The organism is Paenibacillus aurantiacus (assembly GCF_042431225.1).
Classification (GTDB): Bacteria; Bacillota; Bacilli; order Paenibacillales; family Paenibacillaceae; genus Paenibacillus_Z; species Paenibacillus_Z aurantiacus.
On sequence record NZ_JBHMDO010000048.1, the window covers coordinates 57,672 to 114,886 of the forward strand.

Annotated in this window: 56 protein-coding genes (2 of these 56 cut by a window edge); 11 read left to right on the forward strand and 45 right to left on the reverse strand. The window is 55.8% G+C overall.

Features of this window, described 5'->3' with window-relative positions:
- Positions 1 to 2,601 carry the 5' portion of a methionine synthase gene (gene metH, locus ACFFSY_RS31305; RefSeq protein ID WP_377501692.1) on the reverse strand. Its footprint begins 840 nt before the window's first position, so only the first 2,601 of its 3,441 coding nucleotides appear in the window; it begins with the start codon at positions 2,599 to 2,601; its stop codon lies off the left edge, out of view.
- A 167-nt stretch (positions 2,602 to 2,768) separates the two neighbouring features.
- On the opposite strand from metH, the gene mtnD reads away from it, so the two are divergent.
- Positions 2,769 to 3,308, forward strand: coding sequence for an acireductone dioxygenase (gene mtnD / locus ACFFSY_RS31310; protein WP_377501694.1), 540 nt, complete (start codon positions 2,769 to 2,771; stop codon positions 3,306 to 3,308).
- A gap of 90 nt (positions 3,309 to 3,398) precedes the next feature.
- Here mtnD and ACFFSY_RS31315 read toward each other — a convergent pair whose 3' ends face one another.
- The 5 genes from ACFFSY_RS31315 to ACFFSY_RS31335 all read right to left on the reverse strand — a co-directional run bounded on the left by ACFFSY_RS31315 (position 3,399) and on the right by ACFFSY_RS31335 (position 6,398).
- The gene (locus ACFFSY_RS31315; protein WP_377501696.1) at positions 3,399 to 4,184 is read right to left on the reverse strand and encodes an HAD family hydrolase; all 786 of its coding nucleotides are present in this window, start codon (positions 4,182 to 4,184) and stop codon (positions 3,399 to 3,401) included.
- A gap of 19 nt (positions 4,185 to 4,203) precedes the next feature.
- Entirely contained in the window at positions 4,204 to 4,725 is a 522-nt protein-coding gene (locus ACFFSY_RS31320; RefSeq protein WP_377501698.1) for a hypothetical protein, read from the reverse strand.
- A 123-nt stretch (positions 4,726 to 4,848) separates the two neighbouring features.
- A complete protein-coding gene (locus tag ACFFSY_RS31325) occupies positions 4,849 to 5,835 on the reverse strand; it encodes an aldo/keto reductase (RefSeq protein ID WP_377501700.1) in 987 nt (328 codons plus the stop codon).
- A 48-nt stretch (positions 5,836 to 5,883) separates the two neighbouring features.
- Complete coding sequence (locus tag ACFFSY_RS31330; protein ID WP_377501702.1) at positions 5,884 to 6,072, reverse strand: DUF896 domain-containing protein; 189 nt, start codon at positions 6,070 to 6,072, stop codon at positions 5,884 to 5,886.
- Between the two features lie 107 nt (positions 6,073 to 6,179).
- Positions 6,180 to 6,398 (reverse strand): LysM peptidoglycan-binding domain-containing protein, encoded by a 219-nt coding sequence (locus ACFFSY_RS31335; protein WP_377501704.1) that lies wholly within the window; start codon positions 6,396 to 6,398, stop codon positions 6,180 to 6,182.
- 351 nt (positions 6,399 to 6,749) lie between these two features.
- On the opposite strand from ACFFSY_RS31335, the gene lexA reads away from it, so the two are divergent.
- Positions 6,750 to 7,370 carry a transcriptional repressor LexA gene (lexA, locus tag ACFFSY_RS31340; RefSeq protein WP_377501706.1) on the forward strand — a complete coding sequence of 207 codons (621 nt, stop codon included), beginning with the start codon at positions 6,750 to 6,752 and terminating at the stop codon, positions 7,368 to 7,370.
- 89 nt (positions 7,371 to 7,459) lie between these two features.
- Here the strand turns inward: lexA and ACFFSY_RS31345 are convergent, their stop codons facing one another.
- Complete coding sequence (locus tag ACFFSY_RS31345) at positions 7,460 to 8,032, reverse strand: hypothetical protein (protein ID WP_377501708.1); 573 nt, start codon at positions 8,030 to 8,032, stop codon at positions 7,460 to 7,462.
- 17 nt (positions 8,033 to 8,049) lie between these two features.
- The gene (locus tag ACFFSY_RS31350; protein ID WP_377501710.1) at positions 8,050 to 8,181 is read right to left on the reverse strand and encodes a hypothetical protein; all 132 of its coding nucleotides are present in this window, start codon (positions 8,179 to 8,181) and stop codon (positions 8,050 to 8,052) included.
- Positions 8,182 to 8,220: 39 nt separating this feature from the next.
- Here ACFFSY_RS31350 and ACFFSY_RS31355 point away from each other — a divergent pair, with 39 nt between their 5' ends.
- Positions 8,221 to 8,391 (forward strand): hypothetical protein, encoded by a 171-nt coding sequence (locus ACFFSY_RS31355; protein ID WP_377501712.1) that lies wholly within the window; start codon positions 8,221 to 8,223, stop codon positions 8,389 to 8,391.
- 140 nt (positions 8,392 to 8,531) lie between these two features.
- On the opposite strand, the gene ACFFSY_RS31360 is transcribed toward ACFFSY_RS31355, so the two are convergent.
- The 26 genes from ACFFSY_RS31360 to ACFFSY_RS31485 form a co-directional block, all read right to left on the reverse strand.
- The gene (locus ACFFSY_RS31360; RefSeq protein WP_377501714.1) at positions 8,532 to 9,608 is read right to left on the reverse strand and encodes a peptidylprolyl isomerase; all 1,077 of its coding nucleotides are present in this window, start codon (positions 9,606 to 9,608) and stop codon (positions 8,532 to 8,534) included.
- A gap of 227 nt (positions 9,609 to 9,835) precedes the next feature.
- Positions 9,836 to 11,164 (reverse strand): type I glutamate--ammonia ligase, encoded by a 1,329-nt coding sequence (glnA, locus tag ACFFSY_RS31365; RefSeq protein ID WP_377501716.1) that lies wholly within the window; start codon positions 11,162 to 11,164, stop codon positions 9,836 to 9,838.
- A 39-nt stretch (positions 11,165 to 11,203) separates the two neighbouring features.
- Positions 11,204 to 11,614, reverse strand: coding sequence for a MerR family transcriptional regulator (locus ACFFSY_RS31370; RefSeq protein ID WP_148931177.1), 411 nt, complete (start codon positions 11,612 to 11,614; stop codon positions 11,204 to 11,206).
- Between the two features lie 62 nt (positions 11,615 to 11,676).
- Positions 11,677 to 12,930 (reverse strand): methionine gamma-lyase family protein, encoded by a 1,254-nt coding sequence (locus ACFFSY_RS31375; protein WP_377502131.1) that lies wholly within the window; start codon positions 12,928 to 12,930, stop codon positions 11,677 to 11,679.
- A 106-nt stretch (positions 12,931 to 13,036) separates the two neighbouring features.
- Entirely contained in the window at positions 13,037 to 14,329 is a 1,293-nt protein-coding gene (gene hflX, locus ACFFSY_RS31380; protein ID WP_377501718.1) for a GTPase HflX, read from the reverse strand.
- Between the two features lie 27 nt (positions 14,330 to 14,356).
- Positions 14,357 to 15,343 carry an AAA family ATPase gene (locus ACFFSY_RS31385; RefSeq protein ID WP_377501720.1) on the reverse strand — a complete coding sequence of 329 codons (987 nt, stop codon included), beginning with the start codon at positions 15,341 to 15,343 and terminating at the stop codon, positions 14,357 to 14,359.
- A gap of 160 nt (positions 15,344 to 15,503) precedes the next feature.
- Positions 15,504 to 16,178: a YdcF family protein gene (locus ACFFSY_RS31390; RefSeq protein WP_377501722.1), complete on the reverse strand. Its 675-nt coding sequence runs from the start codon at positions 16,176 to 16,178 to the stop codon at positions 15,504 to 15,506.
- A complete protein-coding gene (locus ACFFSY_RS31395; protein ID WP_377501724.1) occupies positions 16,175 to 16,732 on the reverse strand; it encodes a ribonuclease FAU-1 family protein in 558 nt (185 codons plus the stop codon). The genes ACFFSY_RS31390 and ACFFSY_RS31395 overlap by 4 nt, the downstream gene beginning before the upstream one ends.
- A 214-nt stretch (positions 16,733 to 16,946) precedes the next feature.
- Positions 16,947 to 17,702, reverse strand: a complete 756-nt coding sequence (locus ACFFSY_RS31400; RefSeq protein WP_377501726.1) for a peptidylprolyl isomerase — start codon at positions 17,700 to 17,702, stop codon at positions 16,947 to 16,949.
- A 3-nt stretch (positions 17,703 to 17,705) separates the two neighbouring features.
- Positions 17,706 to 20,441, reverse strand: a complete 2,736-nt coding sequence (locus ACFFSY_RS31405; protein WP_377501728.1) for a PBP1A family penicillin-binding protein — start codon at positions 20,439 to 20,441, stop codon at positions 17,706 to 17,708.
- Between the two features lie 209 nt (positions 20,442 to 20,650).
- Positions 20,651 to 20,893, reverse strand: a complete 243-nt coding sequence (hfq, locus tag ACFFSY_RS31410) for an RNA chaperone Hfq (protein ID WP_148931185.1) — start codon at positions 20,891 to 20,893, stop codon at positions 20,651 to 20,653.
- A 17-nt stretch (positions 20,894 to 20,910) separates the two neighbouring features.
- Positions 20,911 to 21,891: a tRNA (adenosine(37)-N6)-dimethylallyltransferase MiaA gene (gene miaA, locus ACFFSY_RS31415; RefSeq protein WP_377502134.1), complete on the reverse strand. Its 981-nt coding sequence runs from the start codon at positions 21,889 to 21,891 to the stop codon at positions 20,911 to 20,913.
- A gap of 2 nt (positions 21,892 to 21,893) precedes the next feature.
- The gene (locus ACFFSY_RS31420) at positions 21,894 to 22,664 is read right to left on the reverse strand and encodes a class I SAM-dependent methyltransferase (protein ID WP_377501730.1); all 771 of its coding nucleotides are present in this window, start codon (positions 22,662 to 22,664) and stop codon (positions 21,894 to 21,896) included.
- Positions 22,661 to 24,904 (reverse strand): DNA mismatch repair endonuclease MutL, encoded by a 2,244-nt coding sequence (mutL, locus tag ACFFSY_RS31425; RefSeq protein ID WP_377501732.1) that lies wholly within the window; start codon positions 24,902 to 24,904, stop codon positions 22,661 to 22,663. Before mutL ends, ACFFSY_RS31420 begins: the two co-directional genes overlap by 4 nt.
- 37 nt (positions 24,905 to 24,941) lie before the next feature.
- Positions 24,942 to 27,749: a DNA mismatch repair protein MutS gene (gene mutS / locus ACFFSY_RS31430; protein WP_377501734.1), complete on the reverse strand. Its 2,808-nt coding sequence runs from the start codon at positions 27,747 to 27,749 to the stop codon at positions 24,942 to 24,944.
- Positions 27,750 to 27,805: 56 nt separating this feature from the next.
- Positions 27,806 to 29,323: a putative amidoligase domain-containing protein gene (locus ACFFSY_RS31435; protein WP_377501736.1), complete on the reverse strand. Its 1,518-nt coding sequence runs from the start codon at positions 29,321 to 29,323 to the stop codon at positions 27,806 to 27,808.
- Positions 29,324 to 29,499: 176 nt separating this feature from the next.
- Complete coding sequence (locus tag ACFFSY_RS31440) at positions 29,500 to 30,054, reverse strand: outer spore coat protein CotE (protein WP_377501738.1); 555 nt, start codon at positions 30,052 to 30,054, stop codon at positions 29,500 to 29,502.
- A gap of 381 nt (positions 30,055 to 30,435) precedes the next feature.
- Positions 30,436 to 31,419, reverse strand: a complete 984-nt coding sequence (locus ACFFSY_RS31445; RefSeq protein WP_377501740.1) for an aromatic acid exporter family protein — start codon at positions 31,417 to 31,419, stop codon at positions 30,436 to 30,438.
- Positions 31,420 to 31,470: 51 nt separating this feature from the next.
- The gene (locus ACFFSY_RS31450) at positions 31,471 to 32,343 is read right to left on the reverse strand and encodes an ABC transporter permease (protein WP_377501741.1); all 873 of its coding nucleotides are present in this window, start codon (positions 32,341 to 32,343) and stop codon (positions 31,471 to 31,473) included.
- Positions 32,340 to 33,128: an ABC transporter ATP-binding protein gene (locus ACFFSY_RS31455; RefSeq protein ID WP_377501743.1), complete on the reverse strand. Its 789-nt coding sequence runs from the start codon at positions 33,126 to 33,128 to the stop codon at positions 32,340 to 32,342. Before ACFFSY_RS31455 ends, ACFFSY_RS31450 begins: the two co-directional genes overlap by 4 nt.
- A gap of 37 nt (positions 33,129 to 33,165) precedes the next feature.
- The gene (locus ACFFSY_RS31460) at positions 33,166 to 34,170 is read right to left on the reverse strand and encodes an ABC transporter substrate-binding protein (RefSeq protein WP_377501745.1); all 1,005 of its coding nucleotides are present in this window, start codon (positions 34,168 to 34,170) and stop codon (positions 33,166 to 33,168) included.
- A gap of 166 nt (positions 34,171 to 34,336) precedes the next feature.
- Positions 34,337 to 35,569, reverse strand: coding sequence for a beta-ketoacyl-[acyl-carrier-protein] synthase family protein (locus ACFFSY_RS31465; RefSeq protein ID WP_377501747.1), 1,233 nt, complete (start codon positions 35,567 to 35,569; stop codon positions 34,337 to 34,339).
- Positions 35,562 to 36,035, reverse strand: a complete 474-nt coding sequence (locus tag ACFFSY_RS31470) for an SRPBCC family protein (RefSeq protein WP_377501749.1) — start codon at positions 36,033 to 36,035, stop codon at positions 35,562 to 35,564. The genes ACFFSY_RS31465 and ACFFSY_RS31470 overlap by 8 nt, the downstream gene beginning before the upstream one ends.
- 16 nt (positions 36,036 to 36,051) lie before the next feature.
- Positions 36,052 to 37,206: an NAD(P)/FAD-dependent oxidoreductase gene (locus ACFFSY_RS31475; protein WP_377501750.1), complete on the reverse strand. Its 1,155-nt coding sequence runs from the start codon at positions 37,204 to 37,206 to the stop codon at positions 36,052 to 36,054.
- Positions 37,199 to 37,882 carry a methyltransferase domain-containing protein gene (locus ACFFSY_RS31480; RefSeq protein ID WP_377501752.1) on the reverse strand — a complete coding sequence of 228 codons (684 nt, stop codon included), beginning with the start codon at positions 37,880 to 37,882 and terminating at the stop codon, positions 37,199 to 37,201. The genes ACFFSY_RS31475 and ACFFSY_RS31480 overlap by 8 nt, the downstream gene beginning before the upstream one ends.
- Before the next feature lie 189 nt (positions 37,883 to 38,071).
- Complete coding sequence (locus tag ACFFSY_RS31485; RefSeq protein ID WP_377501754.1) at positions 38,072 to 39,586, reverse strand: carboxypeptidase M32; 1,515 nt, start codon at positions 39,584 to 39,586, stop codon at positions 38,072 to 38,074.
- Between the two features lie 130 nt (positions 39,587 to 39,716).
- Between ACFFSY_RS31485 and ACFFSY_RS31490 the strand changes: the two genes are divergently transcribed.
- Entirely contained in the window at positions 39,717 to 40,037 is a 321-nt protein-coding gene (locus ACFFSY_RS31490) for an iron-sulfur cluster biosynthesis family protein (RefSeq protein WP_377501756.1), read from the forward strand.
- Positions 40,038 to 40,083: 46 nt separating this feature from the next.
- A complete protein-coding gene (locus ACFFSY_RS31495; protein WP_377501758.1) occupies positions 40,084 to 40,656 on the forward strand; it encodes a beta-class carbonic anhydrase in 573 nt (190 codons plus the stop codon).
- A gap of 85 nt (positions 40,657 to 40,741) precedes the next feature.
- Here ACFFSY_RS31495 and ACFFSY_RS31500 read toward each other — a convergent pair whose 3' ends face one another.
- The gene (locus tag ACFFSY_RS31500) at positions 40,742 to 41,275 is read right to left on the reverse strand and encodes a DUF309 domain-containing protein (protein WP_377501760.1); all 534 of its coding nucleotides are present in this window, start codon (positions 41,273 to 41,275) and stop codon (positions 40,742 to 40,744) included.
- Positions 41,276 to 41,418: 143 nt separating this feature from the next.
- Between ACFFSY_RS31500 and ACFFSY_RS31505 the strand changes: the two genes are divergently transcribed.
- From ACFFSY_RS31505 to ACFFSY_RS31515, 3 genes are all read left to right on the forward strand, one after another.
- Positions 41,419 to 41,844, forward strand: coding sequence for a hypothetical protein (locus ACFFSY_RS31505; protein ID WP_377501762.1), 426 nt, complete (start codon positions 41,419 to 41,421; stop codon positions 41,842 to 41,844).
- Between the two features lie 2 nt (positions 41,845 to 41,846).
- Positions 41,847 to 42,125 (forward strand): YxcD family protein, encoded by a 279-nt coding sequence (locus ACFFSY_RS31510; RefSeq protein ID WP_377501764.1) that lies wholly within the window; start codon positions 41,847 to 41,849, stop codon positions 42,123 to 42,125.
- A 151-nt stretch (positions 42,126 to 42,276) separates the two neighbouring features.
- On the forward strand, positions 42,277 to 44,196 hold the full coding sequence (locus ACFFSY_RS31515) for a glycosyl hydrolase family 18 protein (RefSeq protein ID WP_377501766.1): 1,920 nt from the start codon (positions 42,277 to 42,279) through the stop codon (positions 44,194 to 44,196).
- 91 nt (positions 44,197 to 44,287) lie between these two features.
- Here ACFFSY_RS31515 and ACFFSY_RS31520 read toward each other — a convergent pair whose 3' ends face one another.
- From ACFFSY_RS31520 to ACFFSY_RS31530, 3 genes are all read right to left on the reverse strand, one after another.
- Positions 44,288 to 44,614, reverse strand: a complete 327-nt coding sequence (locus ACFFSY_RS31520; RefSeq protein ID WP_377501768.1) for an ArsR/SmtB family transcription factor — start codon at positions 44,612 to 44,614, stop codon at positions 44,288 to 44,290.
- 178 nt (positions 44,615 to 44,792) lie between these two features.
- Positions 44,793 to 46,202 carry an FAD/NAD(P)-binding protein gene (locus ACFFSY_RS31525; protein ID WP_377501770.1) on the reverse strand — a complete coding sequence of 470 codons (1,410 nt, stop codon included), beginning with the start codon at positions 46,200 to 46,202 and terminating at the stop codon, positions 44,793 to 44,795.
- Positions 46,203 to 46,446: 244 nt separating this feature from the next.
- Positions 46,447 to 46,611 (reverse strand): hypothetical protein, encoded by a 165-nt coding sequence (locus tag ACFFSY_RS31530; protein ID WP_377501772.1) that lies wholly within the window; start codon positions 46,609 to 46,611, stop codon positions 46,447 to 46,449.
- 749 nt (positions 46,612 to 47,360) lie between these two features.
- Here ACFFSY_RS31530 and ACFFSY_RS31535 point away from each other — a divergent pair.
- On the forward strand, positions 47,361 to 47,534 hold the full coding sequence (locus tag ACFFSY_RS31535; protein WP_377501774.1) for a Spo0E family sporulation regulatory protein-aspartic acid phosphatase: 174 nt from the start codon (positions 47,361 to 47,363) through the stop codon (positions 47,532 to 47,534).
- A gap of 91 nt (positions 47,535 to 47,625) precedes the next feature.
- Here ACFFSY_RS31535 and cyoD read toward each other — a convergent pair whose 3' ends face one another.
- The 5 genes from cyoD to ACFFSY_RS31560 all read right to left on the reverse strand — a co-directional run bounded on the left by cyoD (position 47,626) and on the right by ACFFSY_RS31560 (position 52,143).
- Positions 47,626 to 47,961: a cytochrome o ubiquinol oxidase subunit IV gene (gene cyoD / locus ACFFSY_RS31540; RefSeq protein WP_377501776.1), complete on the reverse strand. Its 336-nt coding sequence runs from the start codon at positions 47,959 to 47,961 to the stop codon at positions 47,626 to 47,628.
- A 1-nt stretch (position 47,962) separates the two neighbouring features.
- Positions 47,963 to 48,628 carry a cytochrome o ubiquinol oxidase subunit III gene (cyoC, locus tag ACFFSY_RS31545; RefSeq protein WP_377501778.1) on the reverse strand — a complete coding sequence of 222 codons (666 nt, stop codon included), beginning with the start codon at positions 48,626 to 48,628 and terminating at the stop codon, positions 47,963 to 47,965.
- The gene (locus tag ACFFSY_RS31550; protein WP_377501780.1) at positions 48,629 to 50,602 is read right to left on the reverse strand and encodes a cbb3-type cytochrome c oxidase subunit I; all 1,974 of its coding nucleotides are present in this window, start codon (positions 50,600 to 50,602) and stop codon (positions 48,629 to 48,631) included.
- Between the two features lie 21 nt (positions 50,603 to 50,623).
- On the reverse strand, positions 50,624 to 51,613 hold the full coding sequence (gene cyoA / locus ACFFSY_RS31555) for a ubiquinol oxidase subunit II (protein ID WP_377502137.1): 990 nt from the start codon (positions 51,611 to 51,613) through the stop codon (positions 50,624 to 50,626).
- Positions 51,614 to 51,900: 287 nt separating this feature from the next.
- On the reverse strand, positions 51,901 to 52,143 hold the full coding sequence (locus ACFFSY_RS31560) for a hypothetical protein (protein WP_377501782.1): 243 nt from the start codon (positions 52,141 to 52,143) through the stop codon (positions 51,901 to 51,903).
- A 572-nt stretch (positions 52,144 to 52,715) separates the two neighbouring features.
- Between ACFFSY_RS31560 and ACFFSY_RS31565 the strand changes: the two genes are divergently transcribed.
- Positions 52,716 to 54,659: a terpene cyclase/mutase family protein gene (locus ACFFSY_RS31565; protein WP_377501784.1), complete on the forward strand. Its 1,944-nt coding sequence runs from the start codon at positions 52,716 to 52,718 to the stop codon at positions 54,657 to 54,659.
- A 63-nt stretch (positions 54,660 to 54,722) separates the two neighbouring features.
- Positions 54,723 to 55,064: a hypothetical protein gene (locus ACFFSY_RS31570; protein ID WP_377501786.1), complete on the forward strand. Its 342-nt coding sequence runs from the start codon at positions 54,723 to 54,725 to the stop codon at positions 55,062 to 55,064.
- Positions 55,065 to 55,254: 190 nt separating this feature from the next.
- Here ACFFSY_RS31570 and ACFFSY_RS31575 read toward each other — a convergent pair whose 3' ends face one another.
- Positions 55,255 to 56,289, reverse strand: coding sequence for a glycoside hydrolase family 88/105 protein (locus ACFFSY_RS31575; protein ID WP_377501788.1), 1,035 nt, complete (start codon positions 56,287 to 56,289; stop codon positions 55,255 to 55,257).
- A 186-nt stretch (positions 56,290 to 56,475) separates the two neighbouring features.
- Positions 56,476 to 57,215, reverse strand: partial view of a carbohydrate ABC transporter permease gene (locus tag ACFFSY_RS31580; protein ID WP_377501790.1) — the 3' portion only. Its footprint extends 97 nt past the window's final position; the window shows 740 of its 837 coding nt (coding positions 98–837); its start codon lies off the right edge, out of view; its stop codon occupies positions 56,476 to 56,478.

Genomic DNA, 57,215 nt, shown 5'->3' on the forward strand with positions numbered 1-57,215 from the left:
ACTTAGTTCCGGCAGCGGCTTGCGCTCTTCTTCGAACGCGTGGCCCGACGCCTTGAGCTCCGCCAACTCGATTTCGTACACTTTGCGATGCTCGGGATCGACCAGCTTGTTGGCAATATCCAGCCCGTCCATCGCGTCTTTGGCATATAGCACAAGACCGTCGTATTCCGGGCTGATTCGGGTCTTGGTGAACTTGCGCGTCAACGCCGCGCCGCCGACGAGAATCGGCGCGTCAATGCCCGCGTTGCGCATATCTTGCGCGGTGACCACCATCTGCTGCGCGGATTTGACGAGCAGACCGGAGAGGCCGATCGCGTCCGCCTTCTCTTTGCGGTAAGCTTCGATAATCTGTTCCGGAGGTACCTTAATACCTAAGTTAATGATTTGATAGCCGTTATTCGACAAGATGATCTCGACGAGATTTTTGCCGATATCGTGGACGTCGCCTTTGACCGTCGCCAAAATGATTTTGCCTTTGACCGACGATTCGTCTTTCTCCATGAACTGCTCGAGATGGGCAACCGATGCCTTCATGACCTCGGCGCTCTGCAGCACCTCCGCCACGATCAGCTCGTTGTTGTTGAACAACCGGCCAACCTCTTCCATGCCTTTCATGAGCGGGCCGTTGATCACTTCGAGCGCCGTATATTTCTTGAGCGCTTCGTCCAGGTCGGGGATCAGCCCTTCCTTCGTGCCTTCCACGACGTACGAACCGAGTCGCTCTTCCAACGTCAAATTCGACGTTTTCTCCTTCTTCTCGACCTTCTTGTCGCGGAATGCGGCCACGAACGCGGCGAGCGTGTCATCGTTCGTGTTGTAGATCAAATCCTCAGCCAGCTTGCGCTCATTCTCCGGAATGGAGGCATACCGCTCCAGCTTCTCCGTGTTGACAATGGCGTAATCGAGTCCAGCCTTCGTACAGTGGTACAGATAGACGGAATTCAACACTTCGCGCCCCGCGTCCGGCAGACCGAACGAAATGTTGCTGAGGCCGAGAATCGTCTTCGCCCTCGGGTATTTCTCCTTAATCATCCGGATGCCTTCGATCGTCTCGACGGCAGAGCCGATATACTGCGGATCGCCCGAACCGACCGGGAACATATTCGGGTCGAAAATGATGTCGTCCGGCGCCATGCCGTATTTGCCGGTGAGCAGCTCGTACGATCGCGTCGCGACTTCCATCTTCGCCTCGCGCGAAACCGCTTGTCCGCGTTCGTCGATCAAGATACAGACGACGGCCGCGCCATATTGATGAATGAGCGGCAAGATCTTCTCGAACTTCGATTCGCCGTCTTCCAGATTGATGGAGTTGATGACGGCTTTGCCCTGCGAATATTTCAATCCCAGCTCGATTATGTGGTCATACGTGGAGTCGAGCATAAGCGGCACTTTGATTTTCTTGACGACCTGCGGCAGGAACTGATGCACGGCATAAGCTTCATCGATATCGGTATCCTGCAAGTTGATATCGATAATATGCGCGCCGCCCTTCACCTGCGCTCTGGCGATCTCCGACGCCTCGTCGAACTTGCCTTCCTTGATCAGACGCTTGAATTTGCGCGATCCGGAGATGTTCGTGCGTTCGCCGATCATGATCGGCCGATTCTCGTCTTCAATAAATACCGTCTCGATGCCCGACACGGCCGGCGGGTGATCGCCCAGCTTGGTCCGAGGCGGATATTGGGCCAGCGTCTCCGCCATCGCCCGGATATGATCCGGCGTCGTGCCGCAGCAGCCGCCCGCGATATTCAGCCAGCCTTGTTCCGCGAAATCCGCGATTTTGCGTGCGAGCGAAGCCGGAGATTCGTGATAATGTCCGTTCTCGTCCGGCAGACCCGCGTTCGGGTAACAACTGATCGCCGTGCGCGCGATCTCCGACAAGGAGCGAATATGGTCACGCATGAATTCCGGACCAGTCGCGCAGTTGAGCCCCATGGAGATCGGGTTCAAATGCTCGAGCGAAATATAGAACGCTTCGATCGTCTGACCGGCCAGCGTCGTACCCATCGGCTCGATCGTGCCGGAAATCATAATCGGCAGCGTGACGCCCGTCGTCTCGAACGCGCGGCGGATGCCGATACTGCCAGCCTTGACGTTCAGCGTATCCTGCGACGTCTCCAGCAGGAGCGCATCCACGCCGCCGTCGATAAGCGCCACGGCTTGTTCCCAGTAACTCTCGACCAGCTCGTCGAACGTGACGCCGCCCGTCACGGACAACGTCTTGGTCGTCGGCCCCATGGCGCCTGCCACGTATCGCGGATGGTCGGCAGTCGAGAACTTGTCCGCCGCTTTACGCGCTATAGCAGCCGCGGCCAAGTTGATTTCTCTAGCCTTCTCCGGTATATCGTATTCGGCCAGCACGACGCTTGCCGCTCCGAACGTATTCGTTTCGAGGATATCCGCGCCTGCTTCCAAGTACGCTTCATGGATGTCCTGAATGACATCCGGACGCGTCAGCACAAGCATCTCATTGCAGCCTTCCAGCTCTTCGCCGCCGAAATCCGCCGCGCCTAGATCGCGCTGTTGTATCATCGTGCCCATTGCACCGTCAAGTATCAAGATGCGACGGCCCATCATCTCTTGAATGGTCGGTTTCGTCATCGGTGAACTTCTTCCTTCCCGCCTTCAACTATGGAACCCCAAAATCATTAACCCTTAGTCTACCAGAATCGACATCGGGTGAAAAGGTTCTTATGTCGACAGGGGTTGCGTTTTATACTATAATTATTCTTATCGGAAATAAAGTCCAACGAAACGAGGGATTGGGAATGGCTGAAATTCGTATCCGCAATACCGACGAACGCATTCAAGGCGAGGAGAACGTCCGCGCATTTCTTGAGAATCAAGAGGTTCTGTACGAACACTGGAATACCGACAAACTGCCGGAAGAGCTTCGCGAGAAGTTCGTTCTGACCGACGACGAGAAAGCGCAAATCCTCTCCGTGTACGACGAGGACATTCGCGATTTGGCCAGCCGCCGCGGCTACCGTACGTGGGATCTCATCTCCCTCTCGGACGCAACGCCTAACCTAGACGAACTGCTGAAGAAATTCGAATCGGTCCACACGCATACGGAAGACGAAGTTCGTGCAATTACAGCCGGTAAAGGTATTTTCATCATTAAGGGCACGGACGATGTCGGTTACTTCGACGTCGAGCTCGAAGCCGGCGACGTCATCTCGGTACCCGAGCACAAAGCGCACTTCTTCACACTGATGGAGAACCGCCAAATCGTTGCCGTTCGCCTCTTCATCGAGACGGAAGGCTGGATCGCGCACCCTTACGCAGACCCTTCATTCCAGAAATAATCCATACCAAGACGACAACCCCCGCTCTCCTTCGAGAACGGGGGTTGTTTGTGATTTGCCTTATTAAAAAAGGTATCGAGCGTACCCCGCCTACGCCAACAGCGGAAGCAATTCTTCAAGATGCTTGATTTCGTGGGATGGAATGATTTCGTCCGTACGGACCGCGCCGTGACGGTTGATCCAAACGGAAGTCATGCCAATCGTGTTGGCGCCGAGAATATCGGTTGTCAGTTTGTCGCCAACCATAATGCCATCCTCTGGTTCGATGCCCAGCCGCTCCAGCGCATGCTTGAAGATCGAAGCGGCTGGTTTGCCTTCGCCGAACGTGCCCGAAATGATAATATGGTCGAAGTATGGCGCAAGCTCCGGCACGCCGTCGAGTTTCTCCTGCTGCAGATCGGGCGAGCCGTTCGTGAGCAGCAGCAGCTTATATTTGCCCTTCAGCTGATCAAGCAGTCGAAACGTCTCTTCATAGACGTAAGGCCGTTTGCGGCGTTCCGCCGGGAACCGCTCCGCCAGTTCGGCGCCTAATTCCGGATTGTCGACGCCAAGCGCCTTCAGCCCGCGCGTCCATGACTCGCGACGGTACAGCGGCGCGAGCTGCTGCAGCTTGCGGAATTCTTCCTGCTCACCGGCGAGGAAGTTCGCCCACAAGCCTTCGAATGGATTGATGCCGATCATTTTCGTGAACGGGAACGTCTCGTACGAGGCGTACAGCTCCCGTGCCGCTTCGCGAACGGCGGCCTCCAGTTCCTTGGCGTTCAGGCCCGACTGGGCTGCGCCTGCTTCACAGGTCGCATCGAACGCTTCTTGCACGCTGCGCTCGTCCCACAATAACGTATCATCCAAGTCAAACAGTACGGCTTTCTTCGACATGCTTCATCTGCACTCCAGTCTATTTTTTCTCGTTGAACGGTATGTTATGGACGGTCGCGAACGTACGAAGACGTTCCGCCATCTCATCCGTTGGAAAACGGTTGATCATGCGGCTGAATACCCAGTTGGCGCCTTTCTGCTGCTCGATGACGACCGAACCTTTCTGCACGTTGATCGCTTTAATGCCGACGGTGTAAAGATTGCGGTCTCCGCCGAACCGGCGCGTGCGAACGTAATCCTTGCCAACCGACATGTAAGGACGGCGCAAGATGAAAATGACGGCCATCAGCACGTACAAGCCGATCGTCACCCAATACATCGTGCCTGCCTCTTTGTAATAGTCCGACGTGAACGTCGTAATGACGTACATGGCAATGAAAAGCAGGAGGAATGCAGGCATCATATAGCTGCGTCCTTTGAACGTATCCACCTTCTCCTCCGACTTCTGGAGATTGATCGGAGTTTGGCCGTTTTTCTTGCGCTGCTTGTTCAATTGTGTCTGGTTCTTGCGAACTTTGCGTTCCCAGGATCGTGATGACAAATCGGGAGCCTCCTAATGAGTTGGTAGATAACGAAGGGCTGTGCCGCGACGCAAAGCCCCCTCGCCTATTACGGCAATCGCCTCGAAGCGTTTCATGCGCAATGTTGAACGATCTTCATGCGACTAAATCGGACGAGCGAATTTCTCGATGAAACGGTTCGGGTATTCCGAGGGCAGCCTGCTCGCTTCGTCCAAGCGGTCGTACCACTCCTGAGGCAGCTTCCAGCCGACGGCGCCGATGTTATCTTCGAATTGCTCCAGCGTGCTCGCGCCGAAAATGGGAGAGGTGATGCCCTTGCGCCGAAGCAGCCAAGCGAGCGATATTTGGGCCGGGGTTCTCTTGAGCTCAGCTGCCGCTGTCGCGACTTCGTCCAAAATCGCGAAGTTCTTGTCCGAATTGCGAAGCGCCCAAGAGCTCTCTCCGACTTTCGACGTCAGCCTGCCGGATGCGGGCTCCTCGCGGTTGTATCTTCCCGTCAAGAAACCTCCGCCCAGCGGCGCCCAAGGAATAATGCCGACGTTCTCCTCCAGGCAGAGCGATATCATCTCGCGGTCCATCTCCCGGCTGACCAAGCTGTACTGCGGCTGTATCGAGATGAAACGCACGTACCGGTTCATATCGCTCACCGCCAGCGATTTCATGAGCTGCCATGCGAAGAAGTTCGAGCACCCGATGTAACGGACTTTGCCCGACGTCACGAGATCGTCCAACGTGCGAAGCGTCTCTTCGATGGGCGTCGCATGGTCCCAAACATGCACTTGATACAGATCGATATAGTCGGTCTGCAGACGCTTCAGGCTGGCATCCACGCCATCCATGATATGTTTGCGGGAGATCCCTACCCCGTTCGGATGCTCCGCGGTCTGCATCCGGACTTTCGTGGCTAGCACGACTTCCGAGCGACGGCCCCGTATCGCTTTGCCGACGATTTCTTCTGATCGGCCTGCCACATATACGTCCGCGGTATCCAGGAAATTGCCGCCTTTGTCAAAAAAGCGATGGATCATCTCGACGGAGTCTTGCTCGCTTGTCGTGTTGCCGAACGTCATCGTCCCTAAGCATAGCTCCGACACCGCAAGTCCGCTTCTTCCTAATAAACGATATTCCATTTCGACCGTCCTCCTCGCAATGGGTGCGTCAGTCGAGGTCTTGCTGTCTTAATGTTTGATGTTGTCCTCTTCGTCCTCAACAAACTTGATATTATCCAGCTGTCCGCGGAAGTTCCGCTTGAAATTATCCAAATATTGCTTGCGCAGCTCGGCGCGTTCAGCCGTCTCTTCTGCCGTCAAACCGACGGTTTTATGCTTGCGCGACAGCTCGTTTATGCGTGCGATGATTTTCTCCAATGTGATACGCCTCTCTTTCCGTTACGCTCTTGCTAGTCAACATTCCACTCTTTACTTTGACACTTTTGTTCCACGATTGTCAAGGTAACAACAAAAAACGGCGAACCCTAATGGTCCGCCGGAATGATTAAGCTCTGTCCCGCATGCAGCGCGCTCTCCCGCAGCCCGTTGCGCTGCTTGATCGAATAGATAACTTCGCGAACATCTTCGCCGCTTCCCTTCAACTCGCTTGCGATTGCCCAGAGCGTGTCGCCCGTCCCTACTACGATTACTTGTTCATTTGCCGTCGGCGCTTCCGGAACTACCGTACTCGCGTTGCCTCTCATAATCATAAATCCAGCGAAAACAATGACGAAGAATAGAGCAACCGTCATAAATTTCGCGATGTGCCCAGTTCTCACTTTAACACCGCGTTTCTTCGTTGTGCTGCGTCTTACCGTGTTATGCATCCGTTCCTTATATGTATATGCAGAGACCGTGTTTACCATTATCGATTCCCCCAAACGTTTGTTCTGTTCTTGTGAAATCAGATTAACACGAACATTCGTTTGGTGTCAACGGTTTTTGGAACATTTGTTCGCACCGAAATGCGAACCTGTGTTTCTCGAACTTATGTTTGTACGAACTCCGGTTCTGTGTTATAATTTGACACAAATGAACTTATGGAGTGATCACGTTTGTCGAAACTATCCAACCGCCAGCAGGCGATACTCGAATTCATCAAGACCGAGGTTCGGGAGAAAGGCTACCCGCCTTCTGTCCGCGAAATCGGCGAAGCGGTCGGACTAGCCTCCAGCTCGACGGTTCACGGCCATCTGGACCGGCTAGAGAAGAAGGGCTTGATCCGCCGCGACCCGACGAAGCCTCGTGCCATTGAAATTTTGGACTCAGACATGGAGAGCATCCCATTCCCGCTCGCGATCGCCAAAGTACCGGTAGTCGGTAAAGTTACAGCCGGTCTGCCGATTACAGCGACCGAGAATATCGAAGACTACTTCCCGCTGCCTGCTGACCGCGTCGGTGACGACAACGTGTTCATCCTGAACGTCATGGGCGAGAGTATGATCGAAGCAGGTATCCACGATGGCGATTATGTTATCGTCCGCCAACAGCAGACGGCGAACAATGGCGAGATCGTCGTTGCGATGACCGAAGACGACGAAGCAACCGTGAAGACGTTCTATAAGGAACGCGACCATATCCGGCTTCAACCCGAGAACTCGACGATGGAACCGATCCGGCTCCGCAATGTGACGATCTTGGGCAAGGTAATTGGACTTTTCCGTGATATTCATTAATAATTAGGCAGACCTTATGACGCGCAGCGTTCGTAGGTCTGCCTTTTTTGTTGTAATTCGTATCATGGCTTCTCATTATAGAACCGCAATTAGTCAACAATCTCTCGGAATAAGACGTTCACATACGTATATCGGCTATCCGCATACCGGAACGCAAGCCGTATACCGGAGAAATCGATCCGAATTGAACGAAGCGCATTCGTCTGGATATACGGGCGAATAAGCGCCCGCAGCTTCATCGTATTGTGCTCACGCACGGCCTTGGCGATTTGAGCGGCGTAAGACGAACATCCGGCCAGCCGTTCATAGAACGGAATAACCTCTCGGGCGATTCTCCTGTGAATAACCGGCGAGAAGCGGAACTGGACCGTGCCGGGCGGAATTGTCGTACCGTTCGTATATTGCTTGATCGGAGCTGCGAATTTGAAATCCACGAAATAGCCGATACCGTTGGTGGATAGTCCGGTTATCGGCTCGGTAACAGTCTGCCGCAACAGCTTCTCCATAACCTCCAAATTTCCGTTCACGACAGCATCTGACCAACTACGAGCATACGCCTTACTTTGCGACACTTTGCGGTAGAACGGCAGCATTGCTTGCGCGGTATGCGCCAGTATACGCCCCGTTACTTTAAAGTCCCGCAGCTTCGTCGTCTTCGCCACACATACTCCCCGCTTTCTTAGTATTGCTGGTTTAACGTATGCGCGAAGCTCGACGAGCAATTGGACGCCGATCCCAATTTCATCTTCAGATTGTCGTAGAGGCTCTTGCCTTCTATCAATCGTCCAATCCAGTCGTATGGTGGATTCATAGAATAGATCATCTCCACTGGAGCGAGGTGATGAAATTGTTGACGAAACTGAAACAACCTGGCTTGATTCTCGGCATCCTAGGCGCCGCCAAACTGCTGTTGGACAGTGCCGGCATCCAAATTCCGGATGATACGATCAACGATCTTGCAAACGGTATCAGCGCCGTACTGGTCGTCATCTCCATTTTTGTTGATCACGGCAAATCCTGAGCTTCGCCCTTTCCTTGAGAAGCTGGCTAACGTCCAGCTAACCGGAAGCCGCCTTCGGCGTGCTTCTTTTTTTGCCTTTTATCGTGTAACACAAAAAGAAAAACCCTTGAAGTAAGTCCTTCAAGGGTTCCATACCTATTTTATTTAAGCGATTTCGTTATTTGCGCCTTAGACTTTAGTTCAGCCAGCAAAGTAGACGAAAGCTCGACAACTTTCTGGCTAGTGAGCTGTTTCTGAATTTCAGCTTTCTTCTCTTCCAGCGTCGCTGCCTTCGCATCTTTATGGTCCGTTAGTTTGATAATATGATATCCGTAATCCGTCTTAACCGGGCCGCCTAACTCTCCAACCTTTAGCGAGAACGCAGCTTCTTCGAACTCAGGAACCATTGCTCCCCTGCCGAAGAACCCCAGATCTCCGCCCGCATTCTTACTGCCTGGGTCGGTCGATTTTTCTTTCGCCAGCTTCGCAAAATCAGCGCCTGCTTTCAGCTGCTTCATAATTTCATCGGCTTCCGCTTCCGTTGCGACCAGAATATGCGATGCTTTCACCTCTTCAGGCTGATCGAAGCTAGCTCTATTGGCTTCAAAATATTGCTTTACTTCTGAATCCGTCACTTTCGCTCGAGGCTCAACAAGCTTGCGAATACGAAGCTGCATCGGTATTTGCTTCTTCAAGTTTTCGAGCGTCATGTTCGCTTGCTGCAGCGCATTTTGAAAATCCGATTCGGAAGGGAACTGCTTCTTGATTTGAGCAATTTCCACATCCACATCTTTATCGCTGATTACGATGCCTTGTTTCTTCGCTTCCTGCTTAACCAGCTCTTCTTGGATCAGGTTGTCCAATATTTGCGCTCCACCAGCTTCAGCCATCGCACTATACAGCTGATTTTTAGTAATAACCGAGCCATTAACTGTACCAACCGCTTTATTACCATCATTGCCTAATGGAGACTTATCGGAGTTGCTGGCAATATTCACGGATTTCGAAGAGGAATTGTAGTTGACATCCGCACCGAGCATCTCAGCTGCGGCGCGAAGAGGGATATAGGTTACCCCCTTAATTGATACTGGCTCTACAGTGGATTTCTGACCATTAACAATTAAGGTCATCTTCGTGGCTGCGAACGCACCTGCCCCTGCTGCAAGCATCATGCCGGCTACGACCAGCGTGGTTACTCCCACTCTACGAAATAAGATGCTGCCGTTATTTTTACTCACCAAATAACCTCCCGATAGAATCATTTCCGAACACTTTTATTCGATTTCATAATCGGATTCTATATCATTACGCTGTTAATATAAATCTTTTTTATCATAAAAAAACTCCCTTCAATTTGCCATACAAAGCAAATCAAAGGGAGAATTTGTTCAAACCGATTATATCGAATTGAAGCTTTTACATAAGGCATCTTTAAAACACTTCGAACATCAAGAAAGAACTCGTCTTAGTACAACGTCAGATATTGATCGCGCTCCCATTGGTGAACCTGGGTGCGATACATATCCCACTCGATTTCTTTCAGCTCGTAGAAGTGCGCAAGCGCATGGTCGCCGAGCGCGTCGCAGATGACTTCGCTGCGCAGCAGCTCGTCAAGCGCTTCTTTCAGATCGGACGGCAAGCTCGGGATGCCTTCGTCGATGCGCTCTTCTTCGGTCATGACGTACACGTTGCGGTCTACCGGCGCCGGAAGCGGCATTTTGTTCCGAATGCCATCCAAACCTGCCTTCAGCATGACAGCGAGTGCCAGGTATGGGTTAGCCGCTGGATCCGGGTTACGCACTTCGATGCGCGTCGACAAGCCGCGTGAAGCCGGGATGCGGATCATCGGGCTGCGGTTGCTTGCGGACCAAGCCACGTAACAAGGCGCTTCATAGCCGGGTACCAGACGTTTGTACGAGTTGATCGTCGGGTTCGTGATTGCCGCGAACGCGCGTGCGTGGCGGAGAATGCCTGCCATATAGTAGCGCGCCGTTTGGCTCAAGCCCAGCTTGTCGGACTCGTCGTAGAATGCATTCTCATCGCCGCGGAACAGCGATTGGTGCGCATGCATGCCCGATCCATTCACGCCGAACAGCGGCTTCGGCATGAACGTGGCATGCAGGCCGTGCTGACGAGCAACCGTCTTGACGACGAGTTTGAACGTTTGAATTTGGTCTGCGGCGAGAATCGCGTCCGCATATTTGAAATCGATCTCATGCTGGCCTGGCGCAACTTCGTGATGGGACGCTTCGATCTCGAAGCCCATCTCTTCCAGCGTCAACACGATCTCGCGGCGGCAGTTCTCTCCGAGATCTGTCGGCGCCAAATCGAAGTAACCGCCCTGATCGTTCAGCTCCGTCGTCGGATCGCCCTTCTCGTCGGTCTTGAACAGGAAGAACTCCGGTTCCGGACCGACGTTCATCGCCGTGAAGCCCATCTCTTCGGCTTCCTTCAGCACACGCTTCAGAATACCGCGCGGATCGCCAGCGAACGGCGTGCCGTCTGGCATATACACGTCACAGATCAGGCGCGCGACACGGTTCTCCGTCACCCATGGGAACACGACCCACGTATCCAGGTCCGGGTAAAGATACATGTCGGATTCTTCGATACGAACATAACCTTCGATGGAAGAACCATCGAACATCATTTTATTATCGAGCGCTTTCTGCAGCTGGCTGACCGGAATCTCCACGTTCTTGATCGTACCAAGCAGGTCGGTAAATTGAAGACGGATAAAACGGACGTTCTGTTCTTTCGCAATACGGGTGATGTCCTCTTTCGTGTAGCTCACAGAATCATCTCCTTCATGGAATAGTGTTGAATCGCTGTGTTATTTCTTGTTGTAGAAACGGGACAGTTGGCCTTGGATCAGCGATGCTTTGCCCGGACGCTTCTCAAGCAGCTGCTGCTTGAGCAGACGGTGGAGCTGTGCATCCGACAATTCGCGCCGCTTCACTTCCGACTGGTCGGTCACGACGGTTGCTTCCTCGGACTCCTTGGAAACCGGATTCATCACTTGCTTAATACCGGCAATATTGACGCCTTTCTCAATTAAGGATTTGATCTCTAGCAGTCTTTCGACGTCGTTGAATGAGAATAGCCGTTGATTGCCGGATGTACGTGCAGGAACGATCAGCTCGTGCTGTTCATAATAACGTATTTGCCGCGCGGTCAAGTCCGTAAGCTTCATGACGATCCCGATCGGAAACAGCGCCATATTTCTGCGAATATCATCACCCATGTCGCATCAACCTTCCAGTTCTGAATATATACCCCTATTGTAACCCCTCTACCAAAAAAGTGTCAAGTTGTGTGAGGTTTAATTACAATTAACTTTCGCTCCGCGAGAGTATGGAGAGCATTCAAAACGCCGAATTTGACATGAGCATACGTTAAGCCGCCCTGCATATAAGCAATGTAAGGCTCTCGGATAGGCGCGTCGGCTGAAAGTTCCAAGCTGCCGCCTTGCATGAACGTACCTGCCGCCATGATGACAGGATGTTCATAGCCAGGCATGTCCCATGGTTCGGGAACGACGTGGGCATCAACCGCGGCCGCCTTCTGAATGCCCTGCACGAACGCGATTAATTGTTCCGGCCGCTCGAATCGAACCGCTTGAATCAAATCGGTGCGCGGCGCTTCCGGACGAGGACTGCTATCAAAGCCGAGTTTCTCGAAAATCGCGGCCGCGAAAACGCTGCCTTTCAAGGCTTGTCCGACACTGTGCGGTGCCATGAAAAAACCTTGAAACATCGATCTAAGCGTTCCGAGCGTAGCCCCAACCTCGCCACCGATGCCCGGCGCCGTCAGACGATACGCCGTTAATTCGACCGCTTCTTTCGTCCCGGCTACATAACCTCCGGTTGGCGCAAGTCCGCCGCCGGGATTTTTTATCAGCGACCCTGCCATGAGGTCCACGCCAACTTGCGTCGGCTCAAGTTCTTCCGTGAATTCCCCGTAGCAATTGTCAACGAAGATGCGAACGTCAGGTTTCATCCCTTTAATGCGACGCACCATGTCCGCAATGTCGGCCACTGTAAATGAGGGGCGCCAGTCATAGCCGCGGGAACGTTGAATGCCAATGACCTTTGTCCGCTCCGTCAGCTTCGCTGCGACGCCCTCCCAATCGATTCCTCCATCTTCCTGAAGCGCTACTTCCCCGTAACCTATGCCGAAATCTTGAAGCGACCCTGTGCCGTCGCCAGGCTTGCCGATGACCTTGTGCAGCGTATCGTAAGGTCTTCCCGTAATGTAAAGCAATTCGTCGCCGGGCCGCAGCAATCCGAACAGCGCGCAGCCAATCGTATGGGTACCCGACACGAAATGCGGCCGGACAAGCGCCGCTTCTGCGCCGAATACATCGGCATAGACCAGATCCAGTACTTCCCGGCCCGAATCGTTGTAGCCGTAGCCAGTTGAACCATTAAAATGAAAATCGCTTACTTTATACCGTTGGAAAGCGCGGATCACCTTCCACTGATTGCGTTCCGCGGTCCGATCGATTGCGCGGAAGATCGATGCTGCACGAACTTCCGCTTCATCTGCCCAGCCGAGCAGCGTCTCCCACTGCTCCTGCCGGGGTTCTTCGTGTCTTGCGTAGTCATTCACAACCGTTGTCTCTCCTTATGTCTCCAATGCGAAATGCGAGCGCGAAAGTATTATTTTACGCTTGTTCGACGAATTCGTCCAGTTTATGACCATGGTGCTCGTAATCCTGCTTGTTCAACGCGACCGTCAGCCGTAGAATCTCGCCGTTCACCTCAAGCTCGATGACCTCGCCGGTCCGATGGGCAAGCGCGACCAGATCGCCCCGCTCCGCCGGGAATAGAAACGTCCGCGTCGCTCCGGTCACTTTGCTTTGAATAAGATCCAAAAGACGCGCACGGTCATCCGCATCATAAGCGTTCATGGCGATGAAGTCGCCGCTGCTGCCCGGCAACAATCCGGGGCCTTCAGTTGCGCACAGATCGATTTTGTTATACACGGTAATCTCCGGCTTGCCGGAAGCCCCTAGCTCGTTCAAAATCCGGCCGACGACCGCCATCTGCTCATCCCGCATCGGCGAAGAGCTATCGACGACGTGCAGAACCAGATCGGCTTCGTTCACCTCTTCTAGCGTCGCGCGGAAGGCGGCGATTAGATCCGTCGGGAGGTTCTGGATAAAGCCGACCGTGTCGGTCAGCACGATTTCTTTGCCGCTTGGCAATTTCAAATTGCGCGTGGTCGGATCGAGCGTCGCGAACAGCTGGTTCTCGACGTAGACGTCGGCATTCGTCAGCTCGCGCAGGAGCGTGGATTTGCCCGCATTCGTATAGCCGACCAAGGCAACCTGAATGACGCCGGACTTCTTCCGCCGTTCCCGGTGAAGCGTCCGGTGCCGGACCACTTCCTCCAGCTGCCCTTTCAAATCGGAGATCCGGTCCCGAATATGACGTCGGTCGGTCTCGAGCTTCGATTCGCCGGGACCTCTCGTGCCGATGCCGCCGCCCAGCCGCGACAAGTTCTTGCCATGACCCGACAGGCGGGGCAGCAAGTAGCTAAGCTGGGCTAATTCGACCTGGATGATGCCTTCGCGCGTCTTCGCGCGCTGCGCGAAAATATCCAGAATTAATTGCGTGCGGTCGATAATCTTCAGATCCAGCGCTTCCTCCAGGTTGCGCACCTGCGCCCCGGACAGCTCTTGGTCGAAAATGACGGTCGTCGCGCCAAGCTCTTCCGCCGCCGCCCTGACTTCTTCGACTTTGCCTTTGCCGATGAACCATTTGGAATCCGGCGTCTCTTTATTTTGGATGATCGTCGTCAACACTTCGACGCCCGCCGTCTCCGCCAAGTTGACAAGCTCCTGCAGAGAGTGCTCCGGATCGCCCGATGCGCGTTTGACTTCATCCGTAATGAAGCTCACTAGTATCGCGCGATCCTGCAGCTCGTGTTCGGTTTCGTAGGTTGTTGGTCGCATTCTCTCTTACGCAGCTCCTCTCGAATACTAACTCCTTGCATCCCATCGCAGATCTTCCGGCCGGATGGCCATCAACTCCTGCTTCCCGGGCGAAGCGCTCGGGTACTGGTGCAGCAACCGAACCGCCTGATGCCGGAATCCCTTCTCAATAATATTGCGCACATAGCGCGCATTGCTAAACGAGTAGAGCGTCTCCATCTTCTCGGCCATCAAATGCTGCCGCAGCTTGAAGAGCGCTTGGGGCATCAATGTGTATTCCCGTTCCTTGGCCATGAGCTCGGCGATCTGAATGAGCTGATCGATGCTGTAATCCGGAAATTCAATCTGAATCGGAAAGCGGGATGGAAGACCGGGATTCGTCATCAGAAATTGTTCAATCTCCAGGGGATAACCTGCCAGAATAAGCACGAATTGATTACGATTATCCTCCATCGCCTTCACTAACGTGTCTATCGCTTCCTTGCCGAAATCCTTCTCCCCGCCTCTTGCCAGACTGTACGCCTCATCGACGAACAAGACGCCGCCGATCGCCTTGCGGACGAGATCCCTCGTCTTCTGCGCGGTGTGGCCGATGTATTCGCCCACGAGATCGGCCCGTTCCACTTCGATCAAATGTCCCTTGGACAGCACGCCCATCTTATTGAACAACTTCGCGACGATACGGGCGATCGTCGTCTTGCCCGTTCCCGGGTTGCCCTTGAAAATCATATGATAGACATGCGAGCCGCTCGCAAGACCCGCTTCCGTCCGCATCCGGCTCACCTGCAGTAATGCGTAAATCTCATAAATTAGCAGTTTGACGTTATCCAGTCCAACCATGGCATCCAATTCCTTGCTGATCTCCAAGTATGGATCACCAGGCGTCTGCGGCTTGACCGCCACTGGCGGCTCAGGCTCCAGCGTGGGAGCAGCGCCGGTCGATACGTAAGGCTCGTGACTGCGCAGCACGACATTAATCTGCCTGGAAGGCCTTGCGCCTCCCGATTGCCCGGCTGAACCCGCTCGTTCGTTCATTGCCCGATCACCTATCCTTCGTATCCTGTTTCGTCCGGCGTCTTCGAAGCAATAAATGCTGGTGCCTCTTGCGAGTCTACCTCACGTACGCCGCACTACCCATTGTATTCTTGCAGAATGGGGCATATTAACAGATTCAGGATAAGCAAGCGGCCTGCCTTCAGAAACTTCCCGGCCATTGAAAGCCCGCACGCATGAGAAGCTCGTCCAGCTTCCATTTGGTATACGCGAGCACTTCACGGGACTGGTTATACGTTACCGACAACTTCACGGACTTGGTTCCTGCGGCCACCGTATTCTTATAGCCCAAGAATTGGGCAATATCGGCAGACCGGGATGCATGGTAATCATGGGTGACGATAATAAAGCTCTTCCATCCGTGCTTCGCGGCTATCGGCTGACTGAAGCGCAAATTCTCGTACGTGCTGCGCGCGTCATTCTCCAGAACGATTCGTTCCGCAGGAACGCCTTTGGCAAGCAGGTAATCGCGCATCCCTTCCGCTTCGGTCAATTTGGACCCATTGTGATCCAATCCCCCGGACACGATGAAATGTTTGACTGTACCCCGTTCGAACAGCTCATAAGCATAGTCCAACCTCTCTTGCAATCCGGGACTCGGCTTGTCCTTCCAAAGCGCGGCGCCAAGCACGATGGCGGCATCGGCATTCGGAAGCGGTTTCGGAACCTCGTAGCCGTTGATCCTCCAGAGCACATAGCCGAACCAGAACGCGAGCAGCGCGAATCCGGTGAGGGTGACGCGGAGAAGCAGCGCAAAAACGCGAAAACGCCTTTTTTTGCGCTGCTTCTTACGCGGCTTAACGGCCGGTGCCGTCATGACTCGCTCACCTCGCCATTCTGGGCGACGAGCGTCTTGCGATGCTTCAAGCTTAACGTGAAATAACGGAACCGCCCGCTCTTGATCGCCGAGAGCAGCCTTCCTGCCGTCTTACGTGCGAGCGCGGCATCTTTGTTCGTCACGGTGCCGTGCCGTACGGCATCCTCCAATTCGTCCTCGTCGAGAAGGAACACTTCACCGCTCGGCAGAACGACGACGTCTAGATACAGATCGTCGAACCAGGGCACCTGCTGGTCCGTCAGGCCTTGGGTTTTGCAAATATCGATATACCATTGCACGACCCGGTTCTTGTCATCGAACATCGTGGTGACGACGAAATGTTCACCCTTGGGAAAATGCTGCATCCATAGGTAGCCCCGATCAGCCAGACAAAGCCGTCGACCATTGTATTCTTTCCAAAGCGGTTCGCGCAATTCGTGTATGCGATACAACGTCACAAGTCCTCTGAACTCGTCGCCGTCCATCGTCAGACACGTGTAGCTTCTACGCAGGATGCGTCGCCAGTTGGCTCGGTCTGAAAATTTTCTCTTCATACGGAACGACCTTTCCGTCAGGATCGCAATCAACCCTTCGTTATCGTGTAGTGTAGCGTGTTACTAGTATATTCCGTTTCGTTAAAAAAAGCTTACCATAATCTAACGTCCATCTCCAGCCAGCGCATAAAATAAACCGGGCTCGCCTCGTCCCACGCGAATCGTTCGTCTAGGCACACAAAAAAAAGGGAGCGATATCCGCTCCCTTGCATAGCTATTTCACTTCAATCGTCAGATCGTCGATCGTCACTTCTTCCGTTGGCTGGCTAGGCTCGCCCTGCATGTTGGCCTCCACCGGCGTTTTGGAAATCGCGGTCACGACATCCATTCCTTCGCTCACTTTACCGAAAATCGTATAGTTCGGCTGCATGTTCAGTCCAGCTGCATCCGGACCGGTGCAAATGAAGAACTGGCTACCGCCGGTATTCGGACCCGCGTTGGCCATGGCGACAATACCTTCTTCATACTGATGGCCGTTATCCAGCTCATCCGGAATATCGTAGCCGGGACCGCCCGTGCCGTTGCCCAGCGGATCGCCCGTCTGAATCATGAACGTCTCGATGATGCGGTGGAATTTGATTCCGTTGTAGAACTTCTCGTTCGCCAGGAATACGAAACTGTTGACGGTCTGCGGCGCATCCTTCGCGAACAGTTCCACCGTGAAATCGCCCTTGCTCGTTTTGAAATGCGCCAAGTACGTCTTCGACGTATCAATGGACATTTCCGGCATTTTGTCCCACGATTTGGCCTGGGACGCGGAATCGCCGGTGTTGACCGCATTGCTATCCGCTGCGGCATTCCCACCGCTATTCGCAGCGTTGCCGGCATTGGTCTCGGTTTGGGTCGTTCCTCCACCGGTCGTCGCGTTACCGCCGTTCTCCTCGACTTCCTTCTTCGCGCCGCATCCCGCCGTCGTGGCGATCAGCGCAACTGCAAGAACTAGGGTCATAAACAGCCTTTTGCGTTGCATCGTCTAACCTCCGTTGTTTACTGGTAATGTCGGATCCACGGACGGATCACCCGGCAATACCGGAATGTTGCCGGCCTTCGTATCCGATTGGGGCTTCGTCCCATTGGTGCCGTTCCCGCCGTCTATTGGAGAAGTCGCGCCGGTGTTATTCGGCGTCGAACCGTTGCCGCTCGTGCCGCCCGGCGTACCGTTAGTCCCGTCAATGCCGGCGTCGCCATTCTGCGGCGTTCCGCCATTCGAACCATCGCCGTTCTGTCCAGTGCCGCCCGGCGTACCGTTCGTGCCGGTTCCGCCGTTCGCGCCAGCACCGTTATTCGTCCCGGTGCCGTTGTCTACGCCCGGTTCGCCGACTCCGTTGTTGACGCCGCCCTCGGCCCCATTCCCCTCGGTGCCGTCTGGGTTCTCGCCCGTGCCGTTGTTCGGCGAGCCTGTCTCGTCCGGATTCTCGGGTACGACCGGTTCCACCGGTTCGATCGGCTCCAGCTCTTCTTCAGGAATCGCGATCGTCAGATGGGCGGATGCACCGCTCTCGACATCGGTCTTCGCGTCGTAGGCCGTCACGTAATACTCGAACGTAAGCCCCGGCGCCACGCTCATGTCGTTAATCTCGGTTGAATCGACGGCGTCCATAAGCCGCTTGAATTCCGTCTCGGACGCTTCCTTCCGATAGACGCGGTACGTCATGTTTTCGCCATCGACCGGCGTCCATGACATGCGGATCATTTTGTTCTCGGCGTCGTATGCGGCCTTGAAGTCGCCGACCACGGTCACCGGCTGCTTCTCCTCTTCAACATCCTTCGGTTGTTTGAAGCCATTGACCGGCATGCCCTTCATGGCCGCCTTCATGACCTTGCCGAACATGGCCGCCGCCTGAGAGCTGCTTTTCTTGAGCAAATGCTCCTTGTCCGTTTTATCATAGCCCATCCATACCGCCGCCGTCCATTCCGCCGTATAGCCAGTGAACCAGGCGTCGCGGTTGTAGCTCGATTTGTAATTCGGTATGCCGTGCTGCGTCGTTCCCGTTTTGCCGGCAACCGGGCGGTCGATACGCGCCTGCGTCCCCGTGCCGCCTTTCTCCACTACGCCTTGCATGATCTCGGTCATATACCAAGCCGATTGCTCGCTCATGATTCGTTTCGGTTTCGGCGCATCGTACGTGTAGACCTCCGCACCCGTCTTGTCGACGATTTTGACAAGCGCATGGGCATCGACCGACATGCCGCCGTTCGCGAACACGCTGTAGGCGGTCGCCATCTGAAGCGGCGTGACGCCGTGCGTCAAACCGCCAAGCGCGATGGCCAGGTTGCGGTCATTTTTTTCGTCCAGCTCGAAGCCGAGCTTCTTCGCGAATTCCAATCCGGTCTTGACGCCGATTTCGTTCAGCAGCCACACCGCCGATGCGTTTCGGGATTCCTTGATCGACTGCGCAATCGAAATTGCGCCGATATATTTATTTTTGTTCGAGTCGGTCGGACAATAATCGCCGTAGCACTTCTTCTCGTCCATGACCTTCGACCACGGGAACCAGTCGCCCGTCGCAAGCGCGGGGCCATAGACCGTAACCGGCTTGAAGCCCGATCCCGGCTGGCGTTGCACGACCGCGCGGTTCCATCCTTTGCGCACGTAATCCCGCCCGCCGACGAGACCTTGGAGATTGCCGTTCGTATGGTCGATAATGACCATTGCGCCTTGCGCGAGCTGCTCGTCGACGCTCTTCTCGAAGTTATCCGCATCGGCGAACTCCTTCTCCATGACGGATTGCGCTTTCGGATTGAGCGTCGTATAGATGCTGTATCCGCCCATATAAAGCTGCTCTTCGGTAATTTCGGGCACGCGTTCCGCCGCTTCATCGATCGCGTAATCGACGAATGCCCAATATTTGTCTTGATTCGTTTTGTCGTCCTTATTTGTCGGCGGCTCGTACTTGAGCGCCTTGGCCTTCGCTTCCTCTGCCTGCGCGGCCGTAATATACTTCTGATCAACCATCAGCTGGAGCACGACGGCCATCCGCTCGCGAGAACGTTCCGGATTCCGGATCGGGTTATAAGTGCTCGGCGCCTTCGGCAAGCCGGCTAGCGTCGCGATCTCCCACAGCTCGAGATTTTTCAATTCCTTATCGAAGTAGACCTTCGCCGCCGCTTTGACGCCATAGGCGCGGTTCCCGAAGAAAATCCGGTTCAGGTACATCGTCAAAATTTCGTCTTTCGTCTTCTTGTGCTCCAGCGCCACGGCGATCGACGCCTCCGTCGCTTTGCGGAAAAACGTCTTGTCGTGCGACAGGAACAAATTCTTCGCCAGCTGCTGCGTGATCGTGCTCCCGCCTTCGACTGCGCTGCGGGCGATCACATCCTTCACGACCGCGCGGCCGATCGACACGAGATCGACGCCGTTGTGCTCCTCGAAGCGGCGGTCCTCCGTGGCGATGAACGCGTCTTTCATGAGCTGCGGAATTTCGTCGAACTCCGCGATTTCGCGGTTGACGCTTGCCAGCTTGGCGATTTGATCACCATTGATGTCATAGACGATGGAGGCTTCCTCCATGTCCATCTTGTCCCAGTTCGCGGTTAAAATCCGCTCGCCGTTGAGCACGATCAGCAAATATCCGATAATACCGCAAATGACGGCCAACGCCCCCGTAAAGAAGAGCCATATCATCAATTTCTTGCCGTTCATTTTTTTCTTGCCTTTCTTCTCCTTGCCCTTATTAGCCGTTCTTTTTACGCGCGGTCCATCAGCCATGAGCCGACTCCCCTCCTGCTTGACGAGTTGTGTGCGACCTCGTCTCTATTTATACCCAGTAGTAGTAAACGGCATTGGCGGCGCTTGAAACGCGTCCGGCCTTCAAACAGAAAAGAACAACCCTGCACGTGGCGGGTTGCTCTCTCGTGCCGTTATCCAATTAAACGCATCATGCCAAGAAAAAGTTTCATGCAAGGGAAGCTCTGGCCTTACGCTTCGCTGCTCGGCTCCTGCTGCATGAGCGACACGTTGCGCTGCGGAGTAAACGTCGATATAGCATGCTTGTACACCATTTGTTGGCGGCCATCCGTATCGATGACGATCGTAAAGTTGTCGAAAGCGCGGATGACGCCGCGAATCTGGAAGCCGTTCGTTAAATAGACCGTCACCGGGATGCTGTCTTTGCGAAGTTGATTAAGGAAAGTATCCTGAATGTTGATTGATTTGTTCATGAACGTTACCCCCATTATCAAAAAGATTGGTCAGAGAAAGATTCAAGCTTCATCCTAAACTTTCCTGCTATTATAGCATGAATCGCCTTCAAATTCTCCTGAATATTTTCGCCGGCTTCCACCCATGCGATATCCTGCATATGCCGGAACCATGAAAGCTGCCGCTTGGCAAACCGCCGGGTGTCGCGCTTCAGCAGCTCGACGGCCGCTTCCAGCGTCATCTCCCCGTTCAGGTAGGCGACGATCTCCTTGTAACCCAAACCATGCATGGCGACGCTGTCTTGCGGCACGCCGCGGTCGAGCAGTCCACGCACTTCGTCCACCAGCCCCGCGTCGATCATCGCGTCCACGCGGCGATTGATCCGCTCATATAACAACGCGCGGTCCGTCGTCAAGCCGATGATACACAATTCGTAAGGCGACGTTCGTTTCTGTCCTTCAAGTTTGTCGGATAGTTTGCGTCCGGTGAGATGAAAGACTTCGAGCGCGCGAATAACGCGGCGCACATCGTTCGGATGAAGGCGCTGCGCCGTCTCCGGATCCACCTGAACGAGCTTGACATGAAGTGCCTCCGCGCCGTGGGTATCGGCGTACAGCTGCTGCTCCTGCCTGAATGTCTCGTCCGATCCGCTCTCGGGGAAATCGTAGCCGTATGCGACCGACTCGACGTACAGACCCGTTCCTCCTACGATGAAGGGAAGCTTGCCCCGCGAGCTAATCTCTTGAATCAGCCCGCCGCAGCGCGTCTGGAATTCGGCGACGGAGAAAGGATGATCCGGCTCGCAAATGTCGATCAGATGATGCGCGACGCCTTCCATCTCCTCTGGCTTGATCTTGGCCGTCCCGATATCCATACCCTTGTACACTTGCATCGAATCACCGGAAATAATCTCGGCGTTCCAGTGCTTCGCAAGCTCGATGCTCGTCTTTGTTTTGCCTATAGCCGTCGGTCCGATCAACACGAGCAGCTTCGGTTTGCGTTCTTGCGTTCCTTCCATGCTCATGTAGGCTTGATCACTCCGTAGGCGATTTTGTTCACGTGCGCGCAGGCGAAGCCAAGCCGTTCGAATTCTCCGCTGCCCGCATGCTCCTTCATAACGACGGACTTTCGAGCGACCCGCTTCGCATGCCGAATCGTCTCCACGTCCAGCGCATCGCGATTAGCCAGCGAGCGGAGCGGCGCAAGCGCCGAGGATTCATGTACAGGCTGGCGGAACATCGGGTCGAAATAGACGATATCCACGCTCTTATCCGGCAGCTGCTCCAGGTAAGCTCGGTGGTTGCCCGCGCGCATCTCGATCCTGCGCATCGCCGCATTCACGTCGTCATGGGCCGTCTCGTACGTCTTCAGCCCTTCCCGCACGACCGCGCACAGCACCGGCTCGCTCTCGATGGCAATGACTTTGCCTGATGGACCCGCTGCGTACGCAAAGACGATCGAATCCGAACCGAGTCCCGCCGTGCAGTCGACGATCGTGTCGCCATGCTCGCAGCCGCTGATCTCGACAAGCGGGTCGCGCTCGCCTTTGCGCAGCCTTTTTACTCTAACATATGCCATGCTCGGATGGAAATAAAGCGGCTGCTCCGCATTATCATAAAAGCGCAGCCCCTGCGGATCCACGACCAGCAGAGGCTCGCCACCGTGTTTGTTTCGAAGCCCGGTCAGCGTCTCCTGCCTTCTTGGCACGAACTTGCCGCCGAGCTCTTCGCTCAGATCTTGCGCCGCCTTGACGACTTCGGGCAATGGCTTCTGAGGTGTCGTAACGATCATGACATCACCCGCTTGAACATTTTTTCCAATTGATACGTGGTCATATGCACCACGATCGGCCGGCCGTGCGGACAAGTGTATGGCTGGATGCACGACGCCAATCGACGCAGCAAGCCTTCCCCTTCTTCTCGCGTCAGCCGGTCGTTTGCTTTGATCGACGCTTTGCAGGAGCACATGATGGCCGACTTCTCCCGCAGCTTGCCGATGTCAACCGCGCCCTTCTCGGACAGCAGCCATTCGGTCATCTCTTCGATGATCTGCTGCTCTTCGCCGCGCGGCAGCCACTCGGGATGGCTGCGAACGAGGAATGTATTGGCGCCGAACGGCTCGAGCTCCACGCCTGCTTCCAAGAGGAGCGGCATTCGGCTGGTTATCAAAGAAGCTTCCGTCGACGTGAACTCCAGGGTCATCGGCACGATCAGCTGCTGGCTGGCCTGCTGCGGCCGCGCGAATTTCTCCAGGTAATACTCGTAATTAATCCGCTCGTGCGCCGCATGCTGATCGATCAGGAACAGTCCCTCTTCATTCTGTGCGATAATGTAGGTGCCGTGTAATTGACCGATCCAATACAGCTCCGGAAAATCAACCTTCGGCTCGCCAAGCGGCTGTTCCGCCGGGATGCCTGCCCGGGAGTCGGCCGGTGATGTCGGCAATCCCATATTCGTCTCCATTTCTTCCGACGATCTCTCGTCCTGCGCAACCATCCAACTCCCCGTCTCCTTCTGACCGCTGTCTACATCAGGCGTAGCCGACGGCGCAAAGTCGTCATCCCAATCTTCCAGCCCTTCCACGGGACGAGGCGCTGATTCTAGGCTCGGATTGGATGGAGGCGCAGCCATGCTACTCTTCCCGATGCTATAATCCGCAGGCGCAGTGGCGCTGCCGGCAGCCGTCTCGCGAATCGCGAACGATGAATCAGATGGCGGCGCGTACAACCGTTCCGTCGTGTCCTTGGGCACGGTTGGCCTAGCCGATTGCCAGGAAGCCCCGGAACTGCCCGGACGATCGGATCCAACCCGCGGATTGCTCATCGAAGTCCCTTGCGCCGAACCGTTCCCGCCGAACATATTCATCGTTCGAGCGCCAGGGGAGGAGGATGAGGCTTGACGCTTATCGCCGGCGTTAAACCGTTCCATCCACCCTTCCGGCTTGCGGATGTCCGTCACGCCCGGCTCGGGCTGATGGAACGAGATCCGCTCCTGCACGAACACCGGTTTGGACCGTTCAGCCGGTGCGGGCCCTGGAATATGGCGCTGCTTGCCGAGCGCCTTTGCGACGCATTCTTCGACGAACTGCCTCAGCTCTGCTTCCTTGCTGAAGCGCACCTCCATTTTGGACGGATGAACGTTCACGTCGAGCAGGCTCGGATGCATGCCAAGCTCCAGTACGATCATCGGGAAGCGGTTGATTGGCAGCAGCGTATGATATGCCTGCAGAATCGCCTGATTGATAATGTAGCTCTTGATGTATCGTCCGTTCACCACGATCGTAATGCCGTTGCGATTCGCGCGCGTCTGCTCGGGCTTCGAAATATAGCCGCTAAGCGTGTAGTCCGGATGATCGCCGGAGACGATGAGCATCGCCTTCGCGGCGGTCGTCCCGTACACGGCCGCGAACGCCTGCAGCCGGTCGCCGGTGCCGAGCGTCCGCAGCAGCACGTTGCCGTTATGCTTCAGCGTGAATGCGATGCCCGGATGAGCCAGCGCGAGACGGTTGACGTAATCCGCGATATGGCCGATTTCCGTCTGAATCGATTTCATGTATTTCAACCTGGCCGGGGTGTTGAAGAACAAGTCCCGCACCGCGATATCCGTCCCTTGCGGCGTGTTCGCATCTTCGACATTGCGTATCGTTCCGCCTTCGATGACAAGCCGCTTGCCTAGGCCAGATGTATCGACCGCGGACACGCATTCCACCTTGGCGACGGCCGCGATACTCGGCAGCGCCTCGCCTCGGAAGCCAAGGCTTGCGATCCGGAACAGATCTTTGCTCGAAGAAAGCTTGCTCGTCGCGTGGCGGAAGAAGGCTTTCTCGATATCGTCCGCATCAATGCCGCTGCCGTTGTCCGTAACCCGCACGAGCGTCAGACCGCCCTCTTCGATGACGATATCGATCGTCGTGCTGCCGGCGTCGACCGCATTCTCGACAAGTTCCTTGACGACCGAAGAAGGACGCTCGACGACTTCGCCCGCCGCGATCTGGTTAGCCAGCTGTTCATCCAGTACGTTGATTTTTCCCATAGATTTAGAAGCTCCTCCTTCCGCATTCGCCTTATGTTTACTTGTCGTTCATCAGCTGCAGCTTCATCTCATTGAGGTACTGCATCGCCTGCATTGGCGTCATGTTGAACAAATCCAGCTTGCGAAGCTGTTCGGCCAGCTGTTCGGCTTTCGGGCTTGCCTTGCGGGTCTTCGCCGGCTCGGGAGCGGGCTCATCGAAGATAGACAGCTGAACGAAAGCCGCGGCGGGGGCGCCCGATGTCACGGCGACCGTTGCGTGGGCGGGATCCGGCATCGACGTCGCGGCTGCAGCGCCGGCGCGCTCATAAACCGCTGAGGGCTCCGCAACGGCATCGACGGTCGCGGTCTCGCTGATATCAGCTTGATGCCCGATAGTTTCGTCGCCGTTCGTGCGATTCGTACCGCCTATCGCTTCACGTGCAGGCGCAGCTTCCTTTGCCGCAAGCCGGACTTCTGCCGGTTGCTCCAACGATTCCAACAATGTGTAAGCACGCGATATGATGCTCTCCGGCAAGCCGGCCAGCTGCGCGCAATAGATGCCGTAACTGCTGTCGGCAGCGCCGGGAACGAGCTTGCGCAGGAACGTCACGCCGCTTGCGTTCTCTTGAACGGCCATGCACGCATTCGCAAGCCGCGGCAGCGAATCTTCCAAATGCGCAAGCTCATGAAAATGAGTCGAGACGAGCGCTTTGCATTTCACTTCCGTATGCACAAACTCGATAACCGCTTGGGCGATGGCCATCCCTTCAGCGGTCGACGTGCCGCGGCCGAGCTCGTCGATAATGACGAGACTCTGCGCGGTCGCCTTCTCGGTCATCGTCTGGATGTCCTTCATCTCGACCATGAACGTGCTTTGCCCGCCGATGAGGTCGTCCGCCGCGCCGATCCGCGTGAAGATCCGGTCGATCAGCGGCACGACCGCTTTCTTCGCCGGCACGAAGCAGCCAATCTGCGCCATGATGCAGATGAGCGCGACTTGACGCATATACGTGCTTTTGCCCGCCATGTTCGGTCCCGTAATCAACAGCATCGCGAACGCATCGTCCGTCAATGCGGTACCGTTCGCGATGAAAGGCACGCCTTCCATGACCGCTTCCACGACGGGGTGACGGCCTTCTTCCACGACCAGATCGTAGGCTTCCGTCACATCCGGACGGACAAACCGCTGCTCGCTGCTCACCGTCGCCATCGACTGGTAGACGTCGATCTCCGCAACCATCTCCGCCAATCGCTGAAGGCGGTGCATGTGGCTTGCCAAATGGTCGCGCAGCTCGACGAACCGCGCATATTCGAGATCGACCATCTTCTCTTCGGCTTCGAGGATCAGGCGCTCCTTCTCCTTCAATTCCGGCGTGACGAACCGCTCCGCGTTGGCGAGCGTCTGCTTGCGCTCGTAACGCCCTTCCGGCAGCATGGACAAGTTCGCCTTGGATACTTCCAAATAATAGCCGAACACTTTGTTGTAGCCGATCTTCAGCGACTTGATGCCCGTCGCCTCGCGTTCGCGACGCTCCAGATCGGCCAGCCATTTCTTGCCGCTGACGCTGGCATCGCGAAGCTGATCGAGATAGTCGTCGTACCCGGCCCGAATCAATCCGCCCTCTCGCACCGAGATCGGAGGCTCGTCCACGATTACGGTCGCGATCATCTCGGCCAAATCGCCGCAATCGTCCACGTCGTCGACCAGGGCGCGAAGCGTGGACGAGCCGGAGCCCTCGCAGATGGCGCGCAGCGCCGGGACATGTTGAAGCGACGTCTTGAGCGCGTTCAGATCGCGTCCGTTGGCGCTGCCGAACGCCACCCGTCCGACCAGCCGCTCCAAATCGTAGATCTCCGACAATTCACGGCGCAGATCATCGCGCAGAATGAGATCGCGGTGCAGCTTGTCCACCGCTTCCAGGCGCGCGTCGATATCGGATTTGGACAATAACGGCTTGTCGATCCAGCGCCGCAGCAGACGCGCGCCCATGGACGTGCGCGTCTTGTCGAGCAGCCACAGCAGCGTGCCCTTCTTACTGCGGTCTCGCACCGTCTCGGTTAGTTCGAGATTGCGGCGAGTGAACGGGTCCAGAATCATGAACTGGTTCGGTTCATACGCGCGAATACGCCGTACATGGCCGAGCGAGCGCTTCTGCGTCTCCGTCAAATAGCCGGTCAACAGACTGATCGCCTTGTATCTCGGCTCCGACAACGCCTCCAGCTGCTCGCGGTCGAATTGCGCCTCGAGCGCCTCTTGCTCCATCATCTCGCGAGCCGTGAAGAGAACGGGACGATTCCAGCTAGCCGCGACCGGCTGCAGCGCGGCCAACGCCTCTTCGTCGCCGACGATCTCCGCCGGGTGGTAGACGTTCAGCTCATCAGCCAGGACGTCGAGCATAAGCGGCACGCTCGTGACATACAGCTCGCCCGTCGTCAAATCGCAGGCTGCCACGCCGTAGCCGCCGCGAATGACGGAGACGCCGACGATGAAGTTGTTCGCCTTGTCCGCCAGCGATTTGGTCTCCATGACCGTACCCGGGGTGACGACGCGAATAATCTCGCGGCGCACGACGCCTTTGGCAGCCGACGGATCTTCGACCTGCTCGCAAATTGCGACTTTATAGCCTTTCTCGATCAGCCTAGCGATGTACCCTTCTGCAGAGTGATAGGGAATGCCGCACATCGGGATGCGTTCGTCCCCGCCGCCTTCGCGACCGGTGAGCGTGATCTCCAGTTCGCGTGACGCAAGAATGGCGTCATCGAAAAACATTTCGTAGAAATCGCCCAATCGGAAAAATAGAAACGCGTCCTTCGCGCCTTCTTTAATGGATAAGTATTGCTGAATCATCGGGGTATAAGCCGCCATGCGCGCCCCTCCTGCGTATATTTCGTTCCCTCGTGTCGGTAAACACCAGAACTCCATTATAGCAGATCGGACCTATGGTTCACACCCCGCGAGCGGCTGACGGGAGGTCTAGCAATATCCGCCAATCGGGCGAAATCGCCGTTCTCGCAAGGCGCGATCCCCCAAGCGGCGCGGATATCCAGCGTTTCGTCCCATATCACGCCGTCTCGCAGCGATAGCATGAAAGGTTCAATGCCGGTCGACAGCATCTTGTAGGTTGGCACATTCCGAATCGCCGAGATTAACGGCTCCAGACACTCTCGCAGCGTTTCCCGATCCCCCCGGTAATAGGCAGATGCATATCGATCCTCCGATGCCGGACAGTAATCGAGGTTGTTCGACTCCAGCGCGCACAATAAAGCAAGGGACAGGGCAGCCTCGCATGCAAGGGGAGAGACGAGCCAACTAGGCAGCGTCCGGTACTCGAATCCACCGTGCGGCTGCTGCCGGCAGTCGCCCATCACGCCGAATTTCGGCCTTCGCTTGCGACCCGAATCCGCTTCGGCCATCGCGAGCGGAAGCGCCACATAGCTATCCAGCTGGCGAAGCAGCCGATTCGTTAGCGGCACACCGCTCAGATGAATATGTCCGCCGAGCGCAAAGCCCGCTACCGGCATCGCGCCAGCTACCCACCGCAGTCCGTCTTCCTTAATACGCATCTGGGCGATCGATAACAACCCTCTGATATGAGAGACGACGATCGAAGGCGCGGCATTGGGCGCCGGTCTCAGTTCCGCGACAGGCCGCGCGATCTTCCCGCCGATAACCATCGCGTCCGTCCCCGCCCCATGACCGCCGCCCAAGTAACGATCGGCGGGAACGACTTTCCCTTTGCTGTTCACGAGAAGAAACTCAGGATCGGCGCCAATGAGAATCGACTCATGGCGCATTCGCCGAAGCGGCGCTGCTATGCGACGCGCCAATCCTTCAACGGCATCCATCCAGAACTCCGCCGCCGGATCGCGGCCAATCTCGCCCGGAAGTCGAACCGCATCCACGATGCATTTCCCATTCCCGGCCAGCGACAGCTCCACGACGCCGGCGTCCAAGCCCAACGTATAGATCGCCCGCACCGCCGTCAGAGCTGCCTTGCGATAAGCGGTCTGCTGCGGATGAAGCGCCCTTTGCTCCAACCGCATGCTCGCCTGCGCGCCGCGTCCCATACCGGATGCCGCTCTATGCTTCGTCTCTCCTATCGGCCGACCGTTCATCCGGCTGTCATCGTGGATCCAGCATGCGTCAAGCACTTGGTCTTGGAGCACAAGCACGCGAATCTTGCGCTCTGCCTGCCAGCCGCCGAGACTTGACGCCTGCGCGTGACGATCGACGCTAGCGCCCAGAGTCACACCAATAAGCTTTAGACGCTCGCCGATTCCCTCACGCTTCATGGCTGCGAACCGCTTGGCATATCCATTCAGCACGAGCGGAGTGCCCCCCGCCGCTAGGGCAGCCGGCCACGCCGCATCGCCGATGACGAGCACGACGTCGCCGGCTTCGGGCAACTCTCCCGCGTGACGCTCCTCCCGTGTCCGCAAGCGACTCCCATCCCAAATCCATCCGATCCCAGGCACGGCCTCTTCCTCCCAATCGTCATGAATGATGCATCACACAAGACGGGCATCCTGAATTTATGAAAAAAAAAGAGGGCTCTCGCCCTCGAAAATGATTCCGCTACCGCATAGGATAGCGTATACGAACCGCAAGCCCCAACTTACAGTTCGTCGTCCAACAAGTCCGGATCCAGATCCTCGAAGTCGCCGTCATCGCCGAAGTCGATGTCTTTGCCATCGTCGTACGCGCTCGGGAAGACCGCTACGACGACTTTCGTTTCGGCGATCAACTCGACCGCAAACTCACGCTCGACGCGGATGACGACGCCCTTGCCGCTGCCCGAAATGTTCGCTTCGATGCAGTTCGGCTCCTGCGTGGCTTCAGCCGCCACCTCTTCCGTGGATGCCCGGTGCTTCGGGTCCAGGTACGAGAGCGGCACGTTCTCCACATAGGAGAGCGTCTCTTTCGCGACGTCGGTTTGCGAGTTTTTGTTGTAAGAATACCAAATGTTAACATCGTAAGTACCGATTACTTCGATCCCGTCCCCGGAACGCACCGCTTCGTACTGGTGGTTGATGATCCAGGCGCCCAAAATGCTCGTGGGATGATGAGGCGGCGTAACGGTGTGAGTTACTGTGGAGAACTTACGACCTTTGCCGCAGACAGCTTTCGTTAATATCTCTCTACGCTGAAGCTGTTTATCTGCAATAGACATTGAGTTAACCTCCTCCATACAATCATTCAATTAAAGTGTATGCAGGACATAGGCGTTTGTTGATAAAACTACGGCTCGCGACGGCGTTTTTTTAGTTTGCCGTTCGCGAACCGCGCGCCATCCCTACGCAATCCGACCTCCGCCTTCATTAGAAGCACGCTGATTCGGGATAACCCGGCAGCAAGCCGGCTGCCTATTATATCGCCGTTGTTTCGCTCACCTTTCCCTACAAATATACGATTGAACATTATCATGTAGTACTCGGCGGGCGTCTCTTTTTTTGCGTTAGAAATGCGAAAGGCTGCGCCGGAAGATTCCGGATGCAGCCTTCTTCTACTATAACGGTCTCGCTCGTTGCACGGGACGACTGCCCATCAAGCGTCACGCCGGGTCTGCCGTCATGCGCGCCGCCTTATGTTTCTTCCACCTCTTGGCAATCGCCAAATAGCGGTTAAGCTCGTGCGTCAGCTCCAGAATCGCGGCTCGAATTTCGAACTCGTCGCGGCTGGCCGGCAGCGCCATCTGCTTGAAGCGCCCTCCAAGCTCGCTCAAATGCCGCTCCACGATGCCTTCATACACATCCGACTTCACCTCGTCCGCCAGCAGATCGAATACCTCCGCAGCCAATTCGCCCTGCGGCAGCTTCTCGTAGACGAGCGACACGCACACCAGCATGTCCGAGACCGACTCCAACTGCAGACGCCGCATTTCGAAATAGGTTCGCCAATACCGAAGTTCCGCGGCGTCTTGTCCGGGCACCCGATTCTCCAGCGCCAGATCTGCTCGCCTAATCCCTTCCTCGATCGCCGCTCCCGCTTCGAGGAGCTCCGCGCCGTCCCACACGTGCGACGGGTCGCGAAGCGTCCGGGCCATCTGGTTGAAGATGCCGCTAAACAACGCTTCCGTCCGATGCCGAAGCGCGGCGAGGTTCCGGTCTTCGCGCGGCATGTACAGCATGTTCACCACCGTCGCCCAGCCTAGACCGACGAGCAGCAGCAGCACCTCGTTCACAATGATCGCCGCGGTCACTTCCGCCTTGGCGTAGACGTGGAAGACGATGACCGCGCTCGTCGTGATGCCGTCCTTCAGCGCAAGACGCGACATAACCGGGAAGGCGACCAGAATGAAGAGCGAGATGACCCAGATATGAAAGCCGAGTGCCGCGAACAGCACCGACGCGAAAAAAAGTCCCAGCACCGACGCGACGAAACGGACGAAAGCGCTCTGAAGCCCTCTCTTCCGCGTCACCTCGACGCCTAGAATCGCAAGCAATCCCGCCGCCAACTCCGGGTCGAGCCCGAGCGTGCTTGCGGTATAAATCGCCGCCAACGCGGCAAGCGCCGTCTTGATTACCCGTATGCCCATAGTTCCTCCACTGCCATGCAGCCCGCGCCGGGCGCGGGCTTTTCCTCCATCCTACCGCTCGCGCCCGCCTCGCGTCAACCAATGTTCGAACGCGGCGACCAGGCGGTACATGACCGTGGCCACGACGGCAATGACAAGCAAGCTGGACAGCACGATCGTGAAATTGAACACTTGGAAGCCATAGATGATGAGGTAGCCAAGACCCGATTTGCTCGTAAGAAATTCGCCGACGATGACGCCAACCCACGCGAGCCCGACGTTCACCTTGAGCTGCGAGACGATAACCGCGAACGAATCGGGCAGAACAACGTAGCGGAAGACTTGCCATTTGGAGCCGCCGAACAGGCGGACGACCTTAATATAGCCAGGCGCTACCTCGCGGAATCGGTTATAGATGACGATCGTCGTAATAATGACCGTCACCGATAACGTCGTCATGACGATGGCCAGCATGCCCGGTCCGAAGCCGACAATGAAGAGCGGCCCGAGCGCCACCTTCGGCATACTGTTCAAGACGACAAGATACGGATCGGCCACGCGCGAGACGAACGAGAACCACCATAATAAAGCGGCGATCGCCGTGCCAAGCAGCGTTCCGAGCATGAACCCGACGAACGTCTCCAGCACCGTAATCCCGGTATGCGGCAGCAGCGAACCGTCCATGAGCGAACGCCATAGCTGGTCGAACAGCTTCGTCGGGTAGCTGAACAGCAATACGTCGATCCATTTGTTACGCCCGGCCAGCTCCCAAGCGCCGAAGAACAGCACGAGCAGCAGCGCTTGCGTGAGCCGCACGGCAAGGGTCGTCTTGCGCGCGCGGGCCAGATGCTCCCTATGCAGACCGGCGACCCATTCGCGGCCCGTTTCGGTTGACGCGGCTACCGATGCCCGTTCGCTCGCTTTCGGATCCGACAAATCGCTCATATCCCTTCACCTCCCGCTTGTTCGCCACGTTCAAGCGCCTCCCACAACGCATCGAACACGCGCTGGAATTCCGGCTGCTTGCGCGCCTCCGTAGGCGGCAATGATCGAATCTCGTCAGGGATGTCGAAGACGGCTTGGATGCGGCCGGGGTTCGGAGCAAGCACGATGACGCGGTCGCTCATCGCGGCCGCCTCAGCCAAGTCATGCGTGACGAGGACAGCGGTTTTCCCCCTGGCCGCGAGCGTCTCATGTACCAGATCTTCCAACTGCAGCTTGATGTGCATATCGAGCGCCGAGAAAGGCTCGTCGAGCAGCAGTACATCCGGCTCCGTCGCGAGCGTGCGAGCGAGCGCGACCCGCTGCCTCATGCCTCCGGACAGCTCGTAGGGCATCTTCGTCTCCGTTCCCGCAAGTCCGAGCTCAACCAGCAGCTCGCGCACCGCTTCAAGCGAAGCGGCGTTCCGGCCGCCCGCAAGCGTCAAGCCAATCGCCGCGTTCTCCAGAATGGTGCGCCACGGAAGCAGGTAATCTTGCTGCAGCATATAGCCAATTTTGGGTGAAGGACGCACGACTCGCTCGCCTCCGGCAAGAACGGTCCCCTTCGTCGGGGTCATCAGTCCGGCGAGGAGACTAAGAACGGTCGTTTTGCCGCAGCCGCTTGGTCCGACGAGACTGACGAACTCGCCCCGCCCGATCGACAGGCTTAAATTTTCGACGGCCAAGCTCGCTCCCTGATCGCCGACGTAGACATGGGTGATATTTTGCAGCTCCAGCAGTGTATCCAACGGCCTTCTCTCCTTTCCCCTCCGATCTTGCCAATCGTTACTTCATCGCGTTCTCCGCGAACGTGTTATCGACCAGATCATCGTGCGCAGGCTGCCCTTGCAGCTCGCCGGCTGAAGTCATAACATCGACCAGATTGTTCCATTCCGCTTCGTCCACGATGGGATCGGTGGCGTAGGAGCCTTGGCTCTTATAGCGGTCAATGACCGAGATGGCAATGGAGCGGTCCGTATCTTTGAAGAAGGGCAGCACGACGTCGGCGATTTCTTCCGGGCTATGCGAGTCGACCCACTGCTGGGCTTTATACACGGCGTTCGCGAATTTTTGGACGGTATCCTTGTTTTTCTTGATGAAACTTCTCTTTGTCATGAACACGGTATACGGCAGCTTCCCGCTCTCCACGCCGAACGACGCGACGACATGACCTTTGCCTTCTTTCTCGAAAATGGACGCTTGCGGTTCGAACAGCTGCACGTATTTGCCCGTGCCGGATGCGAACGCCGCCGGAATATTCGCGAAATCCACGTTTTGAATCAAATTCAAGTCTTTCTGCGGGTCGATGCCCTTCTTCTTCAACGTGAATTCGCCTGCCATCTGCGGCATGCCGCCTTTGCGCTGGCCGAGGAAGTCCTGCCCTTTCAAGCTGTTCCAATCGAAGCTGCCGCTGACGGCTTCCCGGGCGACGAGAAACGTACCGTCCGTCTGCGTCAATTGCGCGAAATTGATGACCGGGTCATCCGATCCTTGCTGGTGCACGTAGATTGACGTCTCCGAACCGACCAGCGCTACATCGATGTTACCGGCCAGCAGCGCGGTCATCGTTTTGTCGCCGCCAGCGGTCGTCGTGAGCTCCACATCGAGCCCTTCTTCTTTGAAGTAGTCTTTCGCGATCGCGACATACTCCGGTGCATAGAACAATGACCGCGTCACTTCGCCGATCGTCACTTTGACCGCCGATTCGCTGCTTCCACCGCCGCAGCCTGCAAGCGTCCCCGCCATCAGGGCAAACGCCAGCAGCAGCGCCCCCGCTCTCTTCTTGCTCATGTCCATTACCTCTGCTTTCCGCTTGGAAGATGTAGTGTAGCCTATGCGGGGCGAAGTTCGACGGTGACTGCGTTCCGGACCGATACCAGGTCTAAAGACCGATTTTCAACAAAAAAAGGAACGTCTCCCAAAATGGAAACGTTCCTCAATTCACCTCTTATGTTACCTATACCCGGCGGAACGCTAGCGAAGCGTTGATGCCGCCGAAGCCGTACGAATTGGATACCGCGGCCGCAGTGCGCGCGTCGCGGCCCGCTCTGGCGATCAGATCGACCGGAGAGAGGGGATCCGGGTTTTCGAGATTCGACGTCGGCGGCAGCCATCCCTCCTGCAACGATAAGCAGGTGATCGCTGCCTCGATCGCGCCGGATGCGCCGAGCGGGTGGCCATATAACCCTTTCGTCCCGCTAACGGCGACAGGGCGGTCGCCGAAGACGGCGCGGATCACCTTCGATTCCGTCACATCATTGAGCGGGGTCGAAGAACCGTGCGCATTAATATAACCAACCTCATCCTCGCTCAAGTCCGCGTCGCGAAGCGCTTGCCGGAGCGCGCGGGCCGCTTGGGTGCCGCTCGGCAGCGGCGCGCTCATATGGTAGGCGTCGTTGCTAATGCCGAACCCCGACAATTCGGCAATGATTCGGGCCCCGCGCGCCCGCGCATGCGACTCCTCTTCGATGAGAAGGACAGCCGAGCCTTCGCCCATGACGAACCCGTCGCGGTTCTTATCGAACGGGCGGCTCGCCTGTTCGGGCGCCTCGTTGCGCGTCGACATCGCCCGCAGCATATCGAATGCGCCGAAGGACAGCGGCGCGAGCGGCGCCTCCGAGCCGCCGGCCAGGATGAAGTCCGCTTCGCCCCGGCGAATGGCCGCAAGCGCGCGGCCAATAGCCACGGCGCCCGAAGCGCAGGACATCGCATTCGTCTCGTTCAAGCCCGTGAACCCGAAGGCCATCGCCATATTGCACGATGCCGCTCCGCCGAACACCGAGAAGCCGAGTGTAGGGGAGACGGATCGATAGCCACCGACGAGAAACTGCCCGCATTGCTCCTCCGCATAGGCAATACCGCCGAGCGCGCTTCCCATCAGAATGCCGGCCCGTTCTGCGTCCGCCTCCTCCGGTTTGATGCCGGCATGCGCCAGTGCCATGCTCCCTGCCGCAACGGCCAACTGCGAATACCGATCCATCCGGTGCGCGCGCTTCTTATCCATATACTGCAGGGGATCGAACCGCTCGACTTGCGCGGCGATCTGGCTGCGCAGCCCGCCAGATTCGAACCGGTCGATCCGCTTCACGGCGCTCTTGCCGCGTTTGACGCCCGCCCACAGCTCTTCGGCACCAATACCGATCGGCGTCACGCAGCCGATACCGGTCACGACCGCTCTCCGGTTACCCATTGACCGCCGCCTCCAATCGCGATTCGGTCGCCAGCTTCAGACCCGCCAGCGTCTGATCGGCGATATGATGGACGAACACGTGCCCGATGAAACCGCCCGCCATGCGTCGGCCAATTGGCGGCTGCTTCCACTCATGTATGATCGACACGTGCGTTCGACTTGGTCCATCCTGCACCAACCGCCATTCGACCTCCATCCCTTTCGTAACACCGCGAATATGGCGGTAACGAATGCGCCCCGCTTCCCGGTCGACCTCCATCGTGCTGATCCACCAGACCGGCCAGTTCATACGCTCGAACTGGCGGTGAGCGGCCATCTCCACGACGCCGCGCGTCTCCAGATCCCCCTCCAGCACGCGAACTTTGCGATAATGCTCAAGCCGCTCCGGCCATAGGTCGATTCGTCTTGCATAGTCGAACACGGTCTCGATGGGACCGTTGATTTCCATTTCGTTCAGCGTCCGCATGGGCTTGTCGCTCCTTTCAATCTCTGTCCTCGTGTTCGTGCCCAATATCTGCGATGGAAGCCGTCATTCGCTCGCGCAGCCGGCGATTCCACCGCAGTCCTCCGAGTGCTCCGCGGAATAATAACGGGTGGCGGGTTCCGTATTCGATCATCCGCTGCAGCCTGCCGCTAGCGGCGAATTCGTCCCGCAGCCGGATGCTGTACTGCTGCAGCGGCCAGTCGAGACCGGACCGCAGCGCGGCGAGCGCAAGCGGTACCGCCAGCTCGGCCGAACGAAGCGCCTTATAAATACCTTGTCCCGTCAGCGGATCGTAGTAGCCGGCCGCATCGCCAATTAGCATAAGACCCGGTGCCGCTGCCGCGTTAGGGCGGTCGAACGGGCCGCAAGCTAGCACGTCGTCGACTGGCTTTGCGCTCGCAAGCTTGTCCGTCAGATATGGCATGCCTCTTGTCGTCTCCCGAATAAAAGCCTCCGTTCTGCCGGCAGCATGTCTCGCATGTTCACCTGTAACGCCGATCGTCATATTCGCCAATCCCCGGCCGACCGGCGCCAGACCGACGACGATCCCCTTCTGCAAATGCAGCTCGATCATGTCGCCCAGTTCCGCGGAGGCCTCCACATGAAACGCGAACGATGCTTTCTTCAGCTGTCCCGAACGGTTCAACCCGGCTGCACGAGCAACGCGCGATCGCAAACCGTCTGCACCGATGACGAGCGACGTACGAAGTTCGCAGGTCCGGCCAGACGCAAGCCGATAGGTCACGCCGCAGGTTCTAGCCCCTTCGCGAAGCAGGCCTTCCACGCACGCGCCTTCCAGCAGCTTCGCGCCGGCGCGAACGGCCTCCGAGGCAAGCCACTGGTCCAGCTGGTCACGCGGACACGACATGCCGACAAGCGCCTTCGGGAACTTCGCCTGAAGCAGCGATCGTCCGTAATGCAGCCGCCAGCCCCGAATGCTCACCTGATCACCCGGGTAGCAAGCCGCTGGCGGCAATCCCATGCGCGCAAGCGTCTCCACCGCGCCTGGATTGACCGACTCCCCGCATGGTTTGCGTCTCGGATGACGCTGCGCTTCAAGTATGACGACACGCAGTCCTTGCGCTGCCAGCATGCGAGCCGCCGCACTGCCCGCCGGACCGGCGCCGACGATGGCGACGTCCGCGCTATTCATGGCCGACCAACGCAAGGCGAAAGGGGAAATGCCGTTTGACGTTTCCTTTGACGTTCGCCCTCGCGATCAATTGGGCGGCTTCGCCTGCCGTGAATGCTCGCCTGACCGACAACGGCCCGTCATGACGAGTCACCGGACTTCGCCAGACGAGCTTGGCCAACAGCTTGGCGGCCGCATAAGCGGCGGGATGGCGCTCCAGGTCCGTCACGACCCAGCCCAACCGGCACACCCTCGACAACTCTTGAAGCACGAGGACAGCATCGTCCTCCACGAAATGGTGGAGAGCCAGATTGCAGAAGCCGATATCGAAAGCGCCGTCCGGATATGCAAGGGCGCGTCCGTCTCCATGCTCGATGCGAATCGATTCAACATGTGCGGTCCGTTCAGCGGCCAGCCTCAGAATGCGAGGATGGATATCGACGCCCGTTATTTCGACCGGGATCACTTGTCGGCGAGACCACTCCGTAAGAGCCAACGACACGTCGGCCAGTCCCGTCGCCACATCCAGCACCCGAACGGCGCGGTGCTTGGGCGCTTGTCGCATGAACTGCCGAATGTGACGGAAGAGCGCAGGATTCCCGCCCATATAACGGTTCACGTGCCACACTTCCTTCAAGCTTCGAGCCAGCTCCGCATCGTCCACGGCCGTGACGTCGTCGAGCAGCTCTTTGTCCATTAATCGCTCCAGTTCGGGTCCCTCCCTCGCCGATTGTTCTCCACGGTAGTGTTGGATAGATTTGCATGAATTATCCAGCATATCTGGAAAAACATAGCCAAACATAAAAAGACGGCTCCAGGACCGATGTCCCGAAACCGTCTTTCCTTATTACGAGCCCCGTTACGAGAGGCGCATAACTCAAGTGCTCTACAGCTTGTAAATATCTTTATATTTGCGCTCCAAATAACGTACAAGATAATCCGGATCCAGCGGCTTGCCGGTAATAGCCGTAATCAACTCCGACGGCGTGCGCAGCTTCCCGTATTGATACACCTTGTCGGTGAGCCACGCTTTGATCGGATGCAGCTCGCCCTTCTCGACCAGCTCCCACACATTCGGCATTTCCTTCTCGAGCGTCTCCGACATTTGGGCCGCGTACATGTTACCGAGCGAATAGGATGGGAAGTAACCGAAGGCGCCGCCGGACCAATGCACGTCCTGGAGCACCCCTTCGCCGTCGTTCTCTGGTGTGATGCCAAGATATTCCTTATACTTGGCATTCCACAGCGCGGGAAGCTCGGCCGCCGTCACGCCTTCATTGAAGATCTGTTTCTCGATCTCATAGCGAATGATGATATGCAAGTTGTACGTTAATTCGTCGGCCTCAATCCGGATCAAGGAAGGCTGCACGACGTTCGTCGCCCGGTAGAACTCTTCGACCGGCACGTCGAGCTGACCCGGGAACAGCTTCTGCAGATCGCCGAAATAACGGTTCCAGAACGGACGGCTGCGGCCGATGACGTTCTCCCAGAAGCGGGATTGCGATTCGTGAATGCCCATGGACGTGCCCGTGCTCAGCGTCGTGCCGTCCAGCTCCTTGCAGATGTTCTGCTCATAGAGCGCATGGCCGCATTCATGGATCGTGCCGAACAGCGCGCTCGTCACGTCGTCGTCCAGATAACGGGTCGTAATCCGCACGTCGCCCGTGCTAAGTCCCGTCGCGAACGGATGCACGCTTTCGTCGAGACGTCCTGCTTGGAAATCGAATCCGATCTGCTCCAGAATGAACGTGCTGAACTGCTTCTGGGCTTCCTTGCTGTACGATTGCTTCAGAATGCTTGTATCCGGCTGGTGCGGGGAAGCGGCAATGGCGCTTGCGAGCGGCACGAGCTTCTCGCGCAAGCCCCCGAACACCCGGTCAAGCTCTTCGGTCGTGATGCCCGGCTCATACATATCAAGCAGCGTATCGTAGCGGGTCGCCTTCGCTCCCCATAGATCGATGAATTTGTTTGTATATGTAATGATTTTGTCCAAATAAGGTTGGAACGACGCGTAATCGCCCGACGCCTTCGCTTCTTCCCAGAACGATTCCGCCTCCGAGGTCAGGATGACGTATTCTTCGTGAAGCTTCGGCGGGATTTTGACGCTGCGGTCGTAGTCCTTGCGCGTCTCGGTGACGAGTTTGCGGTTGATCTCGCTTAGCGACGCCAGTGTTTGGGGCTTCTCCAGCTCGGTCAGCCATTCGCCGAGATCGGCTCCGGTCTGAAGGGCGAACGACTGCGACGATAGTACGCCGACCGCCTTGGAGCGGGATTCGACGCCTTTGCGCGGCGCTCCGGTCCGCATATCCCAGAACAGAACGCCAAGCGCTTCCTCGTAGCTTTTGATCTGTCTAATGCGCTCGAGAAATTTCTCTAATGTCTCTTCCACAATTGCGCTCATGAGCATGCCGCCTTTCGTTATTAGATGAAGACATTCTGTCTACTACTTGATACTACAATTTGCAAAACGTATAATCAACTTTAATTGGTTCGGCTCTTTGCTAAAAACAGAGATGGAGAGGAGCATACCTATGCATTTTACTTTCACGACAAACGCCATCGACCGCCTTGCGCCAGAACTGGACGGCACGGGCAAACAGCTTCGGCTGCTCTACGACACGGAAGGCTGCGGCTGCGTGATGAACGGCGTACCGACTCTGCAGCTGATCGATTCGCCTTTCTTCGGGGACGCGCAAGGCACGGGCGATCCTTTCCCCGTGTGGTACGAGCCGAACTACGAAGTTTTCTTCGAACCGCAGCTGAAGATTGATTTTAACGCGTCGCGCAACGCCTTCGTCCTGAAGAGCGACAACCAGACGTATACGACCAATCTCAGATTATTGAAATCCTAGCTGTGGCAAGTCCGATCAACGAAACCAATTTTGCGGGAGGGGCACAATGAGCAGACTGGAACAGATTTTGGCGCATAACGACGCTTTTGTGGACAATCATAATTACGAGGAATTCCGCACGACCAAATTTCCTGATAAGAAACTAGCGGTCGTCACCTGTATGGACGCGAGATTGACGGAGCTGCTGCCCAAGGCGCTAAACCTACGCAACGGCGATGCGAAAATCATCAAGAACGCGGGCGCCATCGTGACCCAGCCATTCGGCAACATTATGCGTAGTATTCTCGTGGCCGTGTACGAACTTGGCGCGGAGGAAGTACTGATCATCGGCCATTACGAGTGCGGCATGACTGGCTTGAATCCGGAGTCGGTCCTCGGCAAGGTGAAAGACGTCGGCATTCAAGAGGACGTCATACATACCCTGGTACATTCCGGCATCAACCTGAAGCGCTGGCTGACTGGCTTCGACAACGTGAAAGAGAGCGTGGAGAACAGCGTCAGCATCGTGCGCAACCATCCGCTGCTGCCGCCGAACACGCCGGTCCATGGACTTATCATTCATCCCGAGACAGGCAAATTGGATTTGATCGTGAACGGTTACGAGAAGCACCAACGCTAATTGTATATCGTTAATCGCAAAGAGCTTTCTTCCCTGCCGCTTAGGGCATGTAGAAGAAAGCTCTTTTGTTCGTTCTTCGGACGTTTCATCGGCCGTCTCTCGCCTTTAGCGCGGCTTCCCGCGCAGCCAGAACGTCAGTGCGATCGCGCAGACGGTGGCGATCGGTCAACGCTTCTTCACGCCGGCTGGGCGCCCCCCAGACCAGACCTTCCCGGCGCGTAATTCGATCGCATTCGCCCTTTAGCCATTCATCATGAATTGGCAGCTCGACGTCTTCAAAGGCCTCCCCTGCCTCGGCCGCATCGCACCGTTCGATTATTCGTATCATCGACCGGTCGCCGTCCAGCCCAAGTCCGTCCAATGACTCGGCATTCAGCCGCCGCTTCGCTTGGGCGAACATTTTGACCGCGCCGGCCAAGTTGCCTCTGCGGTGATGATAACTGCCCACGGCAAGTTGGATTAACCCCACCCACACCTCGGCCAGCGGATCGCCGGGATGGCTCTTCCAATGATCCTCCAGCAGCTCGTGACATTCAAAATAGTCCCGAGTGGCATGAAACTCCACCAAGTACTGGACATATGCCCACGGATATCGCGCTACCCCATCGCGCTCGCCCATTTCGCTCCCCACCCTGTCCACGATATTTATAGGAAGAAAGAAACTCGTTCTCGCATGAAAGTTGAAACCTTTGATTATATTAGACGTAATTGTACGGAAAGGCAACAAAATCAATACGGGTCCACCCAGGAGGAGAACAACAGATGAAGAAAAGTATGCTGCTTATTATGGCGTTCACGCTCATCTTCGCAGTATTTGCGGGAACAGCCAGCGCAAAACCAAGAGGCGGGTCATTCAAATCGCCTAAACAAAGCTATTCGTCGACGCCTAAGAAAACCGATAATGTGCAGCAAAGCAATTCCGGCACGAAAAACACCACGGGGGCGGCAACAACGACCAAACGCGGATTCTCAAGCGGCGGCAGCTTCATGAAAGGCCTCATGATCGGCGGTCTCGCTGGAATGCTCTTCGGTAGCATGTTCATGAACATGGGCTTCATGGGCGATTTCCTTGGTCTTCTCGTGAACCTGTTCGCCATCTTCCTGCTGTTCGTCGCGATTCGCGGAATCGTTCGCTACTTCCGCAACCGCCGCAAGCCGCATTATCCGAATGATCACCAAGGTTACTAATCATGCGGATTTCGATGGACGAAATCATCAATGCGGTCTGCCTCAACACGGCGGATCGCAAGGGCGTATCACCGTCCGACGTCGAGGTGCAGCTTGCCTGGGACGAGAATTTAGGATTCACCGCTGAAGTGTGGGTTCAAGGCAGAAACCAATATTTGGTGGAAGCGAACCTGCTGGAAGCGATCGAACAGTATATGTACAGGGAATACAACAGACGCGTATTCCGTTCGCAAATCACGCTCGACGTCGAGGACGAGATTTGGGCGGATATCGCCGATTAGTAAACAGATTAAGCCGGGACCGATGGGTTCCGGCTTTTTTTGTCCGGCTTGCGATTGCTAAATATCGGAATATGTCGAATAAACGCAACATCCGCCTCTCTTCTACGTCTAATAGAAAGCTAGACAAACAAGAAGAGGTGAGATGAGCTCGATGATAAACAAATGGAGCGTTCTACTGGCCGGCATGATCACGGCTCAAAGCATCCTGGTTGCAAGCGCGCCTGCTGCGGACGCCGCTACGGATCTAACGACTAAATTTCGCGTCTACCAGAACGATAAGGCGCTCAAAGAATTCAAAACCGATACTCAAGCAATCGCCTATGCGAAGAGCTTCTCTTATAGCCATATCGAAAAAATTACCGACCGCGTCTGGGTGTGGGACAACTTCCCGCGCTACAAGGTGTACGAGAACGGGGTCTCGACGGCTGCGCGCGAATTCCAGACGCTCGAACAAGCCAAAGCGTTCGCCAAAAAGCTGAAGTTCGCGCAAATCCGCGATCTCCAGCAACCGGGATGGATATCGTATACGTACCCGAAATATCAGCTGTATCAAGGCGATAGAACATCGGCGGCTTGGAGCTTCGCTACGCTTGCGGATGCGAAGCAAGCGGCGAAATATTATTCGAATGCGCACGTCATGGATTTATCGGCCAACCAATGGGTGTGGGACAACTTGACCGCTGCGCAGAAAGCGACGATGCGCGCAACGTCGACTCCTGCCTACATCATTACGGTTGCCGGAGAGAAGGCAAACGATTCGTCGTACAGCTTCTTGGCCGACGCCATCCGCGCTTCGGCCGGCATTGCCGGCAGCGCCGTCTTGAACACATCGACCGGGAAGATCGTCCATCAGAATATAGCGCCCTACATCGTCAATCAGAACGGACGCGCCGTTCGCTCCTTCTTTAACTTGGAGAGCGCCATCGTCTATGCGAAAGGTCTAAGCGGGGCGACGATTACGAAAGACGGTCTGGAGTGGTGGACGAACGCGCCATACTTGAAAGTTGTGAAAGGCGACGAAGTGCTGAAGCAATTTTTCACCCGTCCATCCGCTGTTGCGTATGCTTCACAGGTGACGAACGCGATCGTCATGACAGCTGAAGGCCGCGCGCTCTGGAATAACGCAAGCAAGTTGAAGCTGATGGGCTGGAACGGGACGTCAAGTACGAAGACGGTACTCGCGCAAGTCGCCCAGACGCAGGGACTCGACACCACCTCGCCGACATGGTTCGTGCTGACGAACGCAGACGGCACGATGATGGACAACTCGGATCCAGCCGTCATCTCGTCGTTGCAAGGTTCGGGTATCAAGGTCGAGCCGCTCGTGCATAACCAATTCGATAAAAACTTGACACGCGCGTTCTTGAACAGCCCGGCAGCCCAAACGAAGTTCATAACTTCGTTAATCTCGCGCCTGGATACGCTCGGCCTCAAAAGCATGAACCTGGACTTCGAGGGCATGTACGGCGGAGACCGCGCGTTATATACCGAATTCGTCCGCAATCTCACCAAGGCGTTGCACGCCAAAGGCATGACCCTCTCCATCGATCTGCCACGCGGCGACGTGAAGTGGGATGCCAAGACCGCATACGATATTGCAGCAATCGGCCAAATCGTAGACACGGTCATGATTATGGCCTACGATGAGCATTGGAGCGGCAGCGACGAGCCTGGATCCGTCGGCGGCATGGACTGGATCGAAGAAGGCATCAAGCAATATTTGGCGTATGGCGTACCGCGCGACAAAATCATGCTCGGCATCCCGTTCTACGTCCGCGAATGGCGGATCGACGCGTCGGGCAACCTAGTGGATAACAAGGCGATCTACATGAAAGAAGTGCCGCGTCTCATTCAAGAGAACGGCGCAACCGGCACTTACGACGCCGAATCCGGCCAAATGAAATACACGTATACGAAAGACGGTTATACGCACGTCTTCTGGGCGGAGACGGATGCGACCGTCAAGGCTCGCATTGAGCTTGCCCGCAAATATGATCTCGCCGGCGTTGCGGCATGGCGCCTCGGCTACGAAAGCGCCGATCTTTGGTCGATGCTGCTGCAATACAAATAAGGAAACACGCTCTTATTGCTCTTATCAATCGTTAAACAATAAGAACCTGCATGGCAACAAGCCATGCAGGTTCTTCCTTTATTTGTCGAGCCTATTCCGTTTTGTTGTCATTCTGCAGCATCTCCAAATAAGCATCCAACCGGTCGAACCGGTCTTCCCATAGCCGCTGGAACGATTGGATCCAGGTCTGCATCTCCTGGAGAGGCTCTGGCCTTAGATTATAGATCCGCTGATTAGCCTGCGGACGCACGTCCACGATCCGCGCCTCGTTCAATACTTTAAGATGCTTGGACGCCTGCGGCTGACGGATCCCCAATTGATCCGCGATTTCGCCTACTGTCAACGGCCCATCACGAAGCAATTCAACCATCTGAAGCCGGTTGGGTTCGGCAAGCGCGCTCAAAGTTGCAACATCCATCTCTTCGCCTCCGTTTCGTGATGATGATGATGCGTACCTTATGAAGAATATACTGAGACGGGAATATTGTTGTCAAGGAACGATCACCTGAACAGAACAAGACCCCACCCTATGACAAAGGTGGAGTCTACATGATTATAGCATTAACCATCGATAAGATGAAATCATTGCCGCTCTCTTACCGCCATTCTCCAATAAATTCAGGTGCGTCATAATTAAAGTAATCCTCAAGTATGCGATCGCGATCGTCCAGGAACAGCTGATCCGCCACTTCGCAGACGAGACGCGGAACGGCGAACTTCATACCCGAGAGCGCAGAAGCCGAGACGCCGCAGCTGACCAATGCCGAATAGGTGAACGAGAATAGCCCGTACAGCTTCCTCTCGCCCTCTGCGTCGCGACTTTGGAACGCGAAGCCTCTAGACAAATACGGATGCGCATCCATGAGCGGGTTCGCGATTTCTTCCGGCGCCTTGTATCGGTCACCCCATCGCACGATATGGCGTTCCACGAGCGCAAGCTCCGGCCTCAGCGCCGGATCGGTAACAAGCCCCGTGCTAATGATCAGAAAGTCGAACGTGAACTCGCCGTGCGGCGTCGTCACGACTGCGCCATCCTCGCTCTCCTTCACCTCCAGCCACGGCGACGCCAAATGGAGTCTGAAGCCCGGCCAAGCGGAAGCTCGTTCGAAGGTGTCGTTCGTCGGCGGTTGATTGTGCCGGAAGAAATGGGACATAACGCTGTACTTGTCATCGTCCCCGAACGCGGCGAACCGTTCGATCATGCCCGAACCTTCCATCTGACGGATCGGGTTGATGCGGGGCAGCTCGCTTCGGCGGATGAATACGTGTGCCTCCGCGACCCCCTCGCTCAGCGCGAAGTTCGCGTTGTCGAAGGCGGAGGCGCCGCCGCCAAGAATGGCGATTCTCTTCCCTCTCAGCGCTTCGATATCGATCCGATCAGACGTATGGGCGTACAGGCGAGCGGGCAAGTTTTCCTTAATCATCGAAGGCACATGCCATTGACCTCCGCCTTGAATTCCTGTCGCCAGCACAACCTTCCGCGCGAGCAGCTGAGTTGCAGACGCTCCAGCCCCTTCGATATGCAGCCGATGGATACCTTCCCCCGCGGAATCGATCAGCTTCAGCTTCGTGTCGTTCTTGACCGGCAAGGCTAATATGTTTCTATACCAGCGAAGATAATTCATCCATTCGCCGCGAGGGATTTTGCCCAGCGCCTCCCATCCATCCGGACCATGCTGCGCTTCCCACCATGATCGGAACGTAAGCGAAGGAATACCCAAATCAATGGAGGTCAAATGCTTGGGCGTTCGCAACGTCATCATTCTCGCATACGTTTCCCACGGCCCCTCCAACCCTTCTCGGTTCTCATCGATGATCAGAATATTGGATATTCGTTCACGTAGGAGTCCGAAGGCGATCGATAGCCCACTTTGACCGCCTCCCACGATAACCACATCATAAATATGGCCGTCGGGATGATACTTCGGCTTGATCCAATCCGGTCCGCCGTACGCAAGATAGGACAAATCTGCCTTTACGCGAGCTTGTAATGCTTCAAGACTCATGATATCCCCCGCCTTTTTGAATTTCCTCACTTATCGCGTCATATTTAAGAACAAGCGATGTAATTTATATTCTTATCATACGTCTGATTGCAGGTCATTTGAAGCTTATGTTCGATTAGTTGTCATAAAGACTAAAACGCTGCAACCATTCTTGTTCAAAATAACAAGACTTCGGACACGTCTTTCGCATCCCATCCGTCGAAATAAAAAAAACCAGACCCCGCTAGGGTCTGGTTCATGCGGACTATTGTTCTTGTTGAGCACTGCGTCCAGCTGCGGATTGCTGCTCGAACGCTTCGGCTGCTTCCTCGGCGGAGAACTCGGTATCGTTCTCGCCTGGTACTGGAAGCTGGTTCAATTTGGTCGATTGAACCTCGCCTTTGTTCAATTCGTTTTGCGAGTTAGCCATGCGCGCACACCTCCTTCTTTCAGCACAACGGTCTTTAGTTTGTCCGACTCATGGAATATTATGTATGGGGAAGAAGATCCTAAAAGACGTGGTTAACCGTACAGACGATGTCAACTTTTTCGAGGAAAATAAAGGAAAGTAAAAGAAAACGTCGAATGACTAGTAAAGACTCACGAAAGGAGGAGCTGCCGACTGCATGCGTTCACGCTCGGTCTTAACGGGGAATCGGACGAACCGAACTATCGCCGGGACATTAGCGATTGCTCCGATATAGGAATGGCTTGCCTGTTTACATATGATTCCGAATGCCGTACACTCATGGAGGAATCTCCCGCTGGCAAAATTTGTGTCCGAAGTCCCCTTCCCGCTCAAGACCGACCCACTACGTTTGCGCGGACGCGCTTTTCCTACCGAGGACGAAGCGGCGGCGCGTAAAGACGCGTATCATATATGAAAAGCACGGTTTTCGCTCCTCGCACCTGTTAACCCTGCACCTGTTCGCTTTCGCCTTCTATGCAGTCCATCACGATTTCGCGACAGTCTCCTCCGGGCTGCGGCTTCGTTTTTCTCGAAACCGATATCTGTTACAATACGGCAAGCCCCGGCATAATGCATATATACGCATGGGTGGAACGGTTACTATCTTCCCATTACGCCTCTGCATCATTATCTGCAAATCACGCCAGCTCGTTACCCATGAGCCGGCAGCGTTACGAGCTTAGGCCAATTATGACGAGGAGGCACGCCTTATGGCTACGTTAGCGGATATTAATAACGAGATCGAACAGCTTCGCTTGCTGCTCAATACGGTTTCGTCGGAATCGCCTCTTACCGCATCCGTCGTGGTCGATATCAGCCAGAAACTCGATTTGCTCATCCTGCTACACTACGAGTTGTCTCAGCAGCTGCGGTGCGCTTTGTAAGTTGGATAGCACGCTTGATCTATAGCACACAAAAAAATGCAGCTCTTCGGCCTTCCGAAGGAGCTGCATCTCTTTTTTGGGCATACGCGCATTAATGCGCAACCGTGTTGTACGTCATAATCCAGATAGAACCCAGCACGATCGTCAGCACGATCAAGAGGCCGAGCAGCAATGACATCAGATTGTATCGCGGCTTGCTCTCTTCGCGCAAATGCATGAAGAACAGAAGCTGGACCAAAAATTGCAGAACTGCGGTCACGAGCAGCACGACGTTCGCCGCCGTGCCTTCCACGTAGTCGTTCAAGACGAGGACTAAGGGAATAATCGTCAAAATGATCGAAAGCACGAAGCCGATGACATAAGATTTGAGCGAGCCGTGTCCGCCGTGCGCATCATGGCCATGTGCGCCGCCTTGATGTTGTGCCATCTTACATCACCCCCATCATATAGACGATCGTGAAGACGAAAATCCACACGACGTCCAAAAAGTGCCAGTACAAGCTAATCACGTTCACTTTACGCTGCGTGACCGGCGTAATACCGCGGCGCGAAAGCTGAATCATCAGGCCAATCATCCAGCACAGGCCGAGCGAGACGTGCAAACCGTGCGTTCCGACCAGGGTGAAAAATCCGGAGAGGAACGCGCTCGTGCTGATCGTTGCGCCTTCATTCACCATTTTGATGAACTCGGCGACTTCGAGCGTAACGAAGGAAGCGCCCAGCAGGACCGTAACGCCCAGCCACATAATAAGCCCTTTGACGTTCTTCTTGTGCATCGCCAACACGGCAAGACCGCTCGTAAAGCTGCTCGTAAGCAGGATGAACGTTTCGGCGATGACGCCTGGCATCTCAAACAACTCGTGCGCTGTTGGACCGCCATTCGTATTGCCTTTCAAGACGATATACGTGGCGAACAACGTCGCGAACAGAATACAGTCGGTCATGAGGAAGATCCAAAAGCCGAATGTCTTCATCGACTCATGTTCGTGCTCATGATGCTCGTCGTGACCGTGACCGCCGGCGGAATTGCCGCCGTGTGCCGTATCGGTATGGGCAGCCGAGAACGGCCGCGTTCTAAACTTGCGTGTCAACACTTAGTTCGCCCCCCTTAAAGCGGCTTCGGTACGTTTGACTTCGTCGACCGGGATATAGTAATCCGTGTCGTACGAGAAGGAACGCGCCAGCAAGCAGATGAAGACGCCGATCATGCCAGGGATGGCGAAGAACAACCAGTCAAATACGAAACCGAATCCGGCCACAAACCAGCACACCGACATGATGAACGGAATCGCCGAGTTCTTCGGCATATGAATCGGTTCAATCGCCTGCGGCTTCTTCGTGGACGGCAAGCCGTTTGCCTTGCGTTGCTTATCCTCCCAGAAGTCGTCTTGCTCTTGCACCTGCGGCAATGTCGCGAAGTTGTAGAGCGGCGCCGGCGAAGGAATCGACCACTCCAGCGTGCGGCCGTTCCATGGATCGCCCGTCGTATCGCGTTCCATGAATTTGATGCTGTGCGCGATCTGCCATACTTGGAACAGGAAGCCGATGCCCATCAGGAAACCGCCGATCGTGGACACCAGGTTAAGCGGTCCCCAACCCATGTCCCAGCTGTATTCGCTGACGCGGCGAGTCATGCCGTCGAGCCCCAGGAAGTACTGCGGCATGAAGCAGACATAGAAGCCGATGTTCCACAGCCAGAACGCCCATTTGCCGAGCTTCTCGTTCAGCTTGAAGCCGAACATTTTCGGCCACCAGTACGACAAGCCCGCGAAGTAACCGAACGCTACGCCGCCGATGAGCACTTGGTGGAAGTGCGCGATCAAGAAGTAACTGTTATGGAACTGGAAGTCAGCCGGCGCGACGGACAATAATACCCCCGTCATACCCCCGATGACGAAACACGGAATGAACGCGAGCGTCCACATCATCGGCGTCGTGAAGGTAATCCGACCGCGGAACATGGTGAATAGCCAGTTGAAAACTTTGACCCCTGTCGGGATCGCAATGAGCATCGTTGTGATAGCAAAGAATGCGTTCACGTCCGCGCCCGAGCCCATTGTGAAGAAGTGGTGAAGCCACGTAAAGAAGGACAGCACGCTGATGATCATCATAGCGAACACCATCGATTTGTAGCCGAACAGCTTCTTCTTGGAGAATGTCGCCACGATCTCCGAGAAAATCCCGAACGCCGGGAGTACAACGATATAAACTTCGGGATGACCCCACATCCAGATGAGGTTGACGTACATCATCGGATTGCCCCCGCCGTCGAGCGTGAAGAAGTGCGCGCCCAGATAACGGTCAAGGAACAGAAGCGCCAAGGTGACGGTCAGAATCGGGAAAGCAAAGATAATCGTCACGCAGCTGGACAGGACCGACCAGCTGAACATCGGCATCTTCATCAGCTTCATGCCTGGCGCACGCATCTTGAGAATGGTGACGATGAAGTTGATACCGGTCGCCAAGGAGCCGATACCGGATATCTGTATACCCCATATATAGAAGTCCTGACCGACGCCCGGACTATGCGATAGCTCCGAGAGCGGCGCATACGAGAGCCACCCGGCATCCGGCGAACCGCCGATGACGAACGACATGTTGAACAGCATTGCGCCAAAGAAGAACATCCAGAAGCTTAAGGAGTTCAGGAACGGATAGGCCACGTCCCTTGCCCCGATCTGGAGCGGTACGACGATGTTAAACAAACCGAACATGAGCGGCATCGCCATGAAGAGAATCATGATGACGCCATGTGTTGTGAAAATCTGATTATAGTGCTCCGGCTCCAGGAAGTGGACATCCGGCAGCGCGATCTGCGTCCGCATAAGCAGCGCGTCGACGCCGCCGCGGAATAACATAAGGATCGATGCGATAATGTACATAATCCCGATTCGCTTGTGGTCGACGGTCGTCAGCCATTCGCGCCAGAGCCAGCCCCACTTTTTGAAGTAGGTCAGTACCGTGATGATCGCGATGAGCGCCAGGGCGATACTGACATCGGCACCATAGATAAGCGGGTCGCCCGTGACGAAAAAGTCCCCGGCGAACTCTTTGATATTCTCTAACATGCGGTCTCTCCTCTCTTTCCGTTATTCGTGATCCGCATGATGCTCATGATCCATGTCCATATCAGCGTCCATGTCCATGTTCATTTCCTGATCATCGGCAGTTGATTTCGATTCGGTGCTTGTTTTCGTTTTCTCCGTGCTTTCGGCCGACTCGCTGCCGTGATGGTGTCCACTCGAACCCGGTACGGCGTATTTGTTCACAATTTTATCGAAGAGACCTTCCGGATAACCCGAGAACGACTGGATTTCGGCCGTGCCTTGCTCAGCCAGCTTATCGTAGCCTGCCATCGTCAACTCCGAACCGGTACCTTTCACTTCTTTAACCCATGCCGCGAATTCTTCTTCGGACGTTGCGGTTGCATCGAAACGCATCTTACCGAAATCCTTGCCGCTAAAGTTCGCGCCAGCCCCATAATACACGCCAGGATGATCGGCTTGCAGGAACAGCGTCATCGCCATGCCCGACATGGTGTAGATTTGGCCGCCGAGCTGCGGAATCCAGAAGGAATTCATCGGCGCGTCGCTCGTCAGTTTGAATTCGATCGGCCGGTCTTCCGGAAACTTCACGTAGTTGACAGTCGCGATATCCTGTTCCGGATACGTGAACAGCCACTTCCAGTCAAGGGACGTAACCTCGATGACCAGCGGTTCCTTCTCGGACTCGAGCGGCTTCGATGGCTCCAGATGGTACGTGTAGCGTACCGTCACGACGGCGAGAATGACGATGATGACAATCGGAATGCCCCACCAAATCGTCTCTAATTTCGTGCTATGCTCCCATTTCGGCTTATACGCCGCTTTGTTGCCCGGTTTGTCCCGGTAACGCCATACGATGATGGCGGCCAAAATCAGGACAGGCACGATAATGACCGCGCATAGCAGCGTCGAAATCCAGATCAAATCCCGCTGCGAATCGCCTACCGGTCCCTTGGGATCAAGCACCATAGGATTACAGCCCGACAGCAGAACCATCGTCAGCGTCAGCATGAAGGCTGCGGTGATTCGTTTCATTGCGCTGCGCTTCTTCACTTTCTCATCTCCTTACGGCCGTTCATTGTGGTCGAACTTTGTGAAATTTGTTTCATGCCATAACCATAACAGAAGTCTTCTCACTTTTCCTTATCGTTAACAAATGCGTCAACGAAAATTAGATTTTCTGTAATATTTCCTTCACCATTTCGACGATATTTACTTTTAACCGCGCCAAACGCAAAGGAACCCCCCGGTTGTCCCGGGAGGTTCCTGCTTCAAGCGAATGCTTGTCAATATGCGGTTGCTGCTATTCGATCCAGCGTTTGTTAGATGCGCTGCTCACTGTCGGAACCTTGTTTGCGGTTCTCCACCATATTGATCGCCGTGCCGATCGTATAAATAAATACGCTGCCGACTAGAAATCCGATTCCCACCATGAGCGTAAGGTTCTTGTCGCTAAAGTGGCTTAGGTTCCAAATACACATGATAACGCCGATTGCCAGACACAACCAGGCCATAATATTCATCGTCGAGAAAATCCGTTTCACATCGCGCACTTCATTGTTCATGCTGGTCAACTCCCGTTCGGTAAAGTAAACGCTTCCTATGCCCCTATTATACCTCATTTTCGCGATTTGTGTTCAAATATTTTTCACATTTTGCTCGAAATTCGGACAAAATTTTCGGAAGCGAAGGCTTGAAAAGCCATGATAATGGTCTTTACCCATAATATAGGGTAGTTACTCCCTTTAGTTTCACCCTCCCCCCACCCCCTCCGCCGAGTGGGATCCAAGGGCTGAGCGGTTGCTTCCGAAGTAGTTTTCCTCCGGAAAACTTTTACCTCTGGACACCCGGTTTCGTGCTGGCACACTTGTCAATGGTTGGCGGTTCGTTTCGAGCGTGGCACGCTTTTGTCCTTACGGACAAAGCTTACTTTTGAAACTTCATTAAAAAATTTCTGAACTCCAATATCTTGCTTTGCTAGTTAAATTCATATTCTCCCCCACGCCAACCGCTCTGCTGCTTTCTTTGTTGGTCCCACCTCACTGTCTTTCTGACCTCGGTTATCTTCGCCCTCCTTTCGCTCATATACTTTCGTGAACAACAGGAAACCGGGGTTGGGCCAGGTGAGGAGGATATGATGAAGGAACGAATAGATGCATGTATCGATTCGTTGGTGGATCGGTTGTTGGACGAACAGCAAGAGGATGGCGCGTGGCGATACCGGTTCGTTGAGAGCGGCATGATGACCGACTGCCATTTTGTCGTCATGATCAGTTTGCTCGGCATCACCGGACGTGCGGAGGAAGTGCGCAAGCTGGCGAAGCGGATTCGGGGGCGCCAAGATCAGGATGGGGCATGGCGGGTCTACCCAGATGAGAAGGAGGGCAACATCTCTGCGACCATCGAAGGCGTGCTGGCTCTGTTTCATGCCGGGGACTCGCTAGATGCGCCGCATATGCGGCAAGCGCTGCATGCGATCGAACGGTTAGGCGGGGCGAAACGGGTGAACAGCTTGATGACCAAGTTTCTCTTGGCGCTCGCCGGGTACAAGTCATGGCCTGCATTCTTCCCGATACCGCTGGCGCTTCTGCTCCTTCCGCAAAGCTCCCCGCTCCACTTCTTCCGCTTCTCCGGTTATGCCCGTGTCCATATGGCGCCGATGCTCGTGCTCGGGGAACGCAAGCCGCGTTTCGCCAACCCGAACGTGCCTCAATTGGAGTCGCTTAAAGGCAGCCGCTGGCTATTTGCTTCTACCTCCGCGGATGATGGAGCGATAGACGAAAGCTGGTCCGCACATCTGCCTCGCGGGCCGCTGGACACGCTGCAAGAGTGGGCATCCGCCTGGATCCACGCGCCCAAAATGCTGAAGCAGCGAGCGCTCGATAAAGCAGAGTCGTACATGCGTGAACGCATTGAAGCCGACGGCACGTTGTATAGTTACGCCAGCTCCACGATTTTCATGGTGTATGCGTTAGTTTCGCTTGGTTATGACCAGGATGACCCTTTGATCCGGCAAGCGATTGACGGACTGGTAACCTTCTTCGTTCCTGATGGCCATGGACACCATCTTCAGACGACGACATCGACCGTCTGGGACACTGCCTTAATTAGTCACGCGCTGCAAGATGCCGGAGTTGGCCACACCCACCCCGCCATAATGAAAGCTGGGCGTTACGTTCTCGGCAAACAACATAATAGAGTCGGCGATTGGGCGCTGGAAGCGGAGCACGACATACCAGGCGGTTGGGGCTTCTCTCATATTAATACGATCAATCCCGATATCGACGACACGACGGCGTCGCTCCGCGCGATCGAGCCGCTGCGCGGCACCATACACGAAGCGGGAGACGCCGCGGATCGCGGGCTGAATTGGCTGCTTGGCATGCAGAACAGCGACGGCGGATGGGGCGCATTCGAACGCAACAACAACCACCCGCTCATCAAATGGATACCGCTCGAAGGGGCCGATGCCGCCGCGACCGACCCCTCATGCGCCGACTTGACCGGACGCGCGCTCGAATATCTCGGGAATACGGCCGGTTTCACGAATCAGCTCCCCTTCGTGCAGCGCGCCGTTCAGTGGCTTCATAATGACCAAAAGCCTGATGGGCCTTGGTACGGCCGCTGGGGCGTCTGCTTCATCTATGGGACTTGGGCCGCGCTTACGGGACTCGCCGCGGTCGGCGAAAAGCACGACCATCCGGCGATCCGCAAGGCGGTTCAATGGCTGCTTAAGATCCAGCGGCCCGATGGCGGATTCGGCGAATCCTGCTCCAGCGATATCGCAATGGCATACGAACCCCTTAACCATTCGACGATCGTACAGACCGCCTGGGCGCTCGATGCGCTCACGGCCGTGCACGACAAGCCGAATGAAGCCATTATGCGCGCAACCGAATGGATTGTTGCCAATCAGGGCCGCCCTTCCGCGCATGCCGATTATCCTACGGGCGCGGCATTGCCCGGACATGTCTATTCCCGCTACGAAAGTTATCCCATCCATTGGCCGCTGCTGGCGCTTTCGCATGCTCGCCGAAAATTCGGGAAATTGTTTCCTGAAATTTTGGAAAACGATGCATAATTAATTCCAGGCCGTGACAAATTAACCCAGGTAGAACAATTCCATCTGGGAGGAAATACGACCATGTACAACCAATCGAACCTTACGCAACAAATCCAGTTTCTGGAGCAAACGATTCACCAGCTGATCAACCAAACACAGCAAGCTTCTGCCGTGTACCAACAATTGCTTCATCAAGAGCTGCAAAACTCGCAGCAGCTGGAGCAGCTGGCAAGACGCGAACAGCAAGCGGCGCAAATCATCCAGAACGCCCTGCATGGCCATGAAGTCGCGATTCAGCAATTGAACCAAGTCCAACTGCTGACCAAACAACTGGAGCAGCGCGTTCAGATCGAACAAGCGCCTTACTCGTTCAATCAGCAACCCGCTTTCCAAGCGCAGCAGCATGTCCAGTACCAACAATAAGCAAGGCGAAACGACTGGCGCCGTCTTTGGCGGCGGCTTGCGTTTCATTCCCAAGTTTTCCAGACCAGCGTCAAGATGCCTCGCGCATTGGGACGCTGGTTTTTGTCTTGCCGTATACAAGATGCCGTCACCGATGCACAAAAGGCCAACCGGGCACCCGGCTGGCCTATCTGTCTTCCTTCATTATCATTTAGAAGAAAATCCGCTGCTTCGTCCGCACGAGATCCGCTAAGAACACGAGCGCGAGCCCTTGACCCCAGCCCTGTACCCGCTTGATCGGCACTTCACGGTAGCCGTCGATATCGCGCATGACCGCCGTGCCCGCCGAGACAGAACGGACCGAGCCGTCCTCGTCGATTTGTCCAAGTATGCCTGCAATCGCGAGATTCACATACTTATTGTAGAGTGCCCCGGCATGCGTCAGCGCGGCGGCAATCCCGGCAGAACCGCTCGTCTCACTGTACGAGGTCGGATCAGTGAGTACCGTATGCCAGAGCCCGTCGACGTTCTGTAGCCGGACGAGCGAGGCCAGCTGATCACGGAGCGAGCCTTCAATAATCATGAACGAGGGGTGCGTCACCGGAATGAGCGGGAGCGCCTTCGCCATGGTCAGTGCCGCCCACGCGTTACCGCGCGCCCAGAAAATGCCGGACATATGATTCTTAGCAAGGTTGTCCCAGCCATGGTAATACAAGTTCGTCGTCGGGTCCTGTAGAACCTGCTCATGCCCGTGATATTGCTTCAGCCCGTCCTCGAAGTAATCTTCTCGGCCGAGCAGCTCGCCCATGCGGACAAGAAAGTAGCCTGCCATCATCATCGTATCGACCCATGCCTGCTCGGGGAAGTTGTACGTCTGCGAATTGACTGTATGCTGGAAAATCCCGTCACCGAAGCGGACCGCCTCATGCCGGAGATAATCGGCCATTTGGATCGCGACGTCGAGATATTTGTTGTCTTCCGTCGCCTTATATAACGCGATCAGCGCGTGGCCGACGGATACGCCGTTGACCGACAGCTTCGGCAGTCCATCCTCCAGTTTCTCGTCGACCCACGCTTGAAGCAGCTCGATATAACGTTGGTTGCCCGTCGCTTCGTAGGCTTCCGCGACACCATAAAATGCGACGCCGCCAGGCCAATCCCAGCTGAAGTCCATACGGAATGTGCGTTCGACGACGCGGTCGATGACGTCCTGAATTTGTTTCTCGTCAAACATTAACGGTGGCATATTGGCGATATCTCCTTTTCATTACGGCGAATTGCGGTTCGCGGCGCACCTGTTCCCAGGGTCGGCGGCCGCCACCTAGGCAGCCCGTCCGTCCGCACGGATAACGGCCGAGCCATGCCGTATTACGGGATGGCGCAGCGCAATTAGAGCGACTTTGTCGACTTGCTAAACATCATTCATGGCGCTCTACTTCAGACCGCTCGTGCTAATACCTTCCACGATATGCTTCTGGAAAGCGAAGAAGACGGCGACGACCGGAAGGAGACTGACGATCGACATCGCGAACATCGCGCCCCAGTTGGAGAGCGTGTCGGCATCGAGGTACATTTTGAGCGCCATTGACACCGGATACATACTCGGCTTGTTGAGGTACAATACCGGTCCGATTAGATCCTCCCAGCGCCAGTAGAACGAGAAGATGGAAGCTGTCGCGAGCGCCGGCGCGATGAGCGGGATAATGATGCGGTAGAACAGCCGGAATTTGCCGCAGCCGTCGATCGTCGCCGCTTCATCCAGCTCGGCCGGAATCGTGCGGATGAACTGGATCATCAGGAAGATGAAGAACGGCGCCCCGAAGTAAGCGGGCACGACAATCGGCTTGATCGAGTTGAGCCAGTCCATCTTGGCGAACATAATATACTGCGGTACCAGCGTAACGTCGTGCGGAAGCATCAGCGTGACCATCATGATGGCGAACCAGAACGAGCTGCCGAAGAATTTCAGCCGTGCGAAGCCGAACGCCACTAGCGCCGAAGAAAGCACTGCGCCGATCGTCGCCAGCACGACGAGCACGAGCGAGTTTTTGATGAAAGTGCCGAAGCCGTGCCCCCCGATGCCTTCCCAGCCTTGCGAGTAGTTCGTCCAGATCCAATCAGTTGGTATGAGCGAGCCCGCTGTCTGGAAAATTTGCTCGCTCGGTTTGAACG

Excerpts from the sequence above, each read along its gene's own strand:
- mtnD (WP_377501694.1), top strand. The coding sequence starts at position 2,769 with ATGGCTGAAATTCGTATCCGCAATACCGACGAACGCATTCAAGGCGAG.
- ACFFSY_RS31315 (WP_377501696.1), bottom strand. The coding sequence starts at position 4,184 with ATGTCGAAGAAAGCCGTACTGTTTGACTTGGATGATACGTTATTGTGG.
- ACFFSY_RS31325 (WP_377501700.1), bottom strand. The coding sequence starts at position 5,835 with ATGGAATATCGTTTATTAGGAAGAAGCGGACTTGCGGTGTCGGAGCTA.
- ACFFSY_RS31335 (WP_377501704.1), bottom strand. The coding sequence starts at position 6,398 with ATGAGAGGCAACGCGAGTACGGTAGTTCCGGAAGCGCCGACGGCAAAT.
- ACFFSY_RS31350 (WP_377501710.1), bottom strand. The coding sequence starts at position 8,181 with ATGAATCCACCATACGACTGGATTGGACGATTGATAGAAGGCAAGAGC.
- ACFFSY_RS31370 (WP_148931177.1), bottom strand. The coding sequence starts at position 11,614 with ATGGGTGATGATATTCGCAGAAATATGGCGCTGTTTCCGATCGGGATC.
- hflX (WP_377501718.1), bottom strand. The coding sequence starts at position 14,329 with ATGCGACCAACAACCTACGAAACCGAACACGAGCTGCAGGATCGCGCG.
- ACFFSY_RS31385 (WP_377501720.1), bottom strand. The coding sequence starts at position 15,343 with ATGAACGAACGAGCGGGTTCAGCCGGGCAATCGGGAGGCGCAAGGCCT.
- ACFFSY_RS31390 (WP_377501722.1), bottom strand. The coding sequence starts at position 16,178 with ATGACGGCACCGGCCGTTAAGCCGCGTAAGAAGCAGCGCAAAAAAAGG.
- ACFFSY_RS31395 (WP_377501724.1), bottom strand. The coding sequence starts at position 16,732 with ATGAAGAGAAAATTTTCAGACCGAGCCAACTGGCGACGCATCCTGCGT.
- ACFFSY_RS31400 (WP_377501726.1), bottom strand. The coding sequence starts at position 17,702 with ATGCAACGCAAAAGGCTGTTTATGACCCTAGTTCTTGCAGTTGCGCTG.
- ACFFSY_RS31405 (WP_377501728.1), bottom strand. The coding sequence starts at position 20,441 with ATGGCTGATGGACCGCGCGTAAAAAGAACGGCTAATAAGGGCAAGGAG.
- hfq (WP_148931185.1), bottom strand. The coding sequence starts at position 20,893 with ATGAACAAATCAATCAACATTCAGGATACTTTCCTTAATCAACTTCGC.
- miaA (WP_377502134.1), bottom strand. The coding sequence starts at position 21,891 with ATGGAAGGAACGCAAGAACGCAAACCGAAGCTGCTCGTGTTGATCGGA.
- ACFFSY_RS31420 (WP_377501730.1), bottom strand. The coding sequence starts at position 22,664 with ATGATCGTTACGACACCTCAGAAGCCATTGCCCGAAGTCGTCAAGGCG.
- mutL (WP_377501732.1), bottom strand. The coding sequence starts at position 24,904 with ATGGGAAAAATCAACGTACTGGATGAACAGCTGGCTAACCAGATCGCG.
- mutS (WP_377501734.1), bottom strand. The coding sequence starts at position 27,749 with ATGGCGGCTTATACCCCGATGATTCAGCAATACTTATCCATTAAAGAA.
- ACFFSY_RS31440 (WP_377501738.1), bottom strand. The coding sequence starts at position 30,054 with ATGTCTATTGCAGATAAACAGCTTCAGCGTAGAGAGATATTAACGAAA.
- ACFFSY_RS31445 (WP_377501740.1), bottom strand. The coding sequence starts at position 31,419 with ATGGGCATACGGGTAATCAAGACGGCGCTTGCCGCGTTGGCGGCGATT.
- ACFFSY_RS31450 (WP_377501741.1), bottom strand. The coding sequence starts at position 32,343 with ATGAGCGATTTGTCGGATCCGAAAGCGAGCGAACGGGCATCGGTAGCC.
- ACFFSY_RS31460 (WP_377501745.1), bottom strand. The coding sequence starts at position 34,170 with ATGAGCAAGAAGAGAGCGGGGGCGCTGCTGCTGGCGTTTGCCCTGATG.
- ACFFSY_RS31465 (WP_377501747.1), bottom strand. The coding sequence starts at position 35,569 with ATGGGTAACCGGAGAGCGGTCGTGACCGGTATCGGCTGCGTGACGCCG.
- ACFFSY_RS31470 (WP_377501749.1), bottom strand. The coding sequence starts at position 36,035 with ATGCGGACGCTGAACGAAATGGAAATCAACGGTCCCATCGAGACCGTG.
- ACFFSY_RS31475 (WP_377501750.1), bottom strand. The coding sequence starts at position 37,206 with ATGAATAGCGCGGACGTCGCCATCGTCGGCGCCGGTCCGGCGGGCAGT.
- ACFFSY_RS31480 (WP_377501752.1), bottom strand. The coding sequence starts at position 37,882 with ATGGACAAAGAGCTGCTCGACGACGTCACGGCCGTGGACGATGCGGAG.
- ACFFSY_RS31485 (WP_377501754.1), bottom strand. The coding sequence starts at position 39,586 with ATGAGCGCAATTGTGGAAGAGACATTAGAGAAATTTCTCGAGCGCATT.
- ACFFSY_RS31490 (WP_377501756.1), top strand. The coding sequence starts at position 39,717 with ATGCATTTTACTTTCACGACAAACGCCATCGACCGCCTTGCGCCAGAA.
- ACFFSY_RS31495 (WP_377501758.1), top strand. The coding sequence starts at position 40,084 with ATGAGCAGACTGGAACAGATTTTGGCGCATAACGACGCTTTTGTGGAC.
- ACFFSY_RS31500 (WP_377501760.1), bottom strand. The coding sequence starts at position 41,275 with ATGGGCGAGCGCGATGGGGTAGCGCGATATCCGTGGGCATATGTCCAG.
- ACFFSY_RS31505 (WP_377501762.1), top strand. The coding sequence starts at position 41,419 with ATGAAGAAAAGTATGCTGCTTATTATGGCGTTCACGCTCATCTTCGCA.
- ACFFSY_RS31510 (WP_377501764.1), top strand. The coding sequence starts at position 41,847 with ATGCGGATTTCGATGGACGAAATCATCAATGCGGTCTGCCTCAACACG.
- ACFFSY_RS31515 (WP_377501766.1), top strand. The coding sequence starts at position 42,277 with ATGATAAACAAATGGAGCGTTCTACTGGCCGGCATGATCACGGCTCAA.
- ACFFSY_RS31520 (WP_377501768.1), bottom strand. The coding sequence starts at position 44,614 with ATGGATGTTGCAACTTTGAGCGCGCTTGCCGAACCCAACCGGCTTCAG.
- ACFFSY_RS31525 (WP_377501770.1), bottom strand. The coding sequence starts at position 46,202 with ATGAGTCTTGAAGCATTACAAGCTCGCGTAAAGGCAGATTTGTCCTAT.
- ACFFSY_RS31530 (WP_377501772.1), bottom strand. The coding sequence starts at position 46,611 with ATGGCTAACTCGCAAAACGAATTGAACAAAGGCGAGGTTCAATCGACC.
- ACFFSY_RS31535 (WP_377501774.1), top strand. The coding sequence starts at position 47,361 with ATGGCTACGTTAGCGGATATTAATAACGAGATCGAACAGCTTCGCTTG.
- cyoD (WP_377501776.1), bottom strand. The coding sequence starts at position 47,961 with ATGGCACAACATCAAGGCGGCGCACATGGCCATGATGCGCACGGCGGA.
- ACFFSY_RS31550 (WP_377501780.1), bottom strand. The coding sequence starts at position 50,602 with ATGTTAGAGAATATCAAAGAGTTCGCCGGGGACTTTTTCGTCACGGGC.
- cyoA (WP_377502137.1), bottom strand. The coding sequence starts at position 51,613 with ATGAAACGAATCACCGCAGCCTTCATGCTGACGCTGACGATGGTTCTG.
- ACFFSY_RS31560 (WP_377501782.1), bottom strand. The coding sequence starts at position 52,143 with ATGAACAATGAAGTGCGCGATGTGAAACGGATTTTCTCGACGATGAAT.
- ACFFSY_RS31565 (WP_377501784.1), top strand. The coding sequence starts at position 52,716 with ATGAAGGAACGAATAGATGCATGTATCGATTCGTTGGTGGATCGGTTG.
- ACFFSY_RS31570 (WP_377501786.1), top strand. The coding sequence starts at position 54,723 with ATGTACAACCAATCGAACCTTACGCAACAAATCCAGTTTCTGGAGCAA.
- ACFFSY_RS31575 (WP_377501788.1), bottom strand. The coding sequence starts at position 56,289 with ATGCCACCGTTAATGTTTGACGAGAAACAAATTCAGGACGTCATCGAC.